Genomic DNA, 56027 nt, shown 5'->3' on the forward strand with positions numbered 1-56027 from the left:
GGCGAAGTGATGGCTGCCCTGGCGAACACCAATTTGACGGTGCGGATGGAAGGCGATTATCAAGGTGCCTTCTTGCAGTTGAAAAATGACACCAACCGGGTGGGTGATCGGTTGACCGAAGTGGTCAAGCAATTGCGCACAACCTCGCGGGCGCTGAAAACAGCCACAGGCGAGATCCTTTCTGGTGCCAATGATCTTTCAGACCGGACCACACGTCAGGCCGCAACGATTGAAGAAACCTCGGCTGCAATGGAACAGCTGGCCACTACAGTTTTGGAAAACGCCAAAGAAGCTGAAGAAGCCTCCGGTATTGCCGATCGTGTGCGCACGACAGCAGAAGAAGGCGGCGATGTTATGCGCCAGGCCAATGAGGCCATGGAGCGGATTACCAGTTCGTCGAACAAGATCTCCAATATTATCGGCATGATCGACGACATTGCCTTCCAAACCAATCTGTTGGCCTTGAACGCTTCGGTTGAAGCTGCACGGGCTGGTGAAGCGGGTAAAGGCTTTGCGGTTGTGGCGGTTGAAGTGCGGCGCTTGGCCCAATCGGCGGCAGAAGCTTCAAATGAAGTGAAAGCCTTGATTGAACAATCGGTCACTGAAGTTGATGGTGGGTCCAAGCTTGTGGCGCAAGCTGCCAAGAGCCTTGAGGCAATGTTGGAGGCTGCGCGCTCCAACAACACCATTATGGTGTCGATTGCGGATAAGAGTAAGTCTCAGGCCTCTTCAATTGAGCAGATTAACCAAGCGGTTCGCGACATGGATGAGACCACCCAGCACAATGCGGCTTTGGTGGAAGAAACCAATGCGGCGATTGAGCAAACCGAAAGCCAGGCCAACGAGCTCGACAATATTGTCGATGTATTCGTGACTGACGATGGTGGGCGTCCGCGTCAACCAATCGGCGTGAATGGCCAGCCGCCAGAGGAGCAACCGAAACACGCATTCGGGCAGGTCAAAGAATTGCAGGCGAAAGCGAAATCGGCGGCGCGACAATTCCTTTCCCGCGGCAGTGCGGCGGTGAAAAATGAAGATGAATGGTCTGAATTCTAGGCCCTTTCAACAATAATTTGAAGTTTTACGGCGCCTACGGGCGCCGTATTTGTATTAAAACTACATAATCTTATCGTTAAGTATGATTTTACTTCCCGGGTCTAATATTCAGCGTATGAAATCGGGGGAAGGTACGGTGGTGCCTTAGATAAGAATGAACAAACGCTTTCAATTGAAAAAGCCAAGCTTTAGCGGCTTTAAACTCACAACCTCAATCGCATTGTTGGTGGTGGTGAGTATTGCGGTGTCGATTATGGCCGTTGCTGCCGCAATCTATCTGCAAATGTCGTCGGATACCTATCGGGAAGCGCAACGCAACCAAATGGTTGATATGTCGGTTGCTTTGTCGATCTTTGAAGTTCAGTTGCCTGGCACAAATGTGATTTGGTCAGAAGATGGCAATTTGGAAGCTGTTGAGACGCGTCGTATGCCGCGCTTGCGCACTGACGATCTCGTCGACGCGGTTTCGCGTTTGACCGAAGGCGAGATGTCGCTGTTCCGTTGGAATGAAGAAACGGCGCAATTTGAACAGTTCACAACAACTTTGGAATTGCCCGATGGCACCCGCGATAAAGAGCGGGTGATCGATGAAGGGCACCCCTTGTACGATCAAATGCTTGCTGGCGAACGGTTTGAGGGTCAAGTTGACCTGTTTGGCAAGCGGCACTTCAGTGCTTATCAGCCTATTCTGAACCAAAACAAGGAAGGCGTTGCCGGCATCCTGTTTGTGGCGACACCGACCAGTGTGGCCGATAAGACGGTCACTTCATTGTTGCAGACCATCATGATTGTGGCGTTGGTGACATTGGCGGTGGCGTCCGTGGTCGCCGCGATTGCTGCTAAATTATTGATGCGCCCCGTGCCGCGGATTTCGGCTGCCATGACCGAGATTGCCAATGGCAATTTCGAATATGAAGTGCCCTATCTGCACAACAAAAATGAATTGGGTGACATGGCGCGTGCCGTTGATGTGTTCCGCGCCAATGGCGAACGCGTCAATGAAATGACGGAAGAAGAGAAAGAAGCCTCGAAACGGCGCGCGATCGAACGCTCGGCGATGATGAGTGAGCTCCAAAGCGCTTTTGGCGCAGTGGTGGACGCTGCTTCGCAAGGTGACTTCTCCCAACGGGTGAACGCTGAATTCCCTGATGACGAACTGAATACACTGGCACATGGCGTAAACAGCCTTGTGGAAACGGTGGATCGTGGTGTTACCGAGACTGGTGAAGTGTTGTCGGCTCTGGCAAATGCAGATTTGACCCGGCGGATGGAAGGTAATTATCAAGGTGCATTCTTGCAGCTTAAAAATGACGCCAACGCCGTGGGTGAAAAACTGGGTAATGTGGTGCGGCAATTGCGCGACACCTCGCGTGAGTTGAAACACGCAACAGGCGATATTTTGTCTGGCGCCAACGACCTGTCAGAGCGGACCACCAAGCAAGCCGCCGCGATTGAAGAAACATCTGCCGCGACTGAACAATTGGCAGATACGGTCAATCAAAACACCAAACGGGCGCAAACAGCTCAAAGCACGGCCCAAGACGCACGACGCGTTGCGGAGACCGGCGGTGAGGTTATGAACGAAGCCAACCAGGCCATGGAGCGGATTACAACGTCATCGAATAAGATTTCCAATATCATTGGGATGATTGATGACATCGCGTTCCAAACCAACCTGTTGGCCCTGAACGCATCCGTTGAAGCTGCGCGCGCTGGTGAAGCGGGTAAAGGCTTTGCCGTTGTGGCGGTTGAGGTGCGGCGTTTGGCACAGTCGGCCGCAGAAGCTTCAAATGAAGTGAAGGCACTGATTGAACAGTCTGTCACCGAAGTGGATGGCGGGTCAAAGCTCGTGGCGCAAGCTTCGGAAAACCTTGAGGGCATTGTGAGTTCAGTGCGCGGGGTGACCGAACTGATGAACGAGATTGCTCAAGAAAGTCAGGAGCAGGCCACAGCGATTAATGAGATTTCGCAGTCCATTCGTGAAATGGATGAGATGACACAGCATAATGCTGCGTTGGTGGAAGAGACCAATGCTGCCATTGATCAAACAGAGGCCCAAGCGTCTGAGCTGGATCGCGTGGTCGAGCAATTCAAGGTTGAGCCCGGACAAGCTGCTGCGCACTTCAATGAAGCAGCGGCAGACCAACAGATGGCAGACTTGGAAGAAACGCCAAAGCGGGCGGCGCCACCGCAAGCGGCGAAGGCTTACTTGTCTGGAGGCAATCAAGCGGTTGCTGAAGACACTGAGTGGCAAGAATTCTAAGTAGACTGAAATAACCAATTGAATAGGCGCCTCAGGGCGCCTATTTTTTTGTGCCGATTGATAACCAATTTATTACCAATTCACCGTATTTTGGCAATAATAGCAATCGGGGGTATTCAAATGGTTCGGTCAATTGTGCAGAAAGTGCGGTCTAAATTGCAGTTTAGGCTGCCATCCGTGCGGTCGACAAAGATTTCGACACGCATAGTCTTTAGTACTGCATTGAGCGCTTTAACAATCGCGCTGATTGGCGTGATGTTTTTTGTATCGGAACAGCAAAAAGCCTCGACTATTCTAGAAGAGCGGAATTTTAGCCAAGCGCAGAACACCGCGCAGATCTTTGGCTTGGATGTGCTTCAGGTCCGTCGGTTCCAAAAAGATTATATTGCTAATGATAGCGATGAAAATGCGCAGATGACGCGCGACCAGATTGCCGCAGCGCAAACGCGTTTGGCAGATTTGCGCACCTCGCTTGGCCAAGAGGAGATCGCGGGCAGCTTCAATGTAGTTGAAGATTCCCTGACCAAATATGCCAGCCTTTTTGATTTGCTGGTGGAGACGTCCGCTGAAATCTCGATCAATCAGGAAGAGAGCTTTTTGAACAGCTTCCGCGCAACGGCGAAAGATGTGTCCAAGGACGTTGGCAGCCTGAAGAGTGACAGCACAGAGTTGGCTTTTTCCGAAATGCGCAATTACGAGCGCGAATTTTTGCTGTTTGGCGGTGCACGGAATATTATGGGCGTGGACAAGCAGATCAAGCGTGTCACACGTGCGGCTGGCAAGGCCGGTGCGGAACCCACTTTCCAATTTGAAATCGCCGATAAGCTTGAAGTCTACAATGTTGCGTTTGACGAATATGCGGGCGCGAAAGAGCGGCACAACGCGTTGAGTGCGGAAATGGATGCTCTTTACGACACCATCGCTGGTGAGCTTGAGAAAATCATCATGTTTGCGATGGAAAAAGGCCAGGAGGCGCGCACTAGTCTGGCAACCATGACTGAGCAAACCAAGATCTTTATGTTCAGCACCATCGCGATTGCGTTTGCGGCCATCACGATTTTGGGCTTTGTCATTGGGCGGTCCATCACCAAGCCATTGAACCGGATTACTGGGGTTATGGGGCAAATTGCCAATGGTGAATATGGAGCCGAAGTGCCGTTCACCCAGCGTAAGAACGAACTGGGTGAGATGGCGCGTGCGGTTGAGGTCTTCCGGAACAATGGCCTTAGGGTCAATGAAATGACGGAAGAGGAAAAGGAAGCCGCCAAACAGCGCACCATTGAGCGCGCAGCCATGATGAGCGAACTGCAAAGCGCGTTTGGGCAAGTGGTTGACGCGGCGATTGATGGTGACTTTACCCAGCGGGTAGAGGCGACATTCCCGGATGAAGAACTCAATCGATTGGCGGAAGGGGTCAATAGCCTTGTGGAGACGGTTGATCGTGGTTTGCAAGAGACAGGTTCTGTGTTGTCTGCGATGGCAAATACCGATCTGTCACATCGTGTTGAGGGCGACTATCGCGGATCCTTCTTGCAACTGAAAAACGATACAAATGCCGTGGGTGAAAAACTGAGCCAGGTGATTGGCCAGTTGCGGTCCACCTCGCGCGGGTTGAAAGTGGCGACCGGTGAGATCTTGTCCGGTGCGAATGATTTGTCAGAACGGACGACAAAACAAGCCGCGGCTATTGAAGAAACTTCGGCGGCGACTGAGCAATTGGCCAACACGGTGAATGATAATACGGAACGGGCGCAACAGGCGCGCACCTCTGCACTTGAGGCCCGTCAGGTCGCCGAAAAAGGTGGCGAGGTTATGCACTCGGCCAACGATGCCATGGCGCGCATTACCGCATCGTCAAATAAGATTTCAGATATTATCGGCATGATCGACGATATTGCCTTCCAAACCAATCTGCTGGCGTTGAATGCATCTGTTGAGGCCGCACGTGCGGGCGAAGCAGGCAAGGGCTTTGCGGTGGTGGCCGTTGAAGTGCGGCGCTTGGCGCAATCTGCTGCTGAGGCATCGAGCGAGGTTAAGACATTGATTGAGCAATCCGTGACGGAAGTGGATGGTGGGTCGAAATTGGTGGCACAGGCATCAGAAAATCTCGAGGGTATCGTCAATTCTGTGCGCGGCATGACAGGTTTGATGGATGAAATTGCCAGCCAAAGCCAAGAACAATCATCCGCAATCAATGAGATTTCACAATCGATCCGTGAAATGGATGAAATGACCCAGCACAATGCGGCGTTGGTGGAAGAGACCAATGCTGCCATTGATCAAACGGAGGCCCAAGCCTCGCAACTTGATAAGATTGTTGATCAGTTTGTTATTGAACGTAGCGATGCGTCGGCGTTTGATGAAGTGCAGGCGGACCGCGCGATGCTAACGGCGCAGCCATCGCCGGAAAAACGCACGCAGACGGCAAAGGCCTATATGCGCGAAGGCAATGTCGCGGTGGACCATGATTCTGACTGGCAGGAGTTCTAGGGCGGAGCAACGAGTGTGCTCTCACTTGCCATCTAATTTATTACTATAAATTGCCAATAATGCCGTCGCTTTTATTTCCTTATCTGGGCAAAAGCGGCGGTATTTGCATTTATTGTTGCATCTTTCGATGTTGTTGGCGCGCGTCATGGATCAAAAGCAGTAAAAAGAGCAACTTTTTTCAACAGAGCAGCTTTTCACGCGAAGTGCTTTGTTGTATTTGTCGCGGGCTAGGGAGCTTTGGGAGAAGCTGGATCCGTATGATCCAAAGGGTAGTATATTGAGCAAAAAATCGGTTTGGTCGCACATGACAAGAAAAAACAAGATCTTACGGTCTGGTGCAGCCAAGTAAAAGAGAAGTTAGCTCAATATGATTTGTTTGCCACCGGCACGACCGGACAGGCAATTATCGACGCCACACAATTGCCGATAACGCTTTTGAAAAGCGGGCCATTGGGTGGTGATGCTCAATTGGGCGCCATGATTGTCGAGGGAGAGCTTGATGGTCTGGTTTTTTTCATTGATCCCCTAACCGCAATGCCGCACGATGTTGACGTGAAAGCGTTAATCCGTTTGGCCACATTGTATGATGTGCCTTTCGCGTGCAACAAAGCGACGGCAGATGCGGTGCTGACATTGTTCTAATTGCTATGTTTGGCTCGGTTGACCGAACCAGCCATAGATGTGCAACTAGGCAGAATAAACTCCGACAAGAGGGGAATTACGGGGTGCAAAAAGACAACATGATTGAGGTGCGTCATGTCTCCAAAAGTTTTGGAGGCTTGAAGGCCGTAAATGATTGTTCGCTCACGGTGGCTAAAGGCTCGATCACAGGGCTAATCGGGCCAAATGGTGCAGGTAAATCCACGCTGTTTAATATGGTCGCGGGCAACCTGAAGCCAACCGAGGGCGAGATCATTTTTGACGGTGAAAACGTCACCGGGCTAAAGCCGTATCAGCTTTACCAAAAAGGGATGTTGCGTACATTTCAAATTGCGCATGAATTTTCACACATGACCGCGTTGGAAAACCTGATGGTTGCCGGGGCCGATCAGCCAGGGGAATCCTTATTCCAAAGCTGGTTTAATCCAAAGCATGTGGCTGAATTTGATCATGAAATTCGCAAGATGGCCGAAGATGTGATCGATTTTTTGAAGCTGGGCCATGTGCGCAATGAACTGGCGGGCAACTTGTCTGGCGGGCAAAAGAAGCTTTTGGAGTTGGGCCGGACGATGATGACCGATGCCAAAGCTGTACTGCTTGATGAAGTGGCTGCGGGCGTGAACCGCACCTTGCTCAAGGATTTGGCGGCCAATATTCAGCGCATGAACAAAGAGCTAGGCTATACGTTCTTTGTGATTGAGCACGATATGGATCTGATCGCGGAGCTATGTGATCCCGTGATTGTGATGGCGCAGGGTACGGTGATCGCCGAAGGGCCAATGGAGGAAATCCGGGCTAATCCTGAAATCATTGAGGCTTATTTCGGCACCGCTGTGGAGGCTGTATCGTGAGTTTGTTGGAAGTAAAAGATGTGCATGGCGGCTATGGCGGTGCACCGATTTTGAATGGCGTCAACATGTCCATCGATAAAGAAGATGTGGGCGTGATTGTAGGGCCAAACGGGGCCGGTAAGTCGACAACTTTGAAGGCCATTTTTGGCCTGTTGGAAGTGACCGACGGTTCAATTCTGCTTGAGGGCACTGAAGTGGCAAATATGCAGGCAGATAAATTGGTGCCAATGGGCCTTGGTTTTGTGCCGCAGGAATTTAATGTGTTCACCTCCATGTCTGTTCATGAGAATTTGGAGATGGGCGCGTATATTCGCCGAGACGATTTTTCAGACACAATCGCTTCGATCTACGACATGTTTCCGCCACTCAAAGAAAAGCGCAAGCAAAATGCGGGCGAGCTTTCAGGCGGGCAGCGGCAAATGGTGGCCATGGGCCGGGCGTTGATGAGCCAGCCAAAATTGCTGTTGTTGGATGAACCATCAGCCGGGCTTAGTCCACGCTATATGATGGAAATCTTTGAAACGGTCGTAAACATCAATCAGGCCGGTGTTGGCATTTTGATGGTGGAGCAAAATGCGCGGCAAGCTCTTGAGTTTGCCTCCAAAGGTTTTGTTTTGGCGAATGGTAAAAATCGGTTCACAGGAACTGGACGGGAACTGCTTGACGACCCAGAAGTCGCACGCAGCTTCCTTGGCGGCTAACGGGGGACGTAGACGCTATGATGAACGAACTCATCTTTTTCTTTAATAAGGTTATTGTGTCTGGCGCAGTATTGGGCAGCGTTTATGCGCTCGGTGCGGTCGGCATTACCTTGATTTTTGGCATCTTGCGGTTTGCGCACTTTGCGCATGGTGACATGATGACCATGGGGGCATTTGTGGCCTTCGTGCTGGCCTCGATCGCCAGCGCTTTGGGCATTTCAACCTTCTGGCCAACCGGCTTTATCGTGTTGCCCTTTGCCATGGTGATCACCGCAGGTTTGGCGCTTGGGATTGACCGCACATTCTATCAACCCTTGCGGGCCAAAGGGGTGAAACCCGTTACGCTATTGATTGCTTCAATCGGTGTGACCCTAATGATCCAAGGCTTGATCCGCCTGTTTGGTGGGGTTCAAACCCGCAGTTTCTTCGAAAATGAGAGCAAACAATTGTTCCGCTTCGATGTGTCCTGGTTGGGTGCATCGCGCACGGTCAATGTGTCAGAACCGCAGCTCTTGTTGATCGCTGTGACGGTGATTGCAGTGGTCGCGTTGCATTTCTTCCTCACCCGTTCGCGGTTGGGCAAAGGCATGCGGGCGATGGCTGACAATCCAAGCCTGGCGCTTGTGTCAGGCATCAACACCAACCAAGTGGTTCGGGCCACCTGGATTATCGCGGGCAGCTTGGCCGCAATGGCGGGTACCATGCTGGCGCTTGATGTGATCTTGAAGCCTGACTTGGCCTTTAACATTGTGTTGCCGATTTTTGCGGCGGCAATTGTTGGCGGCTTGGGGCAAGCCTATGGCGCCATTGCCGGTGGTTTGATCATCGGCTTTGCTGAAACCATGTCCGTGTTTAACTGGGCGATCATGTTGCGCCCCTTCCGGGATAATTTGCCTGAATGGGTGCCGAATGACCTTTCCATTGTGCCAACCGAATATAAACTTACCGTCGCGTTCGTGATCTTGGTGGTTGTGTTGCTGGTGCGTCCAACGGGTATCTTTAAAGGAGTCTCATCATGATGCGTCGCGATGCAATGCTGTTTTTGGCCCTGGGCGTTTTCCTCTTGGCCATCGCTGTTTGGCAGCAAATTCCAACGACTTTGTTTATGTTGGTCACCGCCTCGGCTTATGCGCTAATTGCGTTGGGGCTTAACGTGCAATGGGGCTATGCCGGTCTATTTAACTTCGGTGTGATGGGCTTTTTGATGGTTGGCGGCGTTGCCGTGACCTTCGTTTCCTATCCGATCAACGAAGCGTTCTGGGCGTCCGATGGGCCGTTCATGCTGTTTAAGGCCCTTCTGGCGGCGATATTTGGCGGGGTGCTGGTTTATCTGGCCACCAATTCACAACGGTTCGGCATTAAAGGTAAATTACGCACCTTTTTGATCGTGGTGTCTTGGGCCACAGCCTATATCGTTTATCGCTCACAGATCGATCCGGCTGCCCGCTTGATTGAGGATGAGGCGGGCTTTATTGGCGGCCTTGGCCTGCCAGTTGTCTTGGGCTGGTTGTTTGGCGGCGTTTTGGCCGGGGCAATCGCTTATATCGTCGGCCGGATTTGCTTGGGCCTGCGCACAGACTATCTGGCGATTGCGACCATCGGGATTTCCGAAATTATCCGGGCCTTGGTGAAAAACATGGATTGGTTCACACGGGGCACGCTTACTGTGTCGCCGCTGCCTTGGCCGACACCTTCGCCGGCCGATATTGTGGCGAGCGGGCTTGAAGATGCCACCATGTCCACTGTGTTGGCACGGGTTGGGTTCTTGTCTTTGACCGTTCTCATGATTGCGGTGATCTTTTACTTTTTGCAAAAGGCCTATGAAGGCCCTTGGGGACGCATGATGCGTGCCATTCGAGACAATAATGTTTCGGCAACGGCAATCGGTAAAAACGTGACCAAGCGTGAGCTTGAGGTGTTTATCCTTGGTTCAATCCTGATGGGCATTGGCGGCGCGATCTTGGCGTCATTCTCACAAATCTTGGACCCTAGTGGCTATCAACCGATCAACCATACTTTCATTGTTTGGGTGATGATCATCGTTGGTGGTGCGGGCAACAATTATGGTGCCTTGTTTGGCGGCGTGTTCATCTACATTGTGTGGACCGTTTCTGAACCCGCATCGGTGCTGCTGTTTGGCTATATTTCCGATTTCTCTGAAGGGGCTGGCATTGGTGCTATTCCGAACATTGAATCGCGTGCGTTGCAAATGCGCGTGTTCGTGTTGGGTTTGGTGATTACCTTCGCCCTACGTTATTTCCCACAAGGGGTCATTCCGGAACGGATACGGACAGAGAAATAAGTAGTCTGCTTATACTGACAAGTTAAAAGACGCCGCCTTTATCGAGGCGGCGTTTTTTTTTGAGTACGATGGATACGGTCAATTGAGTGGGACAAAAGCTATAATATCGATGGCGCCCCATATCCATTCGTCAGCACTACTGCATCAAAAGGGATGGATCTTATCGGCGAATGTCCTGACGCCTATTTTTGCGCGATGCACCAGATGGATTGATAAGATTCCCCATCGGCCCCTTCGCCACCCGCGCCGTCCTTGAGGGCAAAAAGCTGCCAGGGTGCGGATGCTTTGAACTTTTGTTCCAGCATTTCGGGAGTGGGTAGATTGTAATAGCGTCCAAGCTTGTCACGACCAGCGCCTTCTCCGACTTTGAAACTCGCCCAGAGATGCCCGTCTGGTTTTAGAGCGCGATGGGCTTTTTCAATGATATCCGACAAGCTCTCCCACGGGGCGTGCAGTAAGCACATATTGGCCCAGATGGCATCATATGCCGCTTCGTCGTCCAGCTCGTCGAAACGCATCACTTTTACGGGGGCTCCGAAATTTCGTTCGGCCTCGGCGGCAAGTGCCGGGTTGCCTTCGGTTGCGGTTACCTCAAAGCCATTATCGCGCATATGGCGCGCTTCCAGCCCGGCCCCACAACCCAGCTCAAGGATGTGGCTGCCCGGTGGGAGGGTGGCGATGAACTTGCTTAATGTCTCGGAAGGCTTCGTGCGCCGATGCGCGTACTGCTTTGCATTTTCAGCATAGAAGGCGAAAGTCTTTGGATCGTAGCTCATAATCGCACCCATAAATTACGCAGAAAGGGATCGTAGGGTGCAGGTATGATTTGCGCAATAAAAAACCCGACGCCGAAGCGTCGGGTTCAATACTAATGCTGTTGTGGGGTTGGCTTACTTAAGTGGGCCAACTTCAACAAACACACCATCTTTAATGGTCATTTCTACGATGGCACCTGATACGTCACCAGCTTCGTCGAACTCGTGGTCGCCGCCAGCGCCTTCATAGTTGATTTCTTTGCCGTCAGCGATCAGCTGCTTGGCTTTATCCCATTCGCCAGGAAGGATCACTTCACCAGGAGCTGTTGCTACTGAACGAAGGGCTTCGTTTACGCCTTCACGGTCTGTGTTGCCTTTTTGCTCGAAAGCAAGAGCCAACAAGAACGCAGCGTCATAGGCTTGTGGGCCGAATGAAGCGATTGGGTCCAGACCAGCGTCTGTTGCCAATTTTTCATAAACGGCTGTACCCTCAGTTTCCAAGCGACCTTGGCGAGATGCCAACATGCCTTCAACTGCAGATGGGTCAATACCAGTTACCAACGCATCAGCAACCATGCCGTCACCACCGAAGTAGGTTACAAAGTCACCTGCTTCAATCGCTTGGCGCAGAATGGTTTGGCCTGAGCCAGATGCATAAGCAAGGATGATCAGGTTTTGTGAGCCGCTAGCTGCCAAAGAACCCAATTCAGCACGGTAGTCTGATTTGCCTTCTTCGTGAGCTTCAGAGATCATCACATCGCCGCCGCCTGCTTCGTAGGCGTTAGACAGGGCATCAGCAAAGCCTTTGCCGTAGTCGTTGTTCACGTAAGTGATGGCAATGTCGTTGATGCCTTTGTCGAGCAACATGCGGGCAACAACTTCACCTTGGTAGGCATCAGATGGGCCAACACGGAACAGCAAGTCATTGTCTTCAACTGTTGTTACAGCAGGTGAAGAGGCAGATGGTGAAACCATCACAACGCCAGCAGGAATAGCAGCGGTGTTTGCTGCTGAAATGGTGGCGCCTGAGCACATCGCACCAACGATTGCATGAACGCCATCGGCGTTGATCAAACGGTCAGCGGCTGTTGCGGCTGCAGTGGCGTCGGCACAAGTCGAGTCACCAATGGTGAACGTTGCTTCGCCGCCCAAAATGCCGCCTTGCTCATTTACATGCTGCAAAGCCAATTTGGCTGCATCACCGATTGGTGGAGCCAATGTTTCAAGTGGACCGGTATACCCCAGAAGAATACCGATGTTTACGTCTTCAGCCACAGCCGGTGTTGCAACGCTAAGTGCGGCGGCTGCTGTGAGTGCAAGTTTAAGATGACGCATAATTTCCCTCTAATTTGTACATCTTTCATCAACGGATAAAACGAACTTTTTCCCAGCTCTTTATTAGGTCTTATCCGCCTTATGGCCGAGGTCGTTTTCCTCCCTCGTTGCGCCAACAATAACGATTTTTTAATAAGAGTCACCAGCTTTTGTCGCAATAATCAGCAAAAGGTTGCGAATAGTGTTAATTTCAATTGCAACAAAAATGGTTACAAATTGAGTGGGTTACAGGCAATCTACCGCGATTATTGCGTTGGGTTGCTTGGTCGACTATTCGACCGGTCGGGATTGATTTGTCAGGGTAAAATGGTCACATTGGCCGTAAATTTGGGCGAGATAAGGCACAATATATGCGCAATTTAGTGGCGGCGATGATCATCGTTTTGGGCAGCTTTGGCGCGCAAGGTGCGTTTGCCCAATCTGGCGCAGATGCTGAGTTGATCTATGAAGGGTGCCGGGGTGAAGTGGTCACCATCGCTGATTTACAATGGCCGTCCGCCAGTATTTTGGCGCATATTCATCAGCAACTTTTTCGGTCCGAGTTTAATTGTGATGCGCAGGTGGTGCAAAGTGATTTAGCCAATGTGGCAGCCACGATTGATGCGGCACAGGAACCCAAAATTGTGCCCGAGCTTTGGGTCAATCGCGTGGCGGGCCAATGGAATAAGCTGGGTGAAGCGCAGCGGGCTTTTATGGCCGCGTCTAGTTTTGATGCAACCACCTTGGAAGGGTGGTTTGTGCCCAGCAAAGTGGTCGCTGATTTTCCGCAACTTGGGGCGGCTGAAAAACTGGCTGACATGCCCGGGCTTTATGAACGCGACAAGATCCGCTTTATCACGTGTCCGGAAAAGTGGGCGTGTCATGTGCTGAATGATAATTTGATCCGTGCGTTCGGCCTTCAGAATGTGTTTGAGGTGGTGGTGCCGCAATCCCGTTTTGAAATGGACCAAATGATCGGTCAGATTATCTCTGCGCGTGAACCGGCAGTGTTTTATTATTGGCAGCCCAACGCCGTGTTGCACCAGTTTGACTTCGCGGCGCTCTCTTTGGGTGACTATGTTGCGGATGCCTATCCCTGCCTTGCACAATCCAACTGCGGTACGCCCAAAAGAAGTGATTTTCCAAGCGAGCAAATCGGCCTTGTCGCCGCCAGCGATGTGCGGGCTGATATGCCCGAATTGTTGGGCTATTTGCGTCGCGCTACCATGCCCATAGCGGTCATGAATGAATTGTTGGCGGTTCAGGAACGGCAAGCCTTTACAGCGCAACAAACGGCTACACATTTTATTGAAGCGTTTCCAGAGACGTGGCAGGCGTGGGTAAGTGCGCCATAGTTTTTCGCTTTAGTTGAAACTGTGTTCACAAAAAAACTGACTAAAGGTTGTCGGTAGAAACACTTGGCAGGCGGTATTGAAATCGAAATATCCGCCGGCAAACGCGGTGTTGGCTTTGTCCTTCATTTGGCGTTGTTTAAGTAAATATCGGAATTTTCCTTAGTTCTCCGCCATTTGACCGGGTGGTTGGGGCTGGTTATGCTCAATCTAAAAATTGCAGAAAAGTCGGGAGAACTAGGTATGCAAAAGTTTAAATTGGCATTGGCGACCGTGTTTGTCGCTTTGGGTGCGACGGGTGGCGCGATGGCGGCCGAGTGTGGCACGGACCGCAAAATTGATATTGCCGAGATGAATTGGCCGTCAGCGGCAGCGCTGGCGCACATCCATGCCACCATTTTGGAAGAGGGCTATGGCTGTAATGTGGAGCTGGTTGCGGGGGATTCCGTACCTACATCTGCGTCTATGCTGTCGAAAGGTCGTCCGGCCATTGCCCCTGAATTGTGGATCGGCACGGTGCAAGACCAGTGGAAAAAGGGCCTCGAGGAAGGTGCCGTGAAGGATGCGGGCCTTGCCATTTCAGACGGTGCAGTTGAAGGCTGGTGGATTCCCGCCTATGTGGCGGCAGAAAATCCGGGCCTGAAACGGGTTGAAGATTTGCCTGAATATGCCGAATTGTTCGCCGATCCTGACGATCCGGATCAGGGCCGTTTTTACTCCTGCCCTCCAGGCTGGGGTTGCGAAATCGCCAATGCGGCTTTGTTTGAGGCCTATGACCTGGAAGAAAGCTTCAATCTGTTCTCACCCGGTTCCGGTGGCAATCTGGATGCCTCCATCGTGCGCGCCTTTGAGCGTGAAGAGCCGATCGTATTTTACTATTGGGGCCCCACGGCCATTATGGGCAAATATGACATGGTGCAGCTCGAAATGCCTGAGCATGACCCGGAAATCTGGGCCTGTAATGTTGAGTCTAGCTGCGAAGACAAAGGCAAAAGCGCTTTCCCCACACCGCCTGTGACGGTGGGTACTGCGGCATGGCTTGCTGAAGAAGCCCCTGTGGTTTTTGACTATTTGAGCGAAGTGGCGCTTAACAATGTTCAGATCTCCAAAATGTTGAATTGGGGCGCAGAGAACAAAGCTGGCGCTGAAGAAACAGCCGAACATTTCTTGAAAACAGAAGAAGATGTATGGACCCAATGGGTGCCAGCAGATGTGGCTGAAAAAGTGAAAGCTGCCCTTTAGTGGGCTACCGATAAAGCATTGAAAGTGGCCGGGTGATTAGGTTCACCTGGCCATTTTTGCATAAAGGGATCAGGGCGATGTTCGAGTTTTTCTTCAGCGGTGAATTTCCAGAATTTATCAATACGCGGCCTTTGCGGTTTTGGGTGGATGATGGGCTGAACTGGGTGGTGCGCAATTGGGGTGGCGCGTTCGAGGATGCCGCCTATCCTTTGCTGGTGATGCTCAATAGTATTGAGGACGGGCTGTTGATGGTGCCCTGGTGGTTGATCATTCTGGCTTTTGCCGCTCTGGCTTATGGGGCAACCCGCAGCAAGGCCCTGCCGATCATTGTGGTGGTGGGGCTTGTGTTTATGGGGCTGATGGAGCTTTGGGAAGACAGCGTGGAAACCATGGCGCTAATGATCTCCGCCACGGTGACCGCCATTGTCTTTTCGATACCTCTGGGCATTGTGATGGCGCGCTCAGAAATTGTGCAGCGCATTGTCACGCCGATTTTGGATTTGATGCAGACCATGCCCAGCTTTGTTTATCTGATCCCCACGGTGATGATTTTTGGTCCCGGCAAAATTCCGGCGCTTCTGGCCACCATTGTTTATGCGGCGCCACCGCTGGTGCGCCTGACCAATTTGGGCATTCGGCAGGTGGAGCCGAGTGTGATGGAAGCCGCGCAGGCCTTTGGGGCCTCGCCGCGGCAACGGCTGTTCGGGGTGCAGATCCCGCTGGCCTTGCCCACCATATTGGCCGGGGTGAACCAGACGACCATGATGGCGCTGGCCATGGTGGTGATTGCCTCCATGATTGGGGCGGGGGGCCTTGGCTATCAGGTGCTGCAGGGCATTGGTCGGTTGGAAGTCAGTCGTGGTGTGTTTGCCGGGCTGGGCATTGTGGTGCTGGCGATTATTTTTGACCGGATCACGCAGGCCTATGGCAAGCAATTGCAGGAGCAGATCGGGCTGGCAGGAGATCGCTCATGAGCCATCAATATAAAATTGAAATGCGCGGCGTGACCAAGATTTTCGGGCCCGAACCGCAGGCGGTGTTGGAAAAGCTGCAGGCCGGGGAGTCCAAGGACAAGTTGCAGGCGGAAACCGGCCATGTGATTGGCCTGAACGATGTAAGTTTGCAGGTGGCACCGGGCAAATTGCATGTGGTGATGGGGCTTTCGGGGTCCGGTAAATCCACCCTGATCCGGCATGTGAACCGACTGATTGATCCAACCTCAGGGGAAATCTTTGTTGATGGGCAGAATGTGCTGGAGATGAGCCTTGATGAGTTGCGCACCTTCCGGCGCACGCAAATTGCCATGGTTTTCCAAAGGTTCGGCCTCCTGCCGCACCGCTCGGTGCTGGACAATGTGGCCTATGGCTTGGAAATTCGCGGGATCGACAAAAAAGAGCGGAAAGAGATTGCAGAAAAATGGGTCGCCACTGTGGGGCTTGAGGGCTATGAAAAGTCGCGCCCGCACCAATTGTCCGGTGGCCAGCAACAGCGCGTAGGGCTGGCTCGCGCTTTGGCCATGGATGTTGATATTTTGCTGATGGATGAGGCCTTTTCGGCGCTCGATCCGCTGATCCGCTCTGGCATGCAGGATGAGTTGCTGGCACTGCAAAAAGAGCTGAACAAGACCATATTGTTCATCACCCATGATTTTGACGAAGCCCTTAAAATTGGCGATCAGGTGACGGTGCTGCAGGATGGGGCGGTGATCCAGTCCGGGCGGCCGGAAGAAGTGGTGCTCAACCCGGCCAACGCGCATGTGGAAGACTTCGTGCGGGATGTGAACCGAGCGCGCGCCATCCATGTGCACACCATTATGGAGCGCGGCGACTTTGGCACGAGCGGCGCCACTGTATCAGCAAATGCCCGTTGCGAAGACGTGCTGCCGCTTTTTGCCGAGCATGACTGGGTGGGCGTCACCAATGCGAATGACAAGGTGATCGGCAAGGTGACTGCCAAACAAGTGATCAAGGCTCTGGCCCGCCATAGTGGCGTATCGGGGTGATTTAGCCGCTATGCGTTGACAATGTGCGGGCGACGGCATCTTGCCAGCCCGCATATTTTTGGGTGGCCCAGTCTGCGCTTTGCTGTGGGGTGAATTGCTGGTCCAGTTCCCATTTCGCCATCATATCTTGAGGTGGGGGGCAAAGACCCACATGAAGCCCGGCGAGATAGGCAGCGCCTTTGGCGGTGGTTTCCAGATTAGTGGGGCGGTCAACGGGCACTTGGCAAATATCGGCCAAAAATTGCATGGTCATATTTGATGCGGTCATGCCGCCATCCACCCGCAACCGGCTCACATCATCGCCAAAATCTGCATTCATGGCGGTGATCAAGTCGCGGGTTTGGTAGCCCACGGATTCCAGCGCAGCCCTAGCCAATTCGCGCGGGCCAGAATTGCGGGTCAGGCCAAAAATGGCCCCCCGGGCATCGCTGTCCCAATAGGGCGCGCCCAGCCCCACAAAGCCGGGTACCAAATAAACAGATTGGGTGTTGTCAGCTTTTGCTGCCAGATCATTCACCTGCGCTGCACTTTCGATGATGCCCAAGCCATCGCGCAGCCATTGCACGGTGGCACCTGCCATATAGATGGAGCCTTCCAGCGCGTATGTTGGTTTTCCGTCAAGCTGATAGCAAAGGGTGGAAAGCAGGCGATTGGATGAGGCGAGGGGCTTGTCGCCGACATTCATCATGGCAAAGCACCCGGTGCCATAGGTGGATTTGATCATGCCCTTTTCAAAGCAGGCTTGGCCGATGGTGGCCGCATGTTGGTCGCCAGCAACACCTGTTATGGGAATAGCGGCGCCAAACAGGTCTTTGTCGCACTGGCCAAAATCGGCGGCACAATCGCGCACCTCGGGCAGGAGAGCGGCGGGGATATCGAGCAAATCGAGTAAATCCTGATCCCACTCGCCTTTATGGATATTATATAACAGGGTGCGCGAGGCATTGGTGGCGTCGGTTGTGTGCGATGCACCTCCGGTGAGCTTGTAGATCAACCAGCTATCGATGGTGCCGATGGCCAATTCGCCCTTTGCAGCGCGGTCGCGTGCACCCTCCACATTGTCCAGCAGCCATTTGGCCTTGGTGGCCGAAAAATAAGGGTCAAGCAGCAGCCCGGTTTTGGCGGTGACTGTTTCTTCATGACCCGCTTTTTTTAACGCGGCACAATAGTCGGCGGTGCGTCGATCCTGCCAAACGATGGCCTTGTGGAGCGGTTCACCGCTGTTGCGATCCCACAAGGTGATGGTTTCACGTTGGTTGGTGATGCCGATGGCGGCAATATCATCGGCGGCAAGATTTGCTTTTTTGAGTGCGCCCTTGATCGTGGTGACCACGGTCTGCCAGATTTCATGGGCGTCATGTTCCACCCAGCCATCTTGGGGGAAGAATTGTTGAAACTCTGTTTGGTCGCTGGCGATGGGAATCAGGTTTTCGCCATAAATAATAGCGCGGGTGGATGTCGTACCTTGATCGATGGCCAGTAAATATTTTTTATCTTGTATAGACATGTACGCCCTCCCACTGAGATTTTTACTGAAGAATTTCAATCATCTGGTCTAAAATTTCAAGGCGGGTCACGTAAATTGGGTCCACTTATCCCATTTGATAAATTATTTCTTCAATCTGCCCTGTTTTGGTTTCAGATGTGCTTGCCATGGGCCTTTTGCGCCGCCTATAAACCTTGAGACCTGCATGTTGATCTATGCGGTCGAGATGAAAGGACGATAGGATGGACATTAAAACCATCAATGAGAAGGTGAGTGTATCACCGCAAATTTCGCCCAATGACTTGCCTGCCCTCAAAGAAGCGGGTTTTAAAACCATTATCAATAATCGCCCAGATGGCGAAGCCCCGGACCAACCGGCTGGCGCATTGATTGAAGAAGAAGCGAAAAAGCTAGGGTTAAACTATGTTTCGATCCCTATGGGTCGAGATGGTGTTTCCGCAGAGATGATTGCGGCGACACGAGATGCGCTGGCCAATGACGGCAAAGTGTTTGCTTATTGCCGCTCAGGCACCCGGTCCACCACGCTATGGGCGCTAAGCCAAGCGGGTGAACAGCCTGCGGATGACATCATCAAAGCTGCAGCCAATGCGGGCTATGATGTATCTCATCTAGCGGCTCATTTGAGCCAGTAATTCCCCACGCAAGCTAGCTTTGTGCGTTGTGGCGCACGGGCTTGGCTTTTATGTTCAACACTTTTTTGAAAAGTGAGTTGCTATGTCGATTAAGAAAATCCTTGTTGCCAACCGAAGTGAGATTGCCATCCGCGTGTTCCGCGCGGCCAACGAACTGGGCTTAAAAACCGTTGCTGTTTTTGCCGAAGAGGACAAATTGGCATTGCATCGGTTCAAGGCGGACGAGGCCTATTTGATCGGCAAGGGCTTGGGGCCTGTTGAAGCCTATTTGCAGATCGATGAATATATCCGCATTGCCAAAAAGTCGGGCGCGGATGCGATCCACCCAGGCTATGGCCTCTTGTCTGAAAGCCCTGAATTTGCCGATGCGTGTGCGGATGCAGGCATCATCTTTATTGGCCCACGGTCAGAAACCATGCGCGCACTTGGCAACAAGGTTGCGGCGCGAAATTTGGCGGTTGAAGCTGGTGTGCCAGTGGTGCCAGCTACGGACCCATTGCCTGACGATATCGACGAAGTTGTCAAAATGGCCAAGGAGATTGGCTTTCCTTTGATGCTGAAAGCTAGCTGGGGCGGCGGTGGCCGCGGCATGCGCACCATTCGCGATGAAAAGGCCGTGCGGGCTGAAGTGGCCGAAGCCAAGCGTGAAGCCAAGGCGGCCTTCGGCAAAGATGAAATGTATTTTGAAAAGCTGATTGAGCGCGCGCGCCACGTGGAAGTGCAGCTGATCGGCGATGATCACGGCAATCTGGTGCACTTGTTTGAGCGGGATTGCTCGGTGCAGCGCCGCAACCAAAAAGTGGTGGAGCGGGCACCTGCGCCCTATCTTACTGAAGAGGTGCGCAAGGGCCTTACAGACGCAGCTTTGAAGCTCGGTAACGCCGCAAATTATCGCGGTGCGGGCACTGTTGAGTTTTTGATGGATGCGGACAGTGATGAGTTCTTCTTCATCGAAGTGAATCCGCGCATTCAGGTGGAACATACGGTCACCGAAGAAGTGACCGGCATTGATATCGTTAAGGCGCAAATTCGGGTGCTGGAAGGCGAAAAGATCGGTGATCCGAAATCGGGTGTGCCGAAACAAGAAGACATTCATTTGAATGGCCACGCGTTGCAGTGCCGGGTGACGACAGAAGATCCAGAAGAAAACTTCATTCCCGATTATGGCCGCATCACCGCCTATCGTGGGGCGACAGGTTTTGGCGTGCGCTTGGATGGTGGTACCGCTTATTCGGGTGCGGTGATCACGCGCTATTATGATCCATTGTTGGAAAAAGTGACGTGTTGGGCGCAAACACCTGAAGACGCGATTGCGCGGATGGACCGCGCCTTGCGCGAGTTCCGTATTCGCGGCGTGACCACCAATTTGAACTTCCTCGAGAATATTATTTCTCACCCGAACTTTAGGGACAATAGCTACACCACGCGCTTCATCGATAATACGCCTGAGCTGTTTGATTTCCCCAAACGGCGCGACCGGGCAACACGCTTGTTGACCTATCTTGCCGATGTGTCGGTGAATGGTCACCCAGAGGTCAAGGATCGGCCTGCGCCACCAGCCGAAGCTGCCGCACCCGTGGTGCCGACATTTACGCCGCCACCTATTTTGGAGGGCACGCGACAAATTCTGGATCGCGATGGGCCGGACGGATTGGCCAAATGGATGAAGGCGCAAAAGCAGGTGCTGTTTACCGACACCACCATGCGCGACGCGCACCAGAGCCTGTTGGCCACACGGATGCGGACCCATGATATTGTGAAAATCGCCAAGGCCTATAGCCATGGCATGCCCAATCTGTTCTCGCTTGAGTGCTGGGGCGGGGCGACCTTTGACGTGTCTATGCGGTTCTTGACTGAAGACCCATGGGAGCGTTTGGCGATCATCCGCGAGGAAGCGCCAAACATCATGACGCAGATGTTGCTGCGCGGCTCCAATGGCGTGGGCTACACCAATTATGCCGACAATGTGGTGAAGTTCTTTGTGGAACAGGCGGCCAAGGGCGGCATTGATGTGTTCCGCGTGTTTGACTGCCTGAACTGGGTCGAGAATATGCGCGTCTCCATGGACGCGGTGATCGAGGCAGGCAAAGTCTGTGAAGGCGTGATCTGCTATACCGGCGATATGCTGGACCCGGATCGGGCCACCTATGATTTGAAATATTATGTGGGTCTGGCCAAAGAGTTGGAAGAAGCAGGCGCCCATGTGCTTGGCCTTAAAGATATGGCCGGGTTGTTGAAGCCTGCGGCGGCACGCAAATTGATTTCGACCTTGAAGGAAGAAACCGATCTGCCGATCCATTTCCACACCCACGACACGTCAGGCGCGGCAGCGGCCACCGTTTTGGCGGCTGTGGATGCGGGCGTGGACGCGATTGATGCGGCGATGGACAGCTTCTCTGGCACCACGTCGCAGCCATGTCTTGGCTCACTCGCGGCGGCCTTGCGCGGCACCGAGCGTGATCCGGACCTGGATGCGAAAACGATCCGCGAAATTTCCTTCTATTGGGAAGCGGTGCGCACGCAATATCGTGCCTTTGAAAGTGATCTGCGCTCAGGTGCTTCAGAGGTTTATCTGCACGAAATGCCAGGTGGTCAGTTCACCAATCTGAAAGAGCAAGCGCGGTCATTGGGGCTTGAGTCTCGCTGGCACGATGTGGCGCAAACCTATTCGGATGTGAACGATATGTTCGGTGACATTGTGAAGGTGACGCCAAGCTCGAAAGTTGTCGGTGACATGGCGTTGGCCATGGTGTCCTCCGGCTTGAGCCGCGCGGATGTGGAAGACCCGAACCGCGACGTGTCGTTCCCGGATTCAGTAGTGGGCTTCTTTGCTGGTGATTTGGGCCAGCCGCCCAACGGTTTCCCAAAAGCGCTGCAGGACAAGGTGCTGAAAGGCAAGAAGGCGCTGGATAAGCGTCCGGGTGCCTATCTTGAGCCTGTTGATCTTGAAGCCAAGCGCAAAGAGATCGAAGAGATCACCGAGTTGGAAATTGATGATTTCCGGTTGGCGTCCTATTTGATGTACCCAAAAGTATTCACTGAATTTATGGCGGCGCAGAAAACCTATGGGCCAACTTCTGTGATCCCGACTCCTGCCTATTTCTACGGGCTGGAAGCGGGCGATGAATTGTTGGTGGACCTTGAAAAAGGGAAAACCATGGTCATCCAGTTGGTGGGCCAATCCAAGCCAAATGACAAAGGCATGGTGCGTGTATTCTTTGAACTGAACGGCCAGCCGCGCACGGTTGCGGTGCCAGATCGCTCCATGGCCAGCGAGATTGTTGCACGGCCGAAAGCTGAGGTTGGCAATGCCAACCATGTTGGCGCGCCGATGCCGGGCGTTGTCTCCACCTTGGCGGTGAAAGCCGGGCAAGAGGTTCAGGCTGGGGACGTGCTCTTGTCTATTGAAGCGATGAAGATGGAGACTGCTATCCACGCCGAGAACGATGGCACGATTGCTGAGATCTTCGTAAAGCCGGGCGATCAGATCGACGCCAAGGATTTGCTGGTGCGGTTTGAGGGCGAATAGACCCTCATCTGTGCAGTAATCAATGCGAATACAATTAAGGCGGGCTCTGGCCCGCCTTTTTCATTACGCTATGATAGGGCAATCTATCGGCGGCGGGCTTTGCCCTCAATGGTTTTTTCTTGTGTATCCGTCTGCGCGTAATCGTGCGGCATCGGATCCTGCGTCACGCGCGGCAAGCGCGATACAATCCATGACACAGCAAATGAAACAATGATGAAATCATCGACCCAGCCCAGCACGGGGATGAAATCGGCCACAAGATCGATCGGGCTGATCACATAAAGGGCAGTCAATATGGTGAGGACTTTGAGATAGGTCGGGGTCAGCGGATGCCAAAAGGCATACCACAATTGCACGATTTCACGGCGAAACCGCATCAAACGTTGAATGATCAAATTCATGTGCACCCTCCTCAATTGGGGCGGGAGATCGGCCCCACCTGCTTTATAGATAGGTTAAGCGGGGCCAAATTCAAGAGGGCGGGAGCTTTCAGGGCTTTTGCCTACTGCGCAGCCGAGGGCAGCGGGTGCCGCACCGTGATGCGGGCCAAGACAAATGCACCAACGCCGCAAAGGGCGATCACCGCCAACATCGGCACAGGCGTGCCGTTAAAAATGGCGCTGGAAACGCCCATGGCCAGGGCCCCCAGCAGCATCTGCATGGTGCCACCCAGTGACGCGGCTGCGCCAGCGATGGGCCCATGTTCTTCCAGCGCCAGCACCATTGATGTGGGGATGATCAGCCCCATAAAGGCATTGGCAATGATGAACAATATGATCAGGGCTGGTAGGCTGCCCCAGCCAAAAAAGAACACGCCGAGCAAGATCAACACCATAATGGCATAGCCAAGGGTTGCACCGCGGATCAGCCGTTCGGGGCCGATTTTGCCCATAATGGTGGCGGAGAATTGTGAGGCCACGAAAAAGCCGGACGCATTGACCGCGAAGGCCAGTGAGAATTGAGTTGGGGTGAGCCCGAAATGCTCCATATAAACGAAAGACGCGCTGCCCAAAAAGGTGAAGAAAGCGGCCATGCCCAAGCCGCCAATAAAGGTGAGCCCGAGATAGTTTGTGTCGCGCAGCAAAATACCAAAGCTGGCGAACATGGATTTGGCATCAAATGGACGGCGGTTTTCTGGCTTTAAGGTTTCGGGCAGGGCAAAGGCCGCTAAGGCCATCGCCACCAAGGTGGCTAGAGCGATGGTGAGAAACACCGCGCGCCAGCCAAAGGGCACAATTACCGCACTGCCCAAAAGCGGGGCCAGCATGGGCGAAATCGAAATCACAATCATGATGGTGGACATCATGCGGGTGGCCTTTTGGCCGGTATAAAGGTCGCGGATGACGGCGCGTGGAATGGACATGGGTGCGGCGGCTCCGATGCCTTGCAAAAATCGCAACACGATGAGCGTTTCGATATTGGGCGCAAAAGCACACCCGACAGAGGTGACCATAAACAGGCCCAAGCCAAAATAGATCGGCTTTTTACGCCCAAACATGTCGCTGGCCGGGCCATAAAAGAGCTGGCTGGCGCCAAAGGCGATAAAGTAGACCATCAGGGTCATTTGAGCGGCGGACGTGGAGGACTGCAAATCTTCCGCCAATAACGGCAGCGCAGGCAAATACATATCAATGGCAAAGGCCCCAACGGCGCTCATCAGCCCGAGTATAAGGGAGAATTTAAGTAGATTGCGGTCCATGGTAATCTCTCAATGGGTGCTTCGATCAGAAGCAGAATGAACGAATTAGTATAAGACAATGGGCATTATTGCGTGACAGGCAGCCAATGCGCATTGCCCCGGCAGGACAGGAAAAGCGAGTCGGGCACAGAAAAAAACATGATTTCATGTTTTTGCCAAGTCTGGCGCGCAAATTGCGACAAATCCATGCTGCGGCGCGGGGCGTTCTGATCAAAAAGTGTTTGGTTGCGCCATCCTTGTGTAGCGCTTATATGCTGGAGGGCGAAAAAGGAGTGCCTCATGTCGGAAGTGATTTCCCGCAGAAAATCGGTAGGCGTTATGGTTGGCGATGTGCAGGTGGGTGGCGACGCCCCCATCGTGGTGCAATCCATGACCAATACGGACACAGCTGATATTGAAAAAACCGTGCGGCAGGTCGCCGAACTCTGGCGCGCTGGATCGGAGATTGTGCGGATCACCGTGGATCGGGATGAGGCCGCCGTTGCCGTGCCGCATATTCGCGACCGTTTGATGGCGATGAACGTGAATGTACCGCTGGTCGGTGATTTTCACTATATCGGCCATAAGCTATTGTCGGAACATCCGGCTTGTGCCGAAGCTTTGGCGAAATATCGCATCAATCCGGGCAATGTGGGCTTTAAGGCCAAACGCGACACGCAATTTTCGCAAATGATCGACATTGCCAACCACCATGACAAGCCGGTCCGGATCGGGGTCAATTGGGGCTCGCTCGACCAAGAACTGCTCACCAAATTAATGGATGAAAACGCTGAGCGCGAAACGCCATGGAGTGCCGCGCGGGTGCAGCGCGAGGCCATCATTCAATCGGCATTGATGTCGGCGGCGCGGGCGGAAGAGCTGGGCATGGGGCGCGATAAGATTTTGATTTCGACCAAAGTGTCCAATGTGCAGCATCTGATCGAAGTTTACACCGACCTTGCCCAGCGCTGCGATTATGGCCTGCATTTGGGGCTGACCGAAGCGGGCATGGGCGCCAAAGGCATTGTGGCGTCGTCCGCCGCTTTGGGCATTTTGCTGCAACGCGGCATAGGCGACACCATCCGTATCTCATTGACGCCAGAACCGGGCGGCGACCGGACGTTGGAAGTGCAAGTGGCGCAGCAATTGCTGCAAACCATGGGCTTCCGCCAGTTTCTGCCTGTGGTCACAGCTTGCCCAGGTTGCGGCCGCACAACCTCGACGGTGTTCCAGGAACTGGCCAAAGATATTCAAGACCACTTGGATAGCTCGATGCCCGTTTGGAAAGAAAAATATCCTGGCGTTGAGGGCCTCAGCGTTGCGGTGATGGGCTGCATTGTGAATGGACCGGGCGAAAGCAAGCACGCGGATATTGGCATCTCGCTGCCCGGCACCGGGGAAACGCCCGCCGCGCCTGTCTTTATCGATGGGCAAAAGGCCAAAACTTTGCGGGGGCCCAACATTGCCAATGAGTTTAAGGCGATGGTGGCCGATTATATTGAAGGCCGATTTGGTGGCTAGTTTAAGCGAAACGGTTTGCCATCAGCGGGTCGAGCTTGCGCGCAAAGGCGAGAATCCATGGCTGATTTGCCAAATGCCATCTGGCTGGGCTGTGATGTGCGACAAGCAGGTGCAGCCGGGCTATGTGATCCTGTTGCCTGATCCGATGGTTGGTTCGCTCAATGAATTGAGCGGTGAGCAGCGGGCGCAATTTTTGGCGGATATGGCGCTGGTCGGCGATGCGCTGTTGGCAGCGACAGATGCCTATCGCATCAATTATGAAATTCTGGGCAATTCGGACCAGGCCCTTCATGCCCACATTATCCCGCGCTATCAATCCGAGACGGATGAACGCCGACCTTTGCCGATCTGGTTTTATGATTGGCATGGTTCGCCGGATTTTATGTCCGGTGAGTTTGACGAGTTGCGCAATCGCATTCGGGAAGAAATTCTGCGTGTACTCTAGCGAGGACACTCTTAATGCCATCGTCGATCTCGACATCGCCTTGCTCAAGGATCATACCGAGGCTGCAGGGGATCACTTTGACCGCGAGAGCCATCGGCAGGCCCTGAAAGAGCGGTTTGAAAGCGCCAAGACTACAACTGTTTGGCGTGACGATAAACTGATTGCCTATAGCTTTATCTGGCCCAAGGACGATTGTTGGTTTGTGGACGGTTTTGCAATTCATCCAGAGCATCGCAATGCGGCAATCATGGGTGAATTGATGGTGCAGCTGCTGGCGCACGCAAAAGCCGGACCCGCGAGGCGTGTGGAAAGTAATGTTTATAAGACCAATCAGCTGTCTATGGACTTTCACCGTAAATTGGGTTTTGAGATTATTCGGGAAAATGAAAAAGGCGTCGCCTTTTCTCAAACTATTGATGTGCTGAAACAACATCCAATCGTGCGTCGCGCGATCAAACGGGTGAGCCGGGGGGAGATAAATGGACCATAAGGGCCTCAAAGAGTGGAGCAAAAAGGCGGCGGATTGGGCGCATGATTATCATGAAGGCCTAAGAGACCGTCCGGTGCGGGCGACAATGGAGCCGGGATCGTTGCGCGATCAATTGCCGACGGCGGCGCCGGAGCAGGGCGAAGCGATGGAGCAAATCTGGGAGGATTTTACCTCGCTGGTGCCTGATGCGATGACCCATTGGCAGCATCCGCGCTTTTTTGCCTATTTCCCGGCCAATGCAGCGCCTGTCTCGATGTTGGCGGAGCAGTTGGTCAATGCCATGGCCAGCAATGCGCTGATCTGGCAGGCGGCACCTGCGGCCACGGAAGTGGAACAGGCAATGATGGTGTGGTTGCGCAAAGCGCTCGGCTTGCCCGATGCGTTCACGGGCACCATTCACGACAGCGCCACCACGGCAACCCTTTCCGCGATCCTGACCATGCGCGAAGCGGCGCTTGAATGGAAGGGGCTTTATGAAGGGCTTTCTGGCCAGCCGCGTATGCGGATTTATGCCAGCGGCGAAACCCATTCCAGCATTGATAAGGCGGTGCGCGTTGCGGGCATCGGCCAGGACAATTTGGTGAAAATCCCGGTGGATGAGGATCTGTCCATGCGGCCCGATTTGCTGGCACAGGCGATCAAAGAAGATCGCGCGGCGGGCTATCTGCCCATCGGCATTGTGCTTTGTGCGGGCGGTACTTCGGTTGGGGCATTCGATAAGATGAAAGAGTGCATCGCTATTGCGCGGGCAGAAGATTTGCCAACGCATATTGATGCCGCTTGGGCAGGTAGCGCAATGATCTGTCCCGAATTCCGCCCCTTGTGGGCCGGGGCTGAAGGCGCAGATAGCATCATCTTCAACCCTCATAAATGGCTGGGCGCACAATTTGATTGTGCGGTGCAATTTATGCGCAATCCGATCGAGCAAGTGCGTACGCTTGGCTTGCGTCCGACCTATTTGGAAACGCTGGGCACGTCAGAAGTCACGAACTTTAACGAGTGGACGATTCCACTTGGGCGTCGCTTTCGCGCGCTTAAAATCTGGTTCTTGTTGCGGGCCCACGGGCTGGAAGATTTGCGCAATCGTATCCGAAACCATGTGGCTTGGGCTGAAGAGCTTTATGCAAAGATCGAAGCTTTGCCCGGCATTGAAATGACCAGTTCTCCCCGTCTGTCATTGTTCAGTTTTGCGCTGGAAGCGGGTGATGCGGCGACGGAAAAACTGCTGCAAAAAATCAATGATGATGGCCGTATCTACCTCACGCAAACGCACCATAAGGGGCGCTTGGTGATCCGCATGCAGGTCGGACAATTCGACTGCACGCGCGATGATGTGATGATGGTTGAGACCGTGTTGAAAGAGCTGCTTTAACTCTGCCGTTCGGCAAAGTGGGTGACCAATTGCGCCAGCGGCGCAGCGCGGTCGCCAAATGGGGTGAGCAGGGGTAAGGCATCGTTCAACTCTTCTTGAAGGGCTGACCGTGCGTGCGCTAGTCCATGACTGGCGATCAAAGTCGATTTGCCCTGCGCTTCGTCCTTGCCCGCCGTTTTGCCCAATTGCTCTGAGCTTTGGGTGGCATCCAGAATGTCATCAGCCAATTGATAGATGCGACCTGCCGCTTCACCAAATTGAGTGAGCACCGCCAATTCATCCTTGTTGGCGCCGCCCATCAACGCGCCGATGCGCACAGAGGCGCGGATCAGTGCGCCGGTTTTCATGGCGTGGATGAGTGAAATGGTCTCGGGATCATAGCCCTTGCGCTCACCTTCAATGTCGCGCATCTGCCCGCCGGCCATGCCGCCAACGCCTGCGCCTTCAACCAGCTCGATCACCAGTTGGTTGCGCAGCGCCGGATCTGGATGGCAGTTTCCATCGGCCAACAAGGCGAATGCATGGGTCAGTAGGGCATCGCCCGCCAAAATCGCGGTTGCCGGGTCAAAAGCCTTATGCACGGTGGGCTTGCCACGGCGCAGATCGTCATCATCCATATCTGGCAAATCGTCGTGTACCAGCGAGTAGCAGTGCACGCATTCAATCGCGGCGCCTGCCTGAATCAAATCGCCTGCGGGCTGGGGAAACAGATTTGCTGTTAAATGAACCAGGACGGGACGCAATCGTTTGCCGCCGTTCAAAGCCCCGTGGCGCACAGCATTGATCAACCGTTCGGGCGCGGGCAGGGGTGCGCTTAGCTGTTGCGCGGTGAGGTGGGCTTCCAAAAACTGCTCGGTTTTTTGAGCAATCGTGGCCATGGCGGCATTCAGGTCAGACATAGCGCCTTTGTTGCGTTGCAGCAGGTTGACGGGTAAAAAGAGTACTATCGGGCCAAATTGACAAGATCAATAGTGGTTTTGTTGCGAATTAAGACTAGCCAAAGCCATTAAAGACAGCTATAACCCGCGCCAACAGATTGAAGATTGCTAGATGGCGCTTTCACTTTTTGGTGCAGGTGCCGTTTTGTTGATGGAGTTAGAACCATGGCAGTACCAAAGAAAAAAATCTCCGGCATGAAGCGCGGCCACCGTCGCTCTACTGATGCCTTGAAGGCACCAACTTATGTTGAAGATAAAGACAGCGGCGAATTGCGTCGCCCGCATCACGTTGATTTGAAAACCGGCATGTATCGTGGCCGTCAAATCATGGAGCCTCGCGACAGCTAAGTCGTTAGCGCTTTTGCGAACAGTTTTAAGCCAGTCTCCATCGGAGGCTGGCTTTTTCTTTGGTTAGCCTAATGTGCGCATGCCGCCAGTTACCATGGAGCGTACAATCATTTTATGGAACGGCTTGATCAAAAACAGATAGGTGTGGCCCAGCCAATTGTGGCGGTGCACCCAAGTGGCGGCATATAGCTTGCTCGGGCGACTGGGCGAACGATAGACAGAGACGCGATAATCAAGATGTTTGTCGTCGTCACCCATCAAAATTTCATTATTGTCGCGATGATAGATCCGGAAAAAATTGATCAGTTCGCCTGGTTGGCACTCGCCCATTTTTGTTTGCGCGCCATCAAATTCGGTGCGCAGGCCAAAGGGCTTCACCAAAATATTGCGCAGATAGAGCAGAAATTGGGCCCATTTGGGCGGCGTGGTGGCCAGGCTGCGGGCAAGATCATCGATGGAGAGTTTGGTGCCTTTTTCGCCCAACTCAATGCTGAAGCAATCAACGAAATCGCCGCTGCGGATATGTTCATGAAGTTTGGCAGAAAGGGGCAAGCGGTCTGCTTTCGCGCGCATGGTCAATCCTTTTAAAAATTTGCCGCATTAAAGGCTGTTTTGGTCAGCATGGGAAGGGCAAGATTGTCGCGGGTGAGCTGGTGTTGCGTGGTTGCTTGCAATGGGGGGCGAAAGCATTAGAGTTGGCGGCATATTTTCACGCACGATCAAAGGAGTGCCACAATGACATCACGTATCGAAACAGATTCAATGGGTGAAATTGAGGTGCCGGTCAATCGCTATTATGGGGCGCAAACAGCACGGTCGATGCAAAATTTTGCCATTGGCAATGAGCTGATGCCGATAGAGCTTGTGCATGCCTTTGCGGTGTTGAAGCGCGCCGCTGCGGAAGTGAATTGCGAGCTGGGTTCGCTTGAAGCGGATAAGAAGGACTTGATTGTGGAGGCCGCCAATGAGGTGGCCGCGGGCAAACTTGATGCACATTTCCCGCTCAAAGTTTGGCAAACCGGGTCAGGCACCCAAACTAATATGAATGTGAATGAGGTGATCTCCAACCGTGCCATTGAATTGGCGGGCGGGCAGATGGGCACCAAAAGCCCGATCCACCCAAATGATCACGTCAACAAATCGCAAAGCTCGAACGACAGTTTCCCCACCGCCATGCATATTGCGGCGGTGGAAGAGGTCAATAAACGGCTCAAGCCGGCAATTACGCATTTGCGGGATGTTCTGCATCAAAAGGCCAAGCAATATGACGACATCATCAAAATTGGCCGTACCCATTTGCAGGACGCTACGCCTTTGAGTTTGGGGCAGGAAATGAGTGGCTGGGTCAGCCAACTTGATTTTGCGTTGGCGGCGATCGAAGCGCATGAGCCGCAAATGCTGCAACTGGCGCTGGGGGGCACAGCGGTGGGCACCGGGCTGAACACGCACCCCGACTATGCGCACAAAGTGGCGGCGCGGATTGCTGAATTGACCGGGCATCCCTTTGTGACGGCGGATAACAAGTTCGCCTATTTAGCGGCGCATGATGCCTTTGTGGGCATGCATGGGGCGATCAAACAATTGGCTGCTGCGTCAATGAAGATTGCCAATGATGTGCGCTGGTTGGGTTCTGGCCCACGGTGTGGCATTGGCGAATTGAACCTGCCTGCCAACGAACCCGGTTCATCGATTATGCCGGGCAAGGTCAACCCCACGCAATCGGAGGCGCTGACCATGATTGCGACGCAAGTGATGGGCAATGACACAACAATTGGTGTCGCCGCCAGCCAGGGCAATTTTGAGTTGAATGTGTTCAAGCCGGTCATTGTCTATAATTTCTTGCAGTCGGTGCGCTTGCTCACCGATGGGCTGAACAGCTTCGCCGACAATTGTGCGGCAGGGTTGGAGCCAAATCTGGAGAACATCCAAAATCATTTGGAACAGTCTTTAATGCTGGTGACCGCGCTGAACCAAAAGATTGGTTATGATTCGGCGGCGAAAATCGCCAAATATGCGCATCAAAACGGCACTTCATTGCGCGAAGCTGCGGTTTCGCTGAAACTGTTAAGTGCGCAGGAATTTGATGAATTTGTACGGCCAGAACATATGATCGGCCCGAAGGCCTAATCAAAAAAGCTAAGCATCAATTGTGCGGTTGTAGCCCGCGGGCATGCGCTTGATGATGCGCTCGGCATTAGCGCGGTAGGCTGTTTGGGCCACGTGGGTGCCAGGGCGTGCTTTGCGCCGACCTGCCGGATTGGGGCGTTGCGCCAATAGATGCGCCACAAAGTGGGCCTCTGGCCGATAGGCATGACGGCGGCGGGCTTGATGCGACTGTGATTCAATCACAATCGGCACATTTGCCACGCTAGTATTGTCATGCTGTGAAGCCATTATTTCGCCTACCTGTATCAAAATGGGACATTTTTGCCCTTATTTGACACTGATGATGGCAGAAAATGATGGCGACATAAAGGTTTTGTTAACCTTTGCGACCCGAAATCTGATGGCGTGGTTAAGACGCGCGGTTAACGCTAGAACTGATCTTTGGCTTTGCGCACGGCGGCAAAAATCTCATGTTCCGGCGCATTGGCTTGCCCAACGGCTTGGGCAATGACGGGGTCGTCGATGCGCAAAAACGGGTTGTTGGCCTTTTCGAACCCTAAGGTGGAGGGCAAGGTGGGTTGGTTTTGCCCGCGGCGTTCTTCGGCCCAATTCAGATGTTGGCGCAAAGCTTCGTGCTCAGGGGTCAGACTGAGGGCAAATTTGATGTTGTCGATTGTGTATTCATGGCCGCAATAAAGGGCGGTTTCGTCTGGAAGGTGGCGCAATTGCTTGAGGCCCTCCCACATGGCATTGGGCGGGCCATCAAACATCCGGCCGCAGCCAATAGAAAACAGCGCATCACCTGCAAACAGGGCAGGCTGCTCTTGCAAGAAATAGGCGATGTGGCCGCTTGTGTGTCCGGGGGTGGATAGCACGGTGAAGTGCCCAGCCCCAAAGGGCAAGATGGCCCCGGGGGCAACTGTTTCTGTGAACGGTGAGATTTGATCTTTTTCCGAATCAGGCACCACAATGATCGGGTCATAGCGCTGCTTGATTTTTTCCAGCCCGTCCACATGATCCCAGTGACGGTGTGTGACCAACACCAAATCGGGCCGCCAATTGCGGGCCTCTAAAAACGCAACAATCTTGTCATCGTCCGGGGCGTCTACCATCGCCACTTTGCCGGTGATGCTGCATTTGATGAAGATCGCATAATTGGTGTCCAGCACCGGCAGCATTTCGATTTCGAATTTTTGCGTCATGTTTTGATCTCCTCAAATGATGTTGGCAATTTGGTGCTTGGCACAGTACACATATAACATGTGCAATGCGAAGATGAACCGGAGCCATGTCGGTAACGATTGAGGATTTGATGCAGTTCTACCGCTCGCCGCTGGGGCGTATATCTCGGCGGTTGATTGCGGACACCTTGCTGCCGATGGCACCTGTTAAAGGTCAGCGAGTGTTGGGCATTGGCTATGCAACGCCTTATCTCAACCGGCTGCGTAATGATGCGGAGCGGGTGATGGCCTTTATGCCGCAACGCCAAGGCGTGGCCCATTGGCCGCTCGATGCGCCAAGTCTGGCCGCGCTTGTCGATCCGCTCGAACTGCCGCTAACAGATAGTGCTGTGGATGTGGTGGTGGCCATTCATGCGCTTGAGCATTTGTTTGATCTTGAAGAATTTATGCAAGAACTGTGGCGCATTACCGCGCCGGGTGCCCGCGTGATTCTGGTTGTGCCTCGTCGTAGGGGATTTTGGGCCCAGCGGGACACAACACCATTTGGCCATGGCCATCCCTTTTCGCAAAATCAGTTGGCCCGGCTTTTAAAGGACCACTCCTTCACCCCGGAGGTGTGGCGTGAGGCACTCTATTTGCCCCCGTCAAATTTTGCCCCTTTGCTTAAATCAGCGCGTTTGTTTGAGAGCCTTGGGCGCTTACTTGGGTCCGGCTTGGCCGGGGTGATGTTGGTGCGGGCCCGCAAAGAAATGTACCCGGCGGTGACACGGCGGCGGCGGGCGCCACAATTCTCGCAAATACCCGGGTTGGTGTCGCAACCGGCTTGGCCTTCTGGACATATTCGATAGAAATCGTTCGCTCGTAACGATAAAGACCAATGGATAAAGCAGTTTTCTTTGCGTCTGGGCGGTGCTTTGCCTATGGTGCGCGCGGCTTAAATCGTCAGGAAGTATAAAATGTCAGACAAACCGATTGCACACCGTTCGATTATGGATATCGCGGCCTATATGCCCGGCAAGTCCAAATCGCCATCTGGTCAGGCATTGGCTAAATTGTCAGCCAATGAATCACCTTTGGGCGCCAGCCCGAAAGCGATTGAGGCGTATCGTAATTATGCGACGCATTTGGCCGAATATCCTGACGGCGGAGCAACTGCCTTGCGCGAGGCAATTGGCGCGGTGCATGGGTTAGATCCTGCGCGGATTGGTGTTGGCGCGGGCTCGGATGAAATTTTGCACCTGTTGGCGCAGGCCTATGTTGGTCCGGGCGATGAAACGCTAATGTCGCAATATGGTTTTTTGGTTTATCCCATCGTCACCAATGCGGCGGGCGGCACCTGCGTGAAAGCGCCGGAAAAGGATCTTAAAGCGGATGTGGATGCGCTGCTGGATGCGGTGACTGAGAAAACAAAGATTGTGTTTTTGGCAAATCCCAACAATCCAACCGGCAGCTATCTTGGCGAAGATCAGATCGATCGATTGCATCAGGGCTTGCGACCGGACATTTTGCTAGTGTTGGACGCGGCCTATGCGGAATATGTGAATGCGCCTGACTATGAAGCGGGCATTAATCTGGTGAACCGCGCCGACAATGTGGTGATGACGCGCACCTTCTCCAAGATTGGCCTCGCAAATTTGCGGGTTGGTTGGTTTTATGGCCCGGCGCATATTTTGGATGTTTATAACCGCTTGCGGGGGCCGTTCAATGTGAACGGCATTGCGCAAGCGGCGGCCACAGCCGCAGTGCAGGATGAAGCATTTACCGCTGAGTTGAAAGCGCACAATTCCAAAATGCGGGACGAGTTGGTTGAGCGGTTGCAGTCTAATCGCTTTAAAACCTATCCCAGCCAATGCAATTTTGTGTTGACCGAATTTGGCGACGAGGCGGGTTTCACCGCAGCGGATGCCTTTAATCTATTGATGGAAAAAGGCCTGATTGTGCGCGAAATGCACTCCTATGGCCTGCCCAATTGCTTGCGCATCTCTATTGGGACTGAAGCGCAGATGAAATTGGTGATCCAAACGCTACAAGAAATGAGTGACCATGGCTGATGCTATAATGTTTGACCGTATTGCGCTGATCGGGATTGGCTTGATCGGTTCATCTATCGCGCGCGCAATTTTGCGTGCCGATCTAACCCGCGAGCTCGCAATCTCCGACGCATCGCCGCAACATTTGTCTGAGGCGGAAAAGTTGGAATTGGGGCATTCGTTCCATCATGATCCTGTTGAGGCGGTTCAAGATGCGGACCTTGTGATTCTTTGTACGCCGGTTGGCACTTACCGCACGATTGGCGAGCAGATTGCGCCAGCGCTAAAGGCTGGTGCGATTGTTTCCGATGTGGGGTCGGTGAAAGAACATGTGGTCGATACGTTGCAAGATGTGTTGCCGGCGCATGTGGATTTCATCCCTGGGCACCCGATTTCGGGCACGGAAAAATCCGGCCCGCGGCATGGTTTTGCTGAACTGTTTGACAACCGCTTTTGTATTTTGACGCCAACGGAAGATGCCAGCCAACAGGCTGTGGACCGGTTAAAGGCGTTGTGGGAGGCGATTGGCTCAGAGGTCGAGATTATGGATGCCAAGCACCATGATCTGGTGCTGGCCATCACCAGCCATGTGCCCCACTTGATCGCCTACAATATTGTGGGCACGGCGGATGATTTGGAAAGCGTGACCAAATCGGAAGTGATCAAGTTTTCTGCTGGTGGCTTTCGCGACTTTACCCGGATTGCTGCGTCAGACCCGATCATGTGGCGTGATGTGTTTTTAAACAATCGCGATGCGGTGCTTGAAATGCTTGGGCGGTTCTTGGAAGATTTGAGCATGTTGCAGCGGGCGGTGCGCGATAGCGATGGGGAAATGCTTGAGAGCCTGTTTACCCGCACCCGCAATATTCGCCGCTCAATCATTGACGCTGGTCAAGAAACAGATGCGCCTGACTTTGGTCGTCAGCATCACGCGGAAACCGACAGCGATTAACGATCTAGAATAGGGGGGGCACCAAATAGATTGGTGCCATGCCCACGCTGATCACGCCTGCATTCGCCATCACCGGAATGTTGTGTTTGCCGTCCTGATCCGGCGCGCCCACAATGGCGGCGGCCATGGGGCCAAGGGCCGACAGGTCAAATTGATCAACGATATTTTGCGAGTTGGTGCGCAAAATGCCTTGCAGCATGCCCTGGTCGGTGAGGGTAAATTCGCCTTCGGCGTTCAGCGCGATCTCTTGTACCTGGCTTTGGCCGAGCGGCACGACTTGTCCAACGGTCTCATATTTTTGGATGATCAGTTTGCCTTCCGTGGCTGCAAATTGTTGCAGCATGTCGGGGAAGATCCAATTATTGAGGTTTTGGTCAATTTCAGTGATTTCTGCTTCAATCGTCGTGTTCAGTTTTTCCACGCCCATTTGTTGGGCCTGCACGTTATTGAACTTGGCGTAAGCAAAAAACCCAGTGTCCTTTTCGGCATGTGCCAGCAAGTGTGCTTCCAGCAACTCGGCGCTGCCCACATCGACGGTGCCGATCAGCTGGTCGGACCAAATAGGTTTCACCATTTGCGCTGAGACCCGTTGAAGGTTCATTGAAAAATCAGCACGGGCGCTGGCTTCTGCAGTTTCAAACCGCAATTGCTTGTGAGCGCCGGTGAAAGCGTTTTGATAGTCGATGGGGCCCTCAATAAAGGCAAGAATGTGGGTTGGGCGATAGAACAGCGCCGTCGCTTCAATGCGTGGAATGGCGATTGTGGCATCACCAGATTGCACAGTGGCGTTGAGGCATCTGACATCAAAGCGGAAGGGAAAACCGCTCACGCTGCGGTCTGCGCAGGTAAGGCCGAGCTCAGGGTCGTCCATGGCGATTTGAATATGCTGATCAATTTGGTGCGCGATATAGAACCATGCCGCTGTGGCGGCGCCACAAACCAGAATGATTGCTGCCAGCATGATTTTAAATTTTGCCATGTTCACATCCTAATTCTTGAACAGTGAATTCGTGTGCGCCTTGTGTCAGTTCATAGAAGTTTGTACATCTCTATGATGGTTTTTCAAACAAGTGATTTGGCGATTTAATGGGAAAGTGGGTTTTCGGCTACGGCTCCCTAATCTGGCGTCCTGGCTTTGATTTTATGAATAAAGCGCCGGCTTTGTTGCGTGGCGCGCATCGGCAACTTTGCATCTATTCATTTACCCATCGCGGCACCGAGGATTGCCCGGGGCTTGTGTTTGGTTTGGATCGTGGTGGTGCCTGTCGGGGCATGGCATTCGAGGTTGACCCGCAATTTTGGGATAAAACTTACGCCTATTTGCATGCTCGGGAGCAGCAAAATGGCGTTTACCGCGAAACATTGCGTCGTGTGACCTTGGATGACGGGCGGCATGTGGATGCACTGGTTTATCTTGCGGACCCACGTCATAAACAATATGCGGGGCGCTTGGGGCTTGAGGATCAGCTTAAACTTGTGCGGCAGGGGCAGGGGCAAGCAGGGCCGAACACAGAATATGTGGTCAATACCTATGCGCACTTGGTGGAAATGGGCATTCAAGATCACGGGCTAGACGCACTTGTGAACGCGTTGAAAAAGGATTGACGGTGGTCGGCTGCCGTCAATCACAACCATCAGGTCCAAGATGTTTATGCCGCGCGGGGCAAATCATGATGTGTGTTTGTCAGGTCCCAGCTTGCAAGCGATTGTTCTGCACTATCTTCAATGTCGATAATGTAAGCGTTGTCGGCTGTGTTCACCACATCCATAAACTCGGCGCGGTTCGGTTGATCATGCACAAGGCTTTGGCCTGATCCAACCCACACAACGTCTAGGCCAGCGCGCGTGCGAACACTTAACAGGCATAATTGATCGTCGCGGATGCGGAGTTTTTCAAGTGCGGTCGGTTTTGCGGCATAGGTTTTTCCGGATCGTCCAACAAGCGATACGGAATTATGCGCAGCGTTATCGGTCATGCGATCAGAAAGATCGGATGCAAGAGATGTGGTTGGTAGGCCAAGGGAAGAGGTGTGAAGCTCTTCCGTTTCGATTCTTGTCGAATCGAATGCATAAAGTGATCCCTCAATCATAATTGCCTCACAAGTTCCCCGGCTCATTTGCGGCAGTGCGGTAAAGAACAAAACTAGAACAAGTTCCGCATTTAGTCAAATAGATTAATAGTATGGACTATATCTATGGATTGTGGCGGCAGTTTGTCAATATCTAGTAGTTATGCGGACTTGCGTGCTTCGATGCGGGCTTGGAAGGCATCAGAAATGGGCAAACTGATTCCCTTTTCCAGATCTTCAAAGATCATTTTATCGGTCTCAGTTTCGATAACACGTTGTAATTCAGCGTGAAATTCGTCTGAGCTTAGACCGGGCTGGATGGGTTTGAGATAACGGGCGCGCGCGGTGCCTGGCCAAAGCACATGTGAGTTACGCGGCCAATACAGCCCAGAAGTGAGCGCGACCGGCACCACGGGTATGTTCAACTCCGTATATAGTTTTACGACGCCCCATTTGTAATTTGGATCTGCCAACGGTGCTTTGCGGGTGCCTTCGGGATAGATGACAATCCGACAATCATGTTTGATGGCCTCTTTGGATTGCTCAATCATTTGCGGCAGAGCTTCGCGGCCTCTTTTCCGGTTTACCGAAATCGTATGAAAATTGCGTGCGGCCCAACCGAAGAAGGGAATGTCCAGCAATTGCTTTTTGGCAATAAAGGAAGGCCGCCGGCCCGTGGCGGGCAAAAGCGCAAAAATGTCCCAGTCTGACTGGTGTTTTGAGGCAATGATAAACGGCCCGTCGGGCAGGTTTTCCTCGCCTTCTATTTTGGATTTGATGCCAACAAAAAGGCGCAGAAAGAGCAGATTTGATTGATACCAGAGCCACACGATCGGGTAGCCGGAAAATTTTGGGGCCACAAGCGAATAAAGGCCCATTGGTATCGCCAGCAATGTGGTTATGCCGATAAAAAAGACGTAGAAAATCAGCGAGCGGATGGTTTGCACAATCATATTGCGGCCTATCGAATCAGAACAAAGGGGCTAAGGCGCAACCTGCGCCAAAAACCGGTGTACTGTAATGCGCGATGTGATGCTTGTCAGCCCGGCGATGATGGCCACCACGATAATGAGCCCGATAATGCCGAGCCAACCCAATGAAAACTGTCCGAACAAAAGCTCGACTTGCTCTGCATTTTGGCTGGGCAATAAATAGTTGGTGATGATCCCGGCCAGGATGAAAAAGACAAGGGCCGCTGCGCCACCCACAATGCCCCCTTGCAGGCCAATGGCGAAGAAACGCGATTGGAAGGCACCGGCAATATATCGGTCGGACGCGCCGATAAAGTGCAACACGTCCACAATTTCACGGTTTGAGGCCATGGCCCCATTTGTGGCGAAGATCACCGCCAGAATGGTGGCGGCCATAATGAGCATCAGCGCCAACAGGCCGGAGAAAACAATGGTGCCAGACATGGCGTTGAGCTTTTGTTGCCAAGGCTTATGGGAATCAATTGTGGCGTCTGGCAGCGATTGGTTCAGCTTTTCCTCCAAGCTGGCGCGGTCAAATGCGCGGGGGTCTGACAAATGCACGACGACAAGGCGAGGTAAATCGAACCCTTCCAGGTCAAACTCATCGCCCAGCCATGGGGCCAACAGCCGTTCACTGTCTTCAATCGTGAGTTCTTTGGCGCTGCCGACGCCGGGGCTATCGAGCGCCAAGCTGATGGCCGTGCGCACATTTGATGTCATCTCATCGCCTTGAACAGGCTGGAGCTGAATGGTGATTTCGCGCCCCACTTCGGACGACCATGCGACGGCCGAATTTTGCACCATATAGACGGCGCCAAATGTGACGCAGCTCAAAAAGGTCATGATGGCGACCAGTAAGGCCAAAGTGCGCCCGGCAATTGAGGAACGGGGCACGACGGAGATTTCACTGCGATTGCGGTTTAGAAATTGATCAATCATGAATGCTCACCTCGCCATCTTGCAATTGCAGTCTGGGGAAACGGAATTGATCCAGAAGGTGCAGCTCGTGTGTGGCCAAAATGATGGTGGTGCCCATCCGGTTTAACTCGACAAACAGGTGCAGCAGTCGCTCTGCCAATTCAGGATCAACATTGCCGGTGGGTTCATCTGCCAACAAAAGTTCGGGCTTGGCAATCACGGCGCGGGCGATGGCAGCGCGTTGTTTTTCGCCACCGGAAAGCAATTCTGGTCGGGCATTGATTTGGTGGCCAAGGCCCACCCAATCCAGCAATTCCTGCACATTTGAGCGGTAAGAGGCTTCGGGCTCGCCGCGCACGGCCAGGGGCAGGGCAACATTTTCAAATGTGGTGAGATGTTCCAGCAAGCGAAATTCTTGAAATACGATCCCGATATGCTGGCGCATGGCCATCATGGCTTCTTTGTCGAGCCCGGCCACATCCTTATCAAACATGGTGAGTTTGCCAGAGGTGGGCCGTAACGATAGCAACAATAGCCGCAGCAAAGAGGTTTTGCCGGCGCCGGAGGGGCCTGTCAGAAAATGGAAGGATCCGGGGTCAATTTTGAAATTGAGATTTCTTAGGATCTCTGGACCTGTGCCGTAATGCAGACCCACATTATCAAATTCGATCACTGGCAACTCCCGAATCACTCATTCGCATTCATTTTAGCAGTGATGAAGCATTGTTTGGGCGAAAGCTAGCCCGGTTTTTTCGGAGTGTTAAGATTCTGCAGTTTAAGATGGGGCTCGCATGTTGGAAGAAGTGTCCCCGAGTAGCAATGATTATTGTATGTCCAAATTGTAACGCCGAATATGAGGTGGCCGATCAGGCGATTGGTGAGACTGGCCGGGTGGTACAGTGTGCGAAGTGCGCCGAATCCTGGCGCGCCATGCAGACACCTCCAGCGCCCAAAAGGCCCCTGGTACGCGAAGTTGAATTGGCAGATGATTCGGACGATTTTGCCCGGTTGCTTGATGATGCGATGCAGGAGGAGGGGCTGGCCCCCATCAAACGCACCGAGAAGACACAAAAAGGGGATGCGGCGGAAAATGACCCGCAAAGCGCCGTTAATGTCAATAGCGATCTCGACGAGACGGCGATGGATCGCGAGCTTGAGGAATTGGACGCGAGTGGGGGCAAATCTAAGTCCAAAGGTGATGCCGGAGGCAATGCGGATAAGTCCGATGAATCCTCCTTTGGTTATGGTGAAGATAGTGCAATAGAATCAGCATCTTATGCAACAAGACGCCGGACGCGAATCGACCGTATGAAGCGGGCGCGGCGGGTGGCCAAGCGGCACCGGGATATTGCGCGCGGATTGCCGATGGCGCGCACACGTCGACTGATCACCACAAGCTGTTTAGCCCTGAGTGCAGCCATTCTTTTGGGGCTCTTTTCTTTCCGGGTTGAAGTGGTTCGCCTTTATCCGGAAATGGCCAGCCTGTATAGGCTTTTTGGCACAAATGTGAATGTTGTTGGACTTGATTTCGCAAATGTGCGTACAATCCGGTCATGGAAAGACGGGCATGAAGTCTTAAATGTAACAGGCGACATCCAAAATGTGACCAGCAAGATTGCGTATTTACCTCCTATTAGGGTGGCGCTGGTTAGAGATGACAAAACAGTCATTTACGAATGGAACATGACGCCGGGCGTATCCGTCTTAGAGGCTGGTGGATCGTTTGAGTTTTCAACTCAATTGCTTTCCCCACCCAATGATGTGCGACGTGTAAAGCTATCGTTTCTAGATTGGCAATCGACGAGTTCAAATGCCTCTAACTAGAAATACAACTGGGACGTGGGTAAGGAGTATTGGGTAATGGCACGGATTTTGTTGGCGGAAGATGATCCGAGTGTACGTGGGTTTGTGGCCCGGGCGCTTGAGATGGATGGTCATGCTGTGCTGGCTACTGAGGATGGCGGCCTTGCGGCTGAGGCGATGCTCGAACATGAAGGCAATTTTGACCTGTTGCTCTCAGATATCAAAATGCCAGTGATGGACGGGATTGCGCTCGCCTTGCGTGTGGCAGATCAATTTCCAGATGTAACCATTTTGCTGATGACTGGCTTTGCTGATCAACGCGAACGGGCGCATGGGCTCGATGCATTGGTGCACGATGTGGTGCCAAAACCCTTCACGCTGGCCGATATTCGGGCAAAGGTGAAGGAAGCGCTTGATGGCCGTGAAGCCGAAACGATCACGCTGGCGCAGCAGCTAGAAGCGTAAATCATTTTTGGTATTTGGCGGATGGACGTTCCAGCACGGGATTTTTACGTGCATTTACCGCTTAAGTTGAAAGGCCCCACAGTGCGGGGCCAATTTTTTTAAAGCCAATCCGGGACGGAATCCTGGCCAATCAGATCCTCATGGGTTTGGCGGGGGCGGATGATATGGAACTGATCACCATCCACCATCACTTCGGCACATAGGGGCCGCGTGTTGTAGGTGCCTGACATGACGGCACCATAGGCGCCCGCGCTCATCACCGCGAGCAGATCGCCTTCTTCCACATGCGGCAGATGGCGGCCCTTGGCGATATAGTCGCCTGTTTCGCACACCGGCCCGACGACATCGCCCATGCGTTCTTGCAGTTTGGCGTCTTCCTTCACCGGTTGCACCGTATGATAGCTTTCATAAAGCGTTGGACGCAGCAGATCGTTCATGCCGGCATCGACTATTACAAATTGCCGTTCGGCGCCTTCTTTCACATATTCCACCTTGGTGATGAAAATGCCCGCATTGCCCGCGACCATGCGGCCCGGCTCCAGCACGATTTCACAATCCAGATGGTTTAGATTTTTGCGCACGATCTGGGCGTAGGCCATAGGCTCTGGCGGCACTTGATTGGAATTATCGTAAGGAATGCCCAGGCCGCCCCCAACATCGATATGCTCGATTTTGTGGCCAGCGTTGCCCAGCTTCTCGACGAGTTCTGCCATCAGTTTGAACGCATTGTCGAATGGTTCCAGATCGGTGATTTGCGAGCCGATATGCATATCGATGCCGACAGCCTTCAAATGATCGCATTCGGCGATGGTTTGATAGACTTCATTGGCGCGTTCAAACGGGATGCCGAACTTGTTTTCCGCTTTGCCGGTTGAGATTTTTGCATGGGTTTTGGCGTCTACATTGGGGTTGATGCGCACGGAGACCGGTGCGATTTTACCCAGCGATTTTGCCACCTCATTGATGCGCAGCAGTTCTGGTTCGCTCTCGGCGTTAAAGCATTTGATGCCCATATTGAGCGCATAAGCGATTTCTTCGTGGTTTTTGGCGACGCCGGAAAAGACAATTTTGTCCGAAGGAATGCCTGCACGCTCGGCGCGCATTAGCTCGCCAAGGGAGACCACGTCAGCGCCCGCGCAAAGACTTGCCACCAATTTTAAAATGGCCTGATTGGAATTGGCTTTCACCGCATAGGCGACAAGGGTAGGGCGGTCGGCAAAGGCCTCCTGCATCACTTTGATATGGCGGGTGAACGTCGCACGGGAATAAAGATAGAAAGGCGTGCCCACTTCTGACGCAATGTCAGCGATGGCCACATCTTCGGCATAAAGTTCGCCGTGGCGATATTGAAAATGGTGCACCATAATTTGCCCTTATGCGCTGGTGAGACGGTCGCGCCAAACGGCGGCGGCGGCTTTAACATTGGCAGGTGATGTGCCGCCGAACGAGGTGCGGCTTTTCACCGAATCCTGCACGGTCAACACTTTGAACACCCGGGCGTCGATGCGCTCGTCGATTTCTTTAAAATCTTCAATCGTGAGGCCTGCCAAGTCGCAGCCTTTTTCTTCCGCCCGCGCCACGGCTGAGCCAGTGATATGGTGGGCATCGCGAAACGGCACATTGGCCTCGCGCACCAACCAGTCGGCCAAATCGGTGGCCGTGGCAAAGCCAGCGCCCGCGGCGTTGCTCATGGCGTCCTTGTTTACTTTCAAATCCTTGATCATGCCCGTCATTGCAGCCAAGGCGAGGGACAGGCTGTCAAACGCATCAAAGGTGACTTCCTTGTCCTCTTGCATATCTTTGGAATAGGCGAGCGGTAGACCTTTCATCACGGTCATCAGCGACACCAACGCGCCAGAGATGCGGCCAATTTTGGCGCGGATCAGTTCGGCTGCGTCCGGGTTGCGCTTTTGCGGCATGATGGAAGAGCCTGTTGAGAATTTATCGGACAAGCGAACAAAGCCGAACTGGGCAGTGGACCAGATCACCAATTCTTCCGATAGACGCGAAAGGTGCATGGCGCACAGGCTTGCCGCGCTTAAGGATTCCAGCACAAAGTCACGGTCTGACACAGCGTCCAGAGAATTGGCGGTGGGGCGATCAAAGCCCAGGGCTTTGGCCGTCATGTCGCGATCAATGGGGAACGAGGTGCCCGCCAGTGCGGCACAGCCCAAGGGGCTTTCGTTGAGGCGTTTGCGCGAATCCTGGAAGCGGCCGACATCGCGGCCTAACATTTCCACATAGGCCATCATATGATGACCGAACGTCACTGGTTGGGCGCTTTGCAAATGGGTGAAGCCGGGCATCACGCTATCTGCATGTTCTTCGGCGCGCTCGACCATGGCCAGCTGCAAGGTTTGGATTTGGGTCACAAAAGTGTCGAGGCAATCGCGCACATAGAGTTTAAAATCTGTCGCGACCTGGTCGTTGCGAGAGCGGGCTGTGTGTAGGCGACCAGCGGGTTCGCCGATGATTTCTTTCAGCCGCGCTTCCACATTCATATGAATATCTTCAAGTGCGCGCGAAAAAGTGAACGTACCTGCGGCAATTTCGTCACTTACCTGATCTAGACCAGATAGGATTGCATCTTTATCTTCTTGAGTAAGGATGCCGACGCTGGCCAACATTTCCGCATGGGCTTTTGAGCCTGCAATATCTTGGGTGTGGAAGCGCTTGTCATAGTCGATGGAGGCGTTAATTTCTTCCATGATCGCATCTGGACCGGTGGCAAAACGGCCACCCCACATTTTGTTGCTCATTGTACCCTCTTTTAGGAGAACTCATGTCCTCTCAACCATCAAATCCAAACGGCAATGATCGCGATAATGGTGCCAAACCTGTGCGCAAAAAGGGCATTGGTATCGGCGCAATCACTGCAATTGTCGTAGCTATAGCGGTCGGTGTGTGGGTTAGCAATGGGAACAAGGGCGGAAATGGTACGGCTGTCGCCAATTCGTGCGACGCAAATCCTGAGGTGCAGACGGCGCTGGATGAAAAGGCAATTGGCGATTTGGCTGCTGTGCAGGTCACGGCCAAAGGCGCGCGTTATGATGAAATCAGCTTTATTCATGAAAATGGTGATGAGGTTGGCTTCAGCGCCTTTGAGGGCAATGTGACGTTGGTCAATTTCTGGGCCACCTGGTGCGCGCCGTGCCGGGCCGAGATGCCGGAGCTGGAAGCGTTGCAAGTGGATTATGGCGATAAGGGGTTCACCGTCGCCACCATCAATCTCGATATTGGCGATGATGGCCTAGCTAAAGCGCAAAAGTTTATGGAAGAGGAAAATCTCAGCCAATTACCACTGCATCGCGACCCGACATTCGACGCGTTTGAAGTGTTGAAAAAGCGCGGTGTGGCGTTGGGCTTGCCCGCCACACTGATCTTGGGGCCGGATGGCTGCGAATGGGGCGTTTTGGCCGGACCAGCCGCCTGGCATGGCGATGATGCGAAGGCGTTCGTCGAGACGGCGCTTGAACTTGCCGATAAAAGTTAGGCGCTAAATCTGTTTGATCACACGTGCTGGATTGCCGACGGCCAAGCTGTCGGCAGGCACATCTTTGGTGACAACCGCCCCCGCGCCGATGACTGCACGATCACCGATGGTGACGTTGGGCAAGATGATGGCGCCTGCGCCGATCCAGCAGCCATTGCCGATTTTGATGGGGCCGGCCAAATTGACGAAATTCATCCGCTCGGGCTCATCTTCAAAAGGATAAACCATGCGCTCGCTAGCCTTGATCGGATGTCCGGCCGCCATGATTTGCACATTGGGAGCAATCAACACATCGTCGCCAATGGTGACGCCGCCGCCGTCCAAAATCGAGCAATTGGTGTTGATAAAGACCTTGCTGCCGATTTTCGCGAGTTCGCCGAAGTCGATGTAAAAGGGGGGCTCAATCCACACCGGATCACCGATTTCGCCAAAGATGGGGCGCAAATGATCCATGCGAGTTTCATCGTCGGGGTGAGCAAAATTGAACGCATGGCAGGCGCGGCGGGCGCGGGCGGCAATTTCGAGTAATTCGGGATCGCCGGACAGGGTTGGTTCCCCGGCAAGCATACGTTCTTTATCGGAGCGGGTCATAAAAAGCCGTAGGTTTTAAATTGGTTTTATTCGCCAATTTTTTACGGGGCTTTTGATGATTTGGCTAGTCAGAAATTAGGCAGATTTGTCGACGATGGTGCCTGTGCCCGGGGCGGGCATGGCCTTGGCGTTTGCCAAGCCTTGATCCAGCATGTTGATCATGGCTTTTTGCATGTCGTTTGCCGCTTTCACCATGAGCATTTGCGCTTGTTCCTGGCGCTGAGCTGATTGTTGGGCGACGACCTGTGTCACCAATGACATATTCATCTGAAGTGCCTTCCTAGCTTTTCAGTCGCCGCTATTGTCGCAAGTCAGGCTTAACAGGAACTTAACACCGCCCCAAATCCGGCTATTGACAAATCAAATCCTTTCTATAACTATATGGTTATGGAACAAGTTGGTTATGAAATGGGTGCGCAGAATTTGGATGCCGTTTTTGCGGCATTGGCGGACCCGACGCGGCGCGCAATGCTTACACGGTTGGCCGAAGGGGAAGCCTCGGTTGGGGAGTTGGCTGCGCCTTTTAAAATTAGTCAGCCTGCGATTTCAAAACATTTGAAAGTTTTGGAAAAAGCAGGGTTGGTTGAGCGGGCCATTGACGAGCAGCGGCGCCCGGCACGCTTGAAGGCGGAGCCGATGGCTGAGGCCGTGGAATGGATGAATTATTTTAAACGGTTTTGGGGAGACAGTTTTGATCAGCTTGATGAGCTGCTGGTGAAGCTTCAAGCCGAACCAAAGGGAGGGCAGGATGAGTAACCCAGCAGAATATGTATTTGAAAGAGAGTTCGACGCGCCAAGATCATTGGTGTGGAAGGCGTGGACCAATCCGGAATTATTGGCCCACTGGTATGGACCCAATATCGAAACGAAAATTCATCACTTTGACCTCAAGCCCGGCGGTGAATGGCGCAATGAGATGGTGATGGGCGATAAGTCCGATCATTCGGTGATGAAATTCCAAGAGGTGGCGCCCGAGGAAAAGATCGTTTGGCATCATTGTTCGGCGGATAAGGATTGGAATATTGTGTCCAACCCGATGATGCCCAATTGGCCAAAAGTGCTGCACACCACGGTAACCTTTGAAGAGGCGGGTGGTAAAACCAAAGTGACTTTGGTGCAGGTGCCAATGGATGCGACGCCAGAGGAAAACGAGACCTTCGCCAAAATGATGCGCGGCATGGATAATGGTTGGGGCTCAGGTTACAAAATCATCGACCAAATTTTGGACGAGTTGCAAAACGGCTAAATTCAGTCTGGTCGTTATCATGAATGTAAGGCGCGCTTCGGTGCGCCTTTTTTATTTCGGCAGAAGCAGGTTTCATTCTTCTTAGGTGCATCGGCATTGTTGGGCACCTCTGACAGCGCTCAAAAAACCACTTGCCAAAATAAGGCGTTTCTATTATGACTGACTCGTCAGTTATTATAGAAAGTGTGAAACATGCGTATAGATTGGGAACCACCGGCACCTCGAGATGGGCTTTCAGGCAGCTGGGATAAATTTGTTGGCCCCGGTGCCACCAATGCTGAAGAAGTGGTGCAACTTGGGTTGGGCGCGGTCATCGCTGTTGCGCTTGTGGCATTGTTTTGGCAGGGCGCCACGCCAGACACTACAATTTGGCAGTGGGCATTTGTGGTGGTGTTGGCACTCGACATTGGCGGCGGCATCGTCACCAACGCCACATCTGCGGCGAAGCGCTGGTATCATCGCGCGGGGCATGGCAAGCGACAACATTTCTTGTTTATTTGTGCGCACATGCTGCATTTGGGGCTGGCCGCGTGGTTGTTTGCTGACGATCCGGTCGCGTTCTTTGGCATCGCGGCAGGTGCCTTGGTGTTGGGCACCTTGATCATTCTGTTCACCCCGCTCTATTTGCAACGTCCCGTGGCCTTTGGTGTGGCGACTTTGTTTATTCTGTTGTCATTTGTGCCGCTTTTGGCGCTGCCCAATTTGAATTGGTTGTTGCCCTTATTGGCACTCAAATTGTTGCTGGGTCATTTGGTCAAAGAAGCGCCTTTTCAGCCGGAGCGGTAAATGTCGATTGAAATTCAAAAATGGTCGGGCAACCGACGGCAGGAATTGGCCCGCTTTCTCGCGCGGGCCTTCGCCCAAGACGCGGCGATGCGCGCAATGGTCAATGCCAATGATGACAATGCGGTTGGGCGGATGACAAAATGGTTCGACTTGACCTTAAAGCATTGGCCGGTTTCACAAGTGTTGGTTGCAGTGAAGGATGGCGAGTTGGTTGGCAGCAATATTGTCAGCTTCGGCAACAAGCCGCCGGATTGGCAATTTTTGCTGATATGGTTCGCTCAACAATGCATTGCATTTGGCCCAAGCGTGCCGCTCAACGTGATGCGCCATGAGCAAAAGCGGCTTGAGACCTATAGCGCACATGCTGATCTGGTGATTGAGTTTGTGGCGGTTGATGAAAATGTGCGCGGCCAGGGATTGGCCCGCCGCTTGTTCGACGCCGCTTATGATCAGGTTCATCGGCCGGCAAGCGTGGCGCTGGAAACTGGTAACCCGCAAAATGTGGCGATTTATCATCATATGGGGTATCAGGTGGTTGCACGCTATGAGGATGATGGCGTTGAATATGTTGTGATGACCAAATCGCTTGATGAGGAAGATTGATGCCCCGCCCGAATATGAGTGCAAAACGGATTCCCCAAATACTGGATGCTGCCATGTTGGTGTTCGCGCGGAATGGGTTACAGTCTGCTCGGCTGGAAGAGGTGGCGCTGGCCGCTGGTGTGAGCAAGGCGACCATCTATCTCTATTTCAAAAGCAAGGATGATTTGATCGCGGCGCTGATGAAACGGTTCTTTGAACAGAATATGGATGTGTTGCAGCATTTACGGCTGACCAAGGGAGATTTTCGAACAATTCTGACCGACTGGGTGGACCAGACCGAAGAAATGCTGAGCGAAAATCAAATCTTTGTCGCCATCGGGTTGGAGTTTTATTCCTATGCTGGCCGTAATGAGGCGGCGCGGAAAATGGTCCATGGCTTTTTTGTCGAGTTTCGGTGCATTCTCACCGAAATGATTGAGCAGGCATTGTCCACCCGCGGGCAATCCACTGCCCCGGCGTCGGATATTGCCTTTGGCCTGATGTCGTTGTTTGAGGGCTCCAATGTATTGGGGGCCTTGTTCAATTGGGATACGAAAATGTATCGGCAGGTCCAAACCAATATGGGGTATTTGCTGGATGGGGCCGGGCTTTAGCGCCTAGCTTTGAAATAGGCGCACTTCCGGCCGTTTGAACAACAGCACCAGCAGCATGCCGGCGATGACGCCGCCAATATGCGCCCACCACGCCACCGCGCTTGTTTGTGGCAAAATCACATAAAAGATTTGCATGGCGATCCAAGCGCCCAGCACCCAAAGCGCAGGAATGGGTAAAGGCAGCGGAATGATGATCCGCGCCAACACATATACGCGCACTTTGGGGTAGAGCAGGATGTAAGCCCCGATGACCCCGGCCACGGCGCCGGATGCCCCGACCAAGGGCGACAAATCGTCTTGATAAACGAAATAGTGCAGCGCGCCGCCGCCTGCCGCACACAAAAGATAAAACAGCAAATAGCGGAAATGCCCTAGGGCATCTTCAATATTGTCGCCAAAGACCCACAAAAACAGCATGTTCGATAAGAGGTGCAGCCAGTCGCCGTGCAGAAATGCGTAGGTGACGAAGGTGAACTCATCGGGAATAAACGGGATTTGGTCGATGCGAGCGTCGGACAACCAATAGGGCACCATGCCAAAGGTGGCGATCACATAATTTTCTGCATTTACTGGCAATAGATATTGGATGGTGAACAGAAATGTGGTCAGCAAAATCAGGGCGTAATTGACATAGGGTTTGATGACGAAGCGTTTGGGGTTTTGGTCATAAAGGGGCAAAAACATAAACGCTTCGCTTTTTTTTTGGCGTGGATTAGCGGTGCTTTCCCGGTGTCCACAAAATATCAGATTTGCCATTATCATTGGCGATGCGCGACAACACAAATAATAAATCTGAGAGCCGATTGAGATATTTAATCGCCTGCGCGTTCACATCAGCTTCTTGTGCTTTTAGCTCGGTGGCGTCGCGCTCGGCACGGCGCACCACAGTGCGGGCCAAATGCAAATGTGCTGCCAAAGCCGACCCGCCAGGCAGCGTGAAGCTTTTGATGGGCTCCAGATGTTCATTGAACTCGTCAATTGTTTCTTCAAGCCAAATGGTCTGGCTTTCAATAATGCGCAGCGGCTCAAAGCCGAGATCCTCCCCCGTATCCGGTGTGGCCAGATCGGAGCCCAAATCGAATAAATCATTTTGAACGCGCAGCAATACGGCATCAATTTTTTCATGATCCTTGCAGTTTAGCCGCACCAGCCCAAGGGTTGAGTTGGCCTCATCCACGGTGCCATAGGCGGCGACGCGCAGATCATATTTTGGGCGGCGGGGGCCAACCACAAGTCCAGTCGTGCCATCATCGCCAGTTTTGGTGTAAATCTTGTTGAGCTTGACCATGTCTGCCTCCTATTTGGGTGCAAAGAAGAACGCGGCGATAAACAAAAGCAGCAGCGCTACGGCTTGGGCAATCACCCGCGCGCGCATCAGCTTTTGGCTGAGATTCGGGTTGCCGCCGCGGAACATATTAATCAGGCCAGCGCCAAGAATGAGGGCGACCACGGCGATGGCCGCGAAAATGAGATAGTTGAGTGCTTGATCCATAAGACAACTTTTTCTTTAACTGATTTGGGCGTCAGTATAGGGGATAAGTGCCTCCGCCAATAGGTCATAAATGACGCGGATGCGCTTTGCGCGGTGCACATCCTTGTGGGCGGCGAGCCACATTTCCATGGGCGGAATTTTGAGCTGAGGCACCAAACGCACCATGCCCGGGGTCGAATCAATCAAGCTGGCCTGGGCGAATGAAATGCCCAATCCTTGCATGGCCATTTGCCAGATGGCAGTCTGGCTGTCGGTGCGGATGGCAAAATCTTCCCGCTTTAGATCAAAGCCGATCATGCGGGCCACTTTGATGATGTCTTCCTGCCGATCGAGCCCCAGCAATTCATGGCCAAACAATTCGTCCGGCGTGGTGGGGGTGCCATGGTGATCGAGATAGGATTGGTGGGCGCAGGCGCATAGCGGCACCATGCCAATCTTTTTCGCCACCACATCCAACTGGCTGGGGCGAAACATGCGGATGGCGATATCGGCCTCGCGCAACAAAAGATTTTCTGCTGAATCGGAGGGCACCATTTCCAATTGAATTGTCGGATAGGTTTGGCGCGCCTTTTTCAAAATGCCGGGCAAGATGTGATGGGATAATATTTGCGAGGCGGTGATGCGCACCGTGCCATCCAGCAATTGGGTGCTGCCGCTGGCCATGAGCTGCGCTTCGGCGAGTGATGATTTGGCGCTGCGCACAGTGTTGACCATTTGATGCGCGAGTTGGGTGGGGTTTAAGCCGCGTCCCGTACGGTCGAACAAAACCACATTGAGGTTGGTTTCCAATTCTTCAATATGGCGGCCAATGGTGGGTTGCGACGCGCCCAGCTTTCGCGCCGCGGCGGAAAGCGAACCTTCTTCCATCACGGCGAGAAAAGATCGCCACAAAAACCAATCCGGTTCGATTGTATGGGTATTCATATTTGAATATCTCAAATGCAGTTTCAGTCAATTTTCATTTGAATATGAATATACCATCTTAGGTCCATCAGCAATGAAGGGATCAAGATCATGACAGACAACAGCAATCAAACAGTCGCAATTTTGGGCATTAATGGCCGGATTGGCCAGTTCGCCGCCAAAGCCTTTATCGATGCGGGATGGCAGGTGAAAGGGTTTGGTCGCGCCAATCGGGCGCCATTTCAAGGATTTGAATTTGTCGAAGGCGACGCCTTCAATCTAAAAGATATGCAGCGTGCTGTGGAAGGCGCCGATGTGGTCGTGCATGCGCTCAACCTGCCTTACGATAAGTGGGCTGATGATGAGAAAGGTGCTGTGCAACTCAATCGCGTGGTGCTTGAGGCGATGAAGGGCAGTGGCAAAACACTCCTGTTTGCAGGCAATATCTATAATTATGGCGCCAAAGATCACAAGCTGACGCCAGACTTGCCGCAGCGTCCGGCCACGGACAAAGGCGAAATTCGGGTGCAGATGGAGCAGGAAATGGTCGACGCTGGTCGCGCGCATAATTTTCAAGTGCTGATCATTCGCGCCAGTGATTTCTTTGGGCCGGATGCGACAGGCAGTTGGTTTGATTTGGCGATTGGGCGTGAGTTTAACAAAGGCAAAATCACCCGCATTTGCGATGGCAAAACCTTGCACAGTTGGGCCTATTTGCCAGATTTGGGGCGGGTGTTTGAGAAGATTGCGGGGCATCGCGACCAGCTTGGCGCCTATGAGAATTTCCATTTCGCCGGCTATCGGGTGACGGGTGATCAATTGATCGCCACCATTCAGGCAGCGCTGCCCACCAGCTTTAAAGTGGTGCAACTGCCGTGGTGGGTGTTCAACACCATGGCCTTGTTCAATCCAATGATGCGCGAGATCGTGAAGATGCGTTATTTGTGGCAGGAGCCTCATCAGTTGGTGGACCCGAAACTCGACGAAATTTTAGGGCCAAATTTCGGCACGCCGTTTGAGCGGGCTGTGGCCGAAACCACTTATAGTCTTTTGCCGGAGAGTGAGTTGGCCAAACTTAAGATCAAGTTGGCGGCCTAACACGTGGCCTCAATCCATTCCAATGGCGGCGCGCACTTGTTGTGCGCTCCAGCCTTGCTGGCGCAGCTCTTTCAGGCTTTGCGCCTTTTTTGATTTTGACAATTTTTCCGCCGCTTCGTCGCGAATCAAATCATGATGGTGATAAAGCGGCTCAGGCAAATCCAAGACTATTTGCAACACACGGTGAATAGCCGTTGCGAAATAGAGGTCTTTACCACGCGTCACATGGCTGATGTGTTGAACAGCATCGTCCAGCACAACGCTGAGATGATAAGATGTGGGTGTATCCTTGCGCACCAAAATCACATCGCCCCATGCCAAAGGGTCGGCATTGATCGTATGGATGGTTTTGAGGTCGGTTTCCATTTCCATCCAGATGGGCGTGCCGGTTTGCGCCAGTGCTTTTTGCATATTCAACCGGTAGCTATGGGGCATGTTTTTTGCCAGCTTGTCGCTGATCTCATCCGCCGATAATTGCCTGCAGGTGCCGGGATAGATCGGCGCGCCATCCGGGTCGGTACGTGCGTCGGCGTTTTCCCGAATTTGCTTGCGGCTGCAAAAGCATGGATAGAGCAACCCGCGTTGCTTCAGTGTTTCGGCGGCGGTGCGGTAGCGGTCAAAATTGTCCGATTGCCTTGTGGCTTCGCCGTCATGTTCAAAACCAATCCAGTCCAAATCATCCAGCATTTGTTGCAGCAGTTCTGGGGTGCAGCGCGCCTGATCAATATCTTCAATGCGCAGCAATGTGCGGCCCCCCAATTGATGGGCGATCCGGTTGGTCAGCAGCGCAGAGAAAGCATGGCCCAAATGCAAATGCCCATTCGGGCTGGGCGCGAAGCGCAATACGGGTTGTGTTTTTGTTGTCATAGAGCAAAGCTGTGTTGAACAATATCTTTGTCTAGCACGGACCCATGCCATGCATAAAGAACGATTGAAAAGCCGAGAAGTTTTGGACGCGCATTTAAAGGGGCTGGCGCAATGTGACCCTCGGTTGGAGCCGGTGATTGCCCAGTGCGAAGAGGTACCATTGCGCGAGTCGGCGGATGGGTTTGAAGGAATGGCCAAAATTGTGGTGGGGCAACAAGTGTCCGTCGCGGCGGCGTCTGCCATTTGGGGACGGTTCGCTGGGCTGATGGATAATGTGTGTGCTGCCGAGTTTTTGGCCCATCCGGAGGAAGTGGTGCGCGGGGCGGGCTTATCCGCCAGCAAGTTCCGCACCCTTTGTGGTGTGGCCGAGGCAGAGCAGTCGGGTGCATTACAATTCGACCAGTTGGTGCATTTGCCCCCGGACGAAGCCATTGACCAACTCACCCAGCTTAAAGGCATTGGGCCATGGACGGCAGAAATCTATTTGCTGTTTTGTTTGGGGCATCCAGATATTTTCCCCGCGGGCGATCTGGCCTTGCAAAAAATGGTGGGGCATATAAACGGGCTGGAAGATGTGCCAAAAGAAAAAGAAACGCGGGCGCTGACCGAAATCTGGTCGCCCTATCGCGGCGCAGCCTCACGATTGATGTGGCGCTATTTTGCCGTGCTGAAAGATAAAGAAGGAATTGTTTTATGAGTTCTTCCCACCAATTGAACGGCCCGACCCTTGCGCCCTCGAATGGCGAAAAGGCGAAAAAACTTGTGATTTTGCTGCATGGCTATGGATCGGATGGGCAAGACTTGATCGGATTGGGCCAATATTGGACTAAAGATTTTCCGCATGTGGGGTTCTTCTCGCCCAATGCACCGCATCAGTGCGGCATGAACCCCATGGGCTATGAATGGTTTCCTTTGGCGGTGGAGCGGATCGGGAATAAGAACACCGATTATCGGGGCGGTGCGGAAAGCGCCTATCCGGCCATTCGCGATTTTGTATTGGCGCGCACGGAAGAGGCGGGCTTGGAGCTGGGTGATGTACTGCTGGGCGGCTTTTCCCAAGGGGCGATGATGGCGCTTTATACCGGGTTGCGGTTTGAAACACCGTTGGCAGGTATTTTAGGGTTCTCCGGCAAAATGATCGATCTCGACCAGGCTGGTGAAGTCATTAAATCGAAGCCCCCTGTTTGCTTGGTGCATGGGGAAATGGACGAGGTGGTGCCGCTGGCGGGCAGCATTGATGCCGCTGCGGCGCTGGAAGCGCAAGGTCTTGATGTGCGTCTCAAGCAATGTCCTGGCACGGGCCATGGGATTTCAATGGACGGGCTTGAGTTTGCGGCAGCTTTCTTAAGCCAGCACTTGGGCAAGGGCGCCTAATTGGCTGTGACGCGCCAGCGCCGATTTTGCAAAAATGGAACAAACGCTTCACATAACTGACATGTTCAGCCTACAATAGTTAATACAAGTTAACTGAGTGATTCCATTTTAAGGAGGAAGGCGTGACCTTGCATGTGTCACCCGAATCTCTTCCGGCGCTGGTACTCAATGCTGATTATCGGCCCCTGAGTTATTATCCACTATCCTTGTGGTCGTGGCAGGACGCGATTAAGGCCGTGTGCCTTGAGCGGGTTAACATTGTTTCTGAATATGATCGGGTGGTCAAAAGCCCCAGCTTTGAGATGCAATTGCCCAGCGTGGTTAGCCTCAAATCCTATGTGAAGCCCACGGGAAACCCGGCGTTCACGCGCTTTAACGTGTTTTTGCGTGACCATTTTGAATGCCAATATTGCCACTCCCGAGATGATTTGACCTTTGATCATTTGATCCCGCGGTCGCGCGGCGGGCGCACCACGTGGGAAAATGTGGTCACGGCCTGTTCGCCTTGCAATTTGCGCAAAGCCAACAAGATGCCGAAAGACATCAATATGTGGCCAACGCAAATGCCCTATCGGCCCTCGACCTATGATTTGCAGGCCAATGGCCGCAAATTTCCACCCAACCATTTGCATGAAAGTTGGATGGATTATCTTTATTGGGATATTGAGCTGGAGCCGTAATATCGGCCCCTTTGCTCCGTGCTGTGGCTGTCGCGTTTAAGCGATTTTTTGCACGCTCTTTTTGGTTGCCAGCGCAAAGATGGCAGCAATCACCAATGAAACGATCGTGTTCATGCCGGCAAAGCTGAGGCCGAAAAAGCGCACGCTGGCGCGATCGCAGGGCACCACGCGCGATCCGTCAATATTGCTCAACTGATCGAGGCTAATGCCGTCGCCCATGCCACTACAGGTGTTGGGCCCGGGCCAAAAGCCCCATTCTACCCCAGCATGATATCCGGCTTGATAGGTGCTCCACAAAAAGATCAGCAACATGGCGGAGACCAAAGTGGTCACCATGATTTTGGACAATTTGCTCCAA

Annotated in this window: 60 protein-coding genes (1 of these 60 running past the window's edge); 36 read left to right on the plus strand and 24 right to left on the minus strand. The window is 53.1% G+C overall.

Features of this window, described 5'->3' with window-relative positions:
* The 8 genes from G549_RS20810 to G549_RS0116645 form a co-directional block, all read left to right on the plus strand.
* A partial coding sequence (locus G549_RS20810) for a methyl-accepting chemotaxis protein (RefSeq protein ID WP_036223381.1) occupies window positions 1-1056 on the plus strand: 1056 nt, incomplete at its 5' end.
* Between the two features lie 154 nt (window positions 1057-1210).
* Window positions 1211-3319 (plus strand): methyl-accepting chemotaxis protein, encoded by a 2109-nt coding sequence (locus G549_RS20815; RefSeq protein ID WP_051214041.1) that lies wholly within the window; start codon window positions 1211-1213, stop codon window positions 3317-3319.
* Window positions 3320-3541: 222 nt separating this feature from the next.
* The gene (locus G549_RS21555) at window positions 3542-5809 is read left to right on the plus strand and encodes a methyl-accepting chemotaxis protein (RefSeq protein WP_246778394.1); all 2268 of its coding nucleotides are present in this window, start codon (window positions 3542-3544) and stop codon (window positions 5807-5809) included.
* Window positions 5810-6085: 276 nt separating this feature from the next.
* On the plus strand, window positions 6086-6451 hold the full coding sequence (locus G549_RS0116625) for a methylglyoxal synthase (RefSeq protein ID WP_027835966.1): 366 nt from the start codon (window positions 6086-6088) through the stop codon (window positions 6449-6451).
* A gap of 98 nt (window positions 6452-6549) precedes the next feature.
* Window positions 6550-7320, plus strand: a complete 771-nt coding sequence (locus G549_RS0116630) for an ABC transporter ATP-binding protein (protein ID WP_027835967.1) — start codon at window positions 6550-6552, stop codon at window positions 7318-7320.
* On the plus strand, window positions 7317-8021 hold the full coding sequence (locus G549_RS0116635) for an ABC transporter ATP-binding protein (protein WP_027835968.1): 705 nt from the start codon (window positions 7317-7319) through the stop codon (window positions 8019-8021). The genes G549_RS0116630 and G549_RS0116635 overlap by 4 nt, the downstream gene beginning before the upstream one ends.
* 17 nt (window positions 8022-8038) lie before the next feature.
* Window positions 8039-9040, plus strand: coding sequence for a branched-chain amino acid ABC transporter permease (locus tag G549_RS0116640; protein WP_245985785.1), 1002 nt, complete (start codon window positions 8039-8041; stop codon window positions 9038-9040).
* Window positions 9037-10323, plus strand: coding sequence for a branched-chain amino acid ABC transporter permease (locus G549_RS0116645; protein WP_027835970.1), 1287 nt, complete (start codon window positions 9037-9039; stop codon window positions 10321-10323). Before G549_RS0116640 ends, G549_RS0116645 begins: the two co-directional genes overlap by 4 nt.
* A 182-nt stretch (window positions 10324-10505) precedes the next feature.
* Here G549_RS0116645 and G549_RS0116650 read toward each other — a convergent pair whose 3' ends face one another.
* Window positions 10506-11099, minus strand: a complete 594-nt coding sequence (locus tag G549_RS0116650) for a class I SAM-dependent methyltransferase (protein ID WP_036223384.1) — start codon at window positions 11097-11099, stop codon at window positions 10506-10508.
* A 114-nt stretch (window positions 11100-11213) separates the two neighbouring features.
* Complete coding sequence (locus tag G549_RS0116655) at window positions 11214-12413, minus strand: ABC transporter substrate-binding protein (protein ID WP_027835972.1); 1200 nt, start codon at window positions 12411-12413, stop codon at window positions 11214-11216.
* A gap of 350 nt (window positions 12414-12763) precedes the next feature.
* Between G549_RS0116655 and G549_RS0116665 the strand changes: the two genes are divergently transcribed.
* From G549_RS0116665 to G549_RS0116685, 4 genes are all read left to right on the plus strand, one after another.
* The gene (locus G549_RS0116665) at window positions 12764-13747 is read left to right on the plus strand and encodes a glycine betaine ABC transporter substrate-binding protein (RefSeq protein ID WP_027835974.1); all 984 of its coding nucleotides are present in this window, start codon (window positions 12764-12766) and stop codon (window positions 13745-13747) included.
* A gap of 240 nt (window positions 13748-13987) precedes the next feature.
* On the plus strand, window positions 13988-14986 hold the full coding sequence (locus tag G549_RS0116675; RefSeq protein WP_036223457.1) for an ABC transporter substrate-binding protein: 999 nt from the start codon (window positions 13988-13990) through the stop codon (window positions 14984-14986).
* 77 nt (window positions 14987-15063) lie between these two features.
* Complete coding sequence (locus G549_RS0116680) at window positions 15064-15960, plus strand: ABC transporter permease (protein WP_027835976.1); 897 nt, start codon at window positions 15064-15066, stop codon at window positions 15958-15960.
* Window positions 15957-16988: a quaternary amine ABC transporter ATP-binding protein gene (locus G549_RS0116685; RefSeq protein ID WP_027835977.1), complete on the plus strand. Its 1032-nt coding sequence runs from the start codon at window positions 15957-15959 to the stop codon at window positions 16986-16988. Before G549_RS0116680 ends, G549_RS0116685 begins: the two co-directional genes overlap by 4 nt.
* Before the next feature lies 1 nt (window position 16989).
* Here the strand turns inward: G549_RS0116685 and glpK are convergent, their stop codons facing one another.
* A complete protein-coding gene (glpK, locus tag G549_RS0116690) occupies window positions 16990-18495 on the minus strand; it encodes a glycerol kinase GlpK (protein WP_027835978.1) in 1506 nt (501 codons plus the stop codon).
* A 221-nt stretch (window positions 18496-18716) separates the two neighbouring features.
* Between glpK and G549_RS0116695 the strand changes: the two genes are divergently transcribed.
* A complete protein-coding gene (locus G549_RS0116695; RefSeq protein ID WP_027835979.1) occupies window positions 18717-19127 on the plus strand; it encodes a protein tyrosine phosphatase family protein in 411 nt (136 codons plus the stop codon).
* A gap of 82 nt (window positions 19128-19209) precedes the next feature.
* Window positions 19210-22656 (plus strand): pyruvate carboxylase, encoded by a 3447-nt coding sequence (gene pyc / locus G549_RS0116700; protein ID WP_027835980.1) that lies wholly within the window; start codon window positions 19210-19212, stop codon window positions 22654-22656.
* Window positions 22657-22739: 83 nt separating this feature from the next.
* Here the strand turns inward: pyc and G549_RS20825 are convergent, their stop codons facing one another.
* Both G549_RS20825 and G549_RS0116710 read right to left on the minus strand, forming a co-directional pair.
* Complete coding sequence (locus G549_RS20825) at window positions 22740-23057, minus strand: YkvA family protein (RefSeq protein WP_084634234.1); 318 nt, start codon at window positions 23055-23057, stop codon at window positions 22740-22742.
* A gap of 101 nt (window positions 23058-23158) precedes the next feature.
* Window positions 23159-24355: a multidrug effflux MFS transporter gene (locus G549_RS0116710; RefSeq protein ID WP_027835981.1), complete on the minus strand. Its 1197-nt coding sequence runs from the start codon at window positions 24353-24355 to the stop codon at window positions 23159-23161.
* Window positions 24356-24634: 279 nt separating this feature from the next.
* Here G549_RS0116710 and ispG point away from each other — a divergent pair, with 279 nt between their 5' ends.
* The 4 genes from ispG to G549_RS0116735 are packed head-to-tail and all read left to right on the plus strand — an operon-like array spanning window position 24635 to window position 28162.
* A complete protein-coding gene (ispG, locus tag G549_RS0116720; RefSeq protein WP_027835983.1) occupies window positions 24635-25855 on the plus strand; it encodes a flavodoxin-dependent (E)-4-hydroxy-3-methylbut-2-enyl-diphosphate synthase in 1221 nt (406 codons plus the stop codon).
* Window positions 25848-26300: an HIT family protein gene (locus tag G549_RS0116725; RefSeq protein WP_036223463.1), complete on the plus strand. Its 453-nt coding sequence runs from the start codon at window positions 25848-25850 to the stop codon at window positions 26298-26300. The genes ispG and G549_RS0116725 overlap by 8 nt, the downstream gene beginning before the upstream one ends.
* Complete coding sequence (locus tag G549_RS0116730) at window positions 26212-26790, plus strand: GNAT family N-acetyltransferase (protein WP_084634235.1); 579 nt, start codon at window positions 26212-26214, stop codon at window positions 26788-26790. The genes G549_RS0116725 and G549_RS0116730 overlap by 89 nt, the downstream gene beginning before the upstream one ends.
* A complete protein-coding gene (locus G549_RS0116735; protein ID WP_027835986.1) occupies window positions 26780-28162 on the plus strand; it encodes a pyridoxal phosphate-dependent decarboxylase family protein in 1383 nt (460 codons plus the stop codon). Before G549_RS0116730 ends, G549_RS0116735 begins: the two co-directional genes overlap by 11 nt.
* On the opposite strand, the gene G549_RS0116740 is transcribed toward G549_RS0116735, so the two are convergent.
* A complete protein-coding gene (locus tag G549_RS0116740) occupies window positions 28159-29061 on the minus strand; it encodes a polyprenyl synthetase family protein (RefSeq protein WP_051214047.1) in 903 nt (300 codons plus the stop codon). The genes G549_RS0116735 and G549_RS0116740 overlap by 4 nt on opposite strands.
* Window positions 29062-29265: 204 nt before the next feature.
* Between G549_RS0116740 and rpmF the strand changes: the two genes are divergently transcribed.
* Window positions 29266-29448: a 50S ribosomal protein L32 gene (gene rpmF / locus G549_RS0116745; protein ID WP_027835988.1), complete on the plus strand. Its 183-nt coding sequence runs from the start codon at window positions 29266-29268 to the stop codon at window positions 29446-29448.
* Between the two features lie 63 nt (window positions 29449-29511).
* On the opposite strand, the gene G549_RS0116750 is transcribed toward rpmF, so the two are convergent.
* The gene (locus G549_RS0116750; RefSeq protein WP_036223388.1) at window positions 29512-30021 is read right to left on the minus strand and encodes a DUF2867 domain-containing protein; all 510 of its coding nucleotides are present in this window, start codon (window positions 30019-30021) and stop codon (window positions 29512-29514) included.
* A 162-nt stretch (window positions 30022-30183) separates the two neighbouring features.
* On the opposite strand from G549_RS0116750, the gene fumC reads away from it, so the two are divergent.
* Window positions 30184-31575: a class II fumarate hydratase gene (fumC, locus tag G549_RS0116760; RefSeq protein ID WP_027835990.1), complete on the plus strand. Its 1392-nt coding sequence runs from the start codon at window positions 30184-30186 to the stop codon at window positions 31573-31575.
* Between the two features lie 9 nt (window positions 31576-31584).
* Here the strand turns inward: fumC and G549_RS0116765 are convergent, their stop codons facing one another.
* Together G549_RS0116765 and gloB are read right to left on the minus strand one after the other, a co-directional pair.
* Entirely contained in the window at window positions 31585-31842 is a 258-nt protein-coding gene (locus G549_RS0116765) for a hypothetical protein (RefSeq protein ID WP_027835991.1), read from the minus strand.
* A gap of 140 nt (window positions 31843-31982) precedes the next feature.
* A complete protein-coding gene (gene gloB, locus G549_RS0116770; RefSeq protein ID WP_051214049.1) occupies window positions 31983-32756 on the minus strand; it encodes a hydroxyacylglutathione hydrolase in 774 nt (257 codons plus the stop codon).
* Between the two features lie 86 nt (window positions 32757-32842).
* On the opposite strand from gloB, the gene G549_RS0116775 reads away from it, so the two are divergent.
* The 3 genes from G549_RS0116775 (at window position 32843) to G549_RS0116785 (ending at window position 35717) form a co-directional block, all read left to right on the plus strand.
* Window positions 32843-33583, plus strand: coding sequence for a methyltransferase domain-containing protein (locus G549_RS0116775; RefSeq protein WP_027835993.1), 741 nt, complete (start codon window positions 32843-32845; stop codon window positions 33581-33583).
* A 108-nt stretch (window positions 33584-33691) separates the two neighbouring features.
* A complete protein-coding gene (gene hisC, locus G549_RS0116780; protein ID WP_027835994.1) occupies window positions 33692-34786 on the plus strand; it encodes a histidinol-phosphate transaminase in 1095 nt (364 codons plus the stop codon).
* Complete coding sequence (locus tag G549_RS0116785) at window positions 34779-35717, plus strand: prephenate/arogenate dehydrogenase family protein (protein WP_027835995.1); 939 nt, start codon at window positions 34779-34781, stop codon at window positions 35715-35717. The genes hisC and G549_RS0116785 overlap by 8 nt, the downstream gene beginning before the upstream one ends.
* A gap of 4 nt (window positions 35718-35721) precedes the next feature.
* Here the strand turns inward: G549_RS0116785 and G549_RS0116790 are convergent, their stop codons facing one another.
* Window positions 35722-36696 (minus strand): DUF2125 domain-containing protein, encoded by a 975-nt coding sequence (locus G549_RS0116790; protein WP_027835996.1) that lies wholly within the window; start codon window positions 36694-36696, stop codon window positions 35722-35724.
* Window positions 36697-36803: 107 nt separating this feature from the next.
* Here G549_RS0116790 and G549_RS20830 point away from each other — a divergent pair, with 107 nt between their 5' ends.
* Window positions 36804-37322: a gamma-glutamylcyclotransferase gene (locus tag G549_RS20830; protein ID WP_036223391.1), complete on the plus strand. Its 519-nt coding sequence runs from the start codon at window positions 36804-36806 to the stop codon at window positions 37320-37322.
* Window positions 37323-37366: 44 nt separating this feature from the next.
* Here the strand turns inward: G549_RS20830 and G549_RS0116800 are convergent, their stop codons facing one another.
* The 4 genes from G549_RS0116800 to ftsE form a co-directional block, all read right to left on the minus strand.
* Window positions 37367-37693, minus strand: coding sequence for a hypothetical protein (locus G549_RS0116800; protein WP_169449673.1), 327 nt, complete (start codon window positions 37691-37693; stop codon window positions 37367-37369).
* Window positions 37694-37947: 254 nt separating this feature from the next.
* Window positions 37948-38739, minus strand: coding sequence for a lysophospholipid acyltransferase family protein (locus tag G549_RS0116805; protein WP_027835998.1), 792 nt, complete (start codon window positions 38737-38739; stop codon window positions 37948-37950).
* Window positions 38740-38769: 30 nt separating this feature from the next.
* Window positions 38770-39696 (minus strand): cell division protein FtsX, encoded by a 927-nt coding sequence (locus G549_RS20835; RefSeq protein ID WP_117394836.1) that lies wholly within the window; start codon window positions 39694-39696, stop codon window positions 38770-38772.
* On the minus strand, window positions 39689-40348 hold the full coding sequence (ftsE, locus tag G549_RS0116815; RefSeq protein ID WP_245985786.1) for a cell division ATP-binding protein FtsE: 660 nt from the start codon (window positions 40346-40348) through the stop codon (window positions 39689-39691). The genes G549_RS20835 and ftsE overlap by 8 nt, the downstream gene beginning before the upstream one ends.
* A 146-nt stretch (window positions 40349-40494) precedes the next feature.
* On the opposite strand from ftsE, the gene G549_RS0116820 reads away from it, so the two are divergent.
* Together G549_RS0116820 and G549_RS0116825 are read left to right on the plus strand one after the other, a co-directional pair.
* The gene (locus G549_RS0116820; protein WP_027836000.1) at window positions 40495-41499 is read left to right on the plus strand and encodes a zinc-ribbon domain-containing protein; all 1005 of its coding nucleotides are present in this window, start codon (window positions 40495-40497) and stop codon (window positions 41497-41499) included.
* Window positions 41500-41535: 36 nt separating this feature from the next.
* Window positions 41536-41943 carry a response regulator gene (locus G549_RS0116825; RefSeq protein WP_027836001.1) on the plus strand — a complete coding sequence of 136 codons (408 nt, stop codon included), beginning with the start codon at window positions 41536-41538 and terminating at the stop codon, window positions 41941-41943.
* A 98-nt stretch (window positions 41944-42041) separates the two neighbouring features.
* Here G549_RS0116825 and lysA read toward each other — a convergent pair whose 3' ends face one another.
* Window positions 42042-43304, minus strand: coding sequence for a diaminopimelate decarboxylase (gene lysA, locus G549_RS0116835; protein WP_027836002.1), 1263 nt, complete (start codon window positions 43302-43304; stop codon window positions 42042-42044).
* A gap of 12 nt (window positions 43305-43316) precedes the next feature.
* Window positions 43317-44702, minus strand: a complete 1386-nt coding sequence (gene argH / locus G549_RS0116840) for an argininosuccinate lyase (protein WP_027836003.1) — start codon at window positions 44700-44702, stop codon at window positions 43317-43319.
* 23 nt (window positions 44703-44725) lie between these two features.
* Between argH and G549_RS0116845 the strand changes: the two genes are divergently transcribed.
* Window positions 44726-45436, plus strand: coding sequence for a TlpA family protein disulfide reductase (locus G549_RS0116845; RefSeq protein WP_051214050.1), 711 nt, complete (start codon window positions 44726-44728; stop codon window positions 45434-45436).
* Window positions 45437-45439: 3 nt separating this feature from the next.
* On the opposite strand, the gene G549_RS0116850 is transcribed toward G549_RS0116845, so the two are convergent.
* Together G549_RS0116850 and G549_RS0116855 are read right to left on the minus strand one after the other, a co-directional pair.
* Window positions 45440-46027 (minus strand): sugar O-acetyltransferase, encoded by a 588-nt coding sequence (locus G549_RS0116850; protein ID WP_027836005.1) that lies wholly within the window; start codon window positions 46025-46027, stop codon window positions 45440-45442.
* A 75-nt stretch (window positions 46028-46102) separates the two neighbouring features.
* Entirely contained in the window at window positions 46103-46294 is a 192-nt protein-coding gene (locus tag G549_RS0116855; protein ID WP_036223394.1) for a hypothetical protein, read from the minus strand.
* 120 nt (window positions 46295-46414) lie between these two features.
* On the opposite strand from G549_RS0116855, the gene G549_RS0116860 reads away from it, so the two are divergent.
* The 5 genes from G549_RS0116860 (at window position 46415) to G549_RS21565 (ending at window position 49255) form a co-directional block, all read left to right on the plus strand.
* Window positions 46415-46783 carry an ArsR/SmtB family transcription factor gene (locus G549_RS0116860; protein WP_027836007.1) on the plus strand — a complete coding sequence of 123 codons (369 nt, stop codon included), beginning with the start codon at window positions 46415-46417 and terminating at the stop codon, window positions 46781-46783.
* Window positions 46776-47273, plus strand: coding sequence for an SRPBCC family protein (locus G549_RS0116865; protein ID WP_027836008.1), 498 nt, complete (start codon window positions 46776-46778; stop codon window positions 47271-47273). Before G549_RS0116860 ends, G549_RS0116865 begins: the two co-directional genes overlap by 8 nt.
* Window positions 47274-47465: 192 nt before the next feature.
* On the plus strand, window positions 47466-48059 hold the full coding sequence (locus G549_RS0116870; protein WP_027836009.1) for a hypothetical protein: 594 nt from the start codon (window positions 47466-47468) through the stop codon (window positions 48057-48059).
* On the plus strand, window positions 48060-48662 hold the full coding sequence (locus G549_RS21560) for a GNAT family N-acetyltransferase (RefSeq protein ID WP_051214053.1): 603 nt from the start codon (window positions 48060-48062) through the stop codon (window positions 48660-48662).
* Between the two features lie 14 nt (window positions 48663-48676).
* On the plus strand, window positions 48677-49255 hold the full coding sequence (locus tag G549_RS21565) for a TetR/AcrR family transcriptional regulator (RefSeq protein WP_169449674.1): 579 nt from the start codon (window positions 48677-48679) through the stop codon (window positions 49253-49255).
* A 3-nt stretch (window positions 49256-49258) separates the two neighbouring features.
* Here the strand turns inward: G549_RS21565 and G549_RS0116885 are convergent, their stop codons facing one another.
* The 4 genes from G549_RS0116885 to G549_RS0116900 are packed head-to-tail and all read right to left on the minus strand — an operon-like array spanning window position 49259 to window position 51671.
* Window positions 49259-49939, minus strand: coding sequence for a rhomboid family intramembrane serine protease (locus tag G549_RS0116885; protein ID WP_027836011.1), 681 nt, complete (start codon window positions 49937-49939; stop codon window positions 49259-49261).
* A gap of 28 nt (window positions 49940-49967) precedes the next feature.
* Window positions 49968-50543 (minus strand): cob(I)yrinic acid a,c-diamide adenosyltransferase, encoded by a 576-nt coding sequence (locus tag G549_RS0116890; RefSeq protein WP_027836012.1) that lies wholly within the window; start codon window positions 50541-50543, stop codon window positions 49968-49970.
* Window positions 50544-50552: 9 nt separating this feature from the next.
* Complete coding sequence (locus tag G549_RS0116895; RefSeq protein ID WP_027836013.1) at window positions 50553-50747, minus strand: twin transmembrane helix small protein; 195 nt, start codon at window positions 50745-50747, stop codon at window positions 50553-50555.
* 15 nt (window positions 50748-50762) lie between these two features.
* The gene (locus G549_RS0116900; RefSeq protein WP_027836014.1) at window positions 50763-51671 is read right to left on the minus strand and encodes a LysR family transcriptional regulator; all 909 of its coding nucleotides are present in this window, start codon (window positions 51669-51671) and stop codon (window positions 50763-50765) included.
* Between the two features lie 90 nt (window positions 51672-51761).
* Between G549_RS0116900 and G549_RS21570 the strand changes: the two genes are divergently transcribed.
* Window positions 51762-52748, plus strand: coding sequence for an NAD-dependent epimerase/dehydratase family protein (locus tag G549_RS21570; RefSeq protein ID WP_051214055.1), 987 nt, complete (start codon window positions 51762-51764; stop codon window positions 52746-52748).
* A 9-nt stretch (window positions 52749-52757) separates the two neighbouring features.
* Here the strand turns inward: G549_RS21570 and gluQRS are convergent, their stop codons facing one another.
* Complete coding sequence (gene gluQRS / locus G549_RS0116910; protein WP_027836015.1) at window positions 52758-53615, minus strand: tRNA glutamyl-Q(34) synthetase GluQRS; 858 nt, start codon at window positions 53613-53615, stop codon at window positions 52758-52760.
* Window positions 53616-53664: 49 nt separating this feature from the next.
* Here gluQRS and G549_RS0116915 point away from each other — a divergent pair, with 49 nt between their 5' ends.
* The 3 genes from G549_RS0116915 to G549_RS0116925 all read left to right on the plus strand — a co-directional run bounded on the left by G549_RS0116915 (window position 53665) and on the right by G549_RS0116925 (window position 55669).
* Window positions 53665-54312 carry a DNA-3-methyladenine glycosylase family protein gene (locus tag G549_RS0116915; protein ID WP_027836016.1) on the plus strand — a complete coding sequence of 216 codons (648 nt, stop codon included), beginning with the start codon at window positions 53665-53667 and terminating at the stop codon, window positions 54310-54312.
* Window positions 54309-54989, plus strand: coding sequence for an alpha/beta hydrolase (locus tag G549_RS0116920; protein ID WP_027836017.1), 681 nt, complete (start codon window positions 54309-54311; stop codon window positions 54987-54989). The genes G549_RS0116915 and G549_RS0116920 overlap by 4 nt, the downstream gene beginning before the upstream one ends.
* 122 nt (window positions 54990-55111) lie before the next feature.
* Window positions 55112-55669 (plus strand): HNH endonuclease, encoded by a 558-nt coding sequence (locus G549_RS0116925; RefSeq protein WP_027836018.1) that lies wholly within the window; start codon window positions 55112-55114, stop codon window positions 55667-55669.
* A 36-nt stretch (window positions 55670-55705) separates the two neighbouring features.
* On the opposite strand, the gene G549_RS20855 is transcribed toward G549_RS0116925, so the two are convergent.
* Window positions 55706-56027, minus strand: partial view of a disulfide bond formation protein B gene (locus tag G549_RS20855; RefSeq protein ID WP_051214057.1) — the 3' portion only. Its footprint extends 182 nt past the window's final position; only the last 322 of its 504 coding nucleotides appear in the window; the start codon falls outside the window, past its right edge; it ends in the stop codon at window positions 55706-55708.

The organism is Maritalea myrionectae DSM 19524 (assembly GCF_000423365.1).
Taxonomy (GTDB): Bacteria; Pseudomonadota; Alphaproteobacteria; order Rhizobiales; family Devosiaceae; genus Maritalea; species Maritalea myrionectae.

Coding starts and splice junctions, on each gene's coding strand:
- G549_RS0116895 (WP_027836013.1), bottom strand. CDS start 50,747: ATGGATCAAGCACTCAACTATCTCATTTTCGCGGCCATCGCCGTGGTC.
- G549_RS0116630 (WP_027835967.1), top strand. CDS start 6,550: ATGATTGAGGTGCGTCATGTCTCCAAAAGTTTTGGAGGCTTGAAGGCC.
- G549_RS0116870 (WP_027836009.1), top strand. CDS start 47,466: ATGCGTATAGATTGGGAACCACCGGCACCTCGAGATGGGCTTTCAGGC.
- G549_RS0116790 (WP_027835996.1), bottom strand. CDS start 36,696: ATGGCAAAATTTAAAATCATGCTGGCAGCAATCATTCTGGTTTGTGGC.
- G549_RS20835 (WP_117394836.1), bottom strand. CDS start 39,696: ATGATTGATCAATTTCTAAACCGCAATCGCAGTGAAATCTCCGTCGTG.
- G549_RS0116850 (WP_027836005.1), bottom strand. CDS start 46,027: ATGACCCGCTCCGATAAAGAACGTATGCTTGCCGGGGAACCAACCCTG.
- G549_RS20815 (WP_051214041.1), top strand. CDS start 1,211: ATGAACAAACGCTTTCAATTGAAAAAGCCAAGCTTTAGCGGCTTTAAA.
- G549_RS0116885 (WP_027836011.1), bottom strand. CDS start 49,939: ATGTTTTTGCCCCTTTATGACCAAAACCCCAAACGCTTCGTCATCAAA.
- G549_RS20830 (WP_036223391.1), top strand. CDS start 36,804: ATGGGAAAGTGGGTTTTCGGCTACGGCTCCCTAATCTGGCGTCCTGGC.
- argH (WP_027836003.1), bottom strand. CDS start 44,702: ATGAGCAACAAAATGTGGGGTGGCCGTTTTGCCACCGGTCCAGATGCG.
- fumC (WP_027835990.1), top strand. CDS start 30,184: ATGACATCACGTATCGAAACAGATTCAATGGGTGAAATTGAGGTGCCG.
- G549_RS0116735 (WP_027835986.1), top strand. CDS start 26,780: ATGGACCATAAGGGCCTCAAAGAGTGGAGCAAAAAGGCGGCGGATTGG.
- G549_RS0116640 (WP_245985785.1), top strand. CDS start 8,039: ATGATGAACGAACTCATCTTTTTCTTTAATAAGGTTATTGTGTCTGGC.
- pyc (WP_027835980.1), top strand. CDS start 19,210: ATGTCGATTAAGAAAATCCTTGTTGCCAACCGAAGTGAGATTGCCATC.
- G549_RS0116765 (WP_027835991.1), bottom strand. CDS start 31,842: ATGGCTTCACAGCATGACAATACTAGCGTGGCAAATGTGCCGATTGTG.
- G549_RS0116855 (WP_036223394.1), bottom strand. CDS start 46,294: ATGAATATGTCATTGGTGACACAGGTCGTCGCCCAACAATCAGCTCAG.
- gluQRS (WP_027836015.1), bottom strand. CDS start 53,615: ATGACAACAAAAACACAACCCGTATTGCGCTTCGCGCCCAGCCCGAAT.
- G549_RS0116820 (WP_027836000.1), top strand. CDS start 40,495: ATGATTATTGTATGTCCAAATTGTAACGCCGAATATGAGGTGGCCGAT.
- G549_RS0116865 (WP_027836008.1), top strand. CDS start 46,776: ATGAGTAACCCAGCAGAATATGTATTTGAAAGAGAGTTCGACGCGCCA.
- G549_RS0116805 (WP_027835998.1), bottom strand. CDS start 38,739: ATGATTGTGCAAACCATCCGCTCGCTGATTTTCTACGTCTTTTTTATC.
- G549_RS0116915 (WP_027836016.1), top strand. CDS start 53,665: ATGCATAAAGAACGATTGAAAAGCCGAGAAGTTTTGGACGCGCATTTA.
- G549_RS0116680 (WP_027835976.1), top strand. CDS start 15,064: ATGTTCGAGTTTTTCTTCAGCGGTGAATTTCCAGAATTTATCAATACG.
- G549_RS0116785 (WP_027835995.1), top strand. CDS start 34,779: ATGGCTGATGCTATAATGTTTGACCGTATTGCGCTGATCGGGATTGGC.
- G549_RS0116750 (WP_036223388.1), bottom strand. CDS start 30,021: ATGCGCGCGAAAGCAGACCGCTTGCCCCTTTCTGCCAAACTTCATGAA.
- G549_RS0116650 (WP_036223384.1), bottom strand. CDS start 11,099: ATGAGCTACGATCCAAAGACTTTCGCCTTCTATGCTGAAAATGCAAAG.
- ispG (WP_027835983.1), top strand. CDS start 24,635: ATGTCGGAAGTGATTTCCCGCAGAAAATCGGTAGGCGTTATGGTTGGC.
- G549_RS0116860 (WP_027836007.1), top strand. CDS start 46,415: ATGGAACAAGTTGGTTATGAAATGGGTGCGCAGAATTTGGATGCCGTT.
- G549_RS21570 (WP_051214055.1), top strand. CDS start 51,762: ATGACAGACAACAGCAATCAAACAGTCGCAATTTTGGGCATTAATGGC.
- G549_RS0116675 (WP_036223457.1), top strand. CDS start 13,988: ATGCAAAAGTTTAAATTGGCATTGGCGACCGTGTTTGTCGCTTTGGGT.
- glpK (WP_027835978.1), bottom strand. CDS start 18,495: ATGTCTATACAAGATAAAAAATATTTACTGGCCATCGATCAAGGTACG.
- G549_RS0116645 (WP_027835970.1), top strand. CDS start 9,037: ATGATGCGTCGCGATGCAATGCTGTTTTTGGCCCTGGGCGTTTTCCTC.
- G549_RS0116730 (WP_084634235.1), top strand. CDS start 26,212: ATGATTGGCATGGTTCGCCGGATTTTATGTCCGGTGAGTTTGACGAGT.
- G549_RS0116890 (WP_027836012.1), bottom strand. CDS start 50,543: ATGGTCAAGCTCAACAAGATTTACACCAAAACTGGCGATGATGGCACG.
- G549_RS21565 (WP_169449674.1), top strand. CDS start 48,677: ATGAGTGCAAAACGGATTCCCCAAATACTGGATGCTGCCATGTTGGTG.
- G549_RS0116665 (WP_027835974.1), top strand. CDS start 12,764: ATGCGCAATTTAGTGGCGGCGATGATCATCGTTTTGGGCAGCTTTGGC.
- gloB (WP_051214049.1), bottom strand. CDS start 32,756: ATGACGCAAAAATTCGAAATCGAAATGCTGCCGGTGCTGGACACCAAT.
- rpmF (WP_027835988.1), top strand. CDS start 29,266: ATGGCAGTACCAAAGAAAAAAATCTCCGGCATGAAGCGCGGCCACCGT.
- G549_RS0116825 (WP_027836001.1), top strand. CDS start 41,536: ATGGCACGGATTTTGTTGGCGGAAGATGATCCGAGTGTACGTGGGTTT.
- G549_RS0116710 (WP_027835981.1), bottom strand. CDS start 24,355: ATGGACCGCAATCTACTTAAATTCTCCCTTATACTCGGGCTGATGAGC.
- G549_RS0116740 (WP_051214047.1), bottom strand. CDS start 29,061: ATGTCTGACCTGAATGCCGCCATGGCCACGATTGCTCAAAAAACCGAG.
- G549_RS20825 (WP_084634234.1), bottom strand. CDS start 23,057: ATGAATTTGATCATTCAACGTTTGATGCGGTTTCGCCGTGAAATCGTG.
- G549_RS21560 (WP_051214053.1), top strand. CDS start 48,060: ATGTCGATTGAAATTCAAAAATGGTCGGGCAACCGACGGCAGGAATTG.
- G549_RS0116655 (WP_027835972.1), bottom strand. CDS start 12,413: ATGCGTCATCTTAAACTTGCACTCACAGCAGCCGCCGCACTTAGCGTT.
- G549_RS0116775 (WP_027835993.1), top strand. CDS start 32,843: ATGTCGGTAACGATTGAGGATTTGATGCAGTTCTACCGCTCGCCGCTG.
- G549_RS0116685 (WP_027835977.1), top strand. CDS start 15,957: ATGAGCCATCAATATAAAATTGAAATGCGCGGCGTGACCAAGATTTTC.
- hisC (WP_027835994.1), top strand. CDS start 33,692: ATGTCAGACAAACCGATTGCACACCGTTCGATTATGGATATCGCGGCC.
- G549_RS0116920 (WP_027836017.1), top strand. CDS start 54,309: ATGAGTTCTTCCCACCAATTGAACGGCCCGACCCTTGCGCCCTCGAAT.
- G549_RS0116900 (WP_027836014.1), bottom strand. CDS start 51,671: ATGAATACCCATACAATCGAACCGGATTGGTTTTTGTGGCGATCTTTT.
- G549_RS0116695 (WP_027835979.1), top strand. CDS start 18,717: ATGGACATTAAAACCATCAATGAGAAGGTGAGTGTATCACCGCAAATT.
- G549_RS0116845 (WP_051214050.1), top strand. CDS start 44,726: ATGTCCTCTCAACCATCAAATCCAAACGGCAATGATCGCGATAATGGT.
- G549_RS0116800 (WP_169449673.1), bottom strand. CDS start 37,693: ATGACCGATAACGCTGCGCATAATTCCGTATCGCTTGTTGGACGATCC.